The 56,775-nt window shown below is 71.0% G+C and carries 52 protein-coding genes and 3 pseudogenes (1 of these 55 only partly in view); 23 read left to right on the plus strand and 32 right to left on the minus strand.

Features of this window, described 5'->3' with window-relative positions; all coding sequences use genetic code 11:
• Window positions 1-478 (minus strand): annotated as a pseudogene (locus AOQ53_RS10305) (glycogen debranching enzyme); the annotation flags it as partial.
• 448 nt (window positions 479-926) lie between these two features.
• Here AOQ53_RS10305 and AOQ53_RS10310 point away from each other — a divergent pair.
• Window positions 927-2,168: an SAV2148 family HEPN domain-containing protein gene (locus tag AOQ53_RS10310; RefSeq protein WP_059416701.1), complete on the plus strand. Its 1,242-nt coding sequence runs from the start codon at window positions 927-929 to the stop codon at window positions 2,166-2,168.
• Window positions 2,169-2,321: 153 nt separating this feature from the next.
• Window positions 2,322-3,038 (plus strand): 3'-5' exonuclease, encoded by a 717-nt coding sequence (locus tag AOQ53_RS10315; protein ID WP_059416702.1) that lies wholly within the window; start codon window positions 2,322-2,324, stop codon window positions 3,036-3,038.
• Between the two features lie 39 nt (window positions 3,039-3,077).
• Here AOQ53_RS10315 and AOQ53_RS10320 read toward each other — a convergent pair whose 3' ends face one another.
• Entirely contained in the window at window positions 3,078-3,599 is a 522-nt protein-coding gene (locus AOQ53_RS10320) for a YbaK/EbsC family protein (protein ID WP_059416703.1), read from the minus strand.
• On the minus strand, window positions 3,545-4,528 hold the full coding sequence (locus AOQ53_RS10325) for a DMT family transporter (protein WP_059416704.1): 984 nt from the start codon (window positions 4,526-4,528) through the stop codon (window positions 3,545-3,547). The genes AOQ53_RS10320 and AOQ53_RS10325 overlap by 55 nt, the downstream gene beginning before the upstream one ends.
• A 92-nt stretch (window positions 4,529-4,620) precedes the next feature.
• Here AOQ53_RS10325 and AOQ53_RS10330 point away from each other — a divergent pair, with 92 nt between their 5' ends.
• Window positions 4,621-5,526 carry a LysR family transcriptional regulator gene (locus AOQ53_RS10330; protein WP_059416705.1) on the plus strand — a complete coding sequence of 302 codons (906 nt, stop codon included), beginning with the start codon at window positions 4,621-4,623 and terminating at the stop codon, window positions 5,524-5,526.
• Between the two features lie 18 nt (window positions 5,527-5,544).
• On the opposite strand, the gene AOQ53_RS10335 is transcribed toward AOQ53_RS10330, so the two are convergent.
• A complete protein-coding gene (locus AOQ53_RS10335; protein WP_059416706.1) occupies window positions 5,545-6,408 on the minus strand; it encodes a phosphotransferase enzyme family protein in 864 nt (287 codons plus the stop codon).
• A 161-nt stretch (window positions 6,409-6,569) separates the two neighbouring features.
• On the opposite strand from AOQ53_RS10335, the gene AOQ53_RS10340 reads away from it, so the two are divergent.
• The 5 genes from AOQ53_RS10340 (at window position 6,570) to AOQ53_RS10360 (ending at window position 11,929) form a co-directional block, all read left to right on the plus strand.
• Window positions 6,570-7,514: a carbohydrate ABC transporter permease gene (locus AOQ53_RS10340; protein WP_059416707.1), complete on the plus strand. Its 945-nt coding sequence runs from the start codon at window positions 6,570-6,572 to the stop codon at window positions 7,512-7,514.
• Window positions 7,511-8,344 carry a carbohydrate ABC transporter permease gene (locus AOQ53_RS10345; RefSeq protein WP_059416708.1) on the plus strand — a complete coding sequence of 278 codons (834 nt, stop codon included), beginning with the start codon at window positions 7,511-7,513 and terminating at the stop codon, window positions 8,342-8,344. The genes AOQ53_RS10340 and AOQ53_RS10345 overlap by 4 nt, the downstream gene beginning before the upstream one ends.
• Window positions 8,344-9,618 carry an ABC transporter substrate-binding protein gene (locus AOQ53_RS10350; RefSeq protein ID WP_099054568.1) on the plus strand — a complete coding sequence of 425 codons (1,275 nt, stop codon included), beginning with the start codon at window positions 8,344-8,346 and terminating at the stop codon, window positions 9,616-9,618. The genes AOQ53_RS10345 and AOQ53_RS10350 overlap by 1 nt, the downstream gene beginning before the upstream one ends.
• A 282-nt stretch (window positions 9,619-9,900) precedes the next feature.
• Window positions 9,901-10,680 (plus strand): 23S rRNA (adenine(2058)-N(6))-methyltransferase Erm(O), encoded by a 780-nt coding sequence (gene erm(O), locus AOQ53_RS10355; RefSeq protein WP_059416709.1) that lies wholly within the window; start codon window positions 9,901-9,903, stop codon window positions 10,678-10,680.
• A gap of 46 nt (window positions 10,681-10,726) precedes the next feature.
• Window positions 10,727-11,929: a glycosyltransferase gene (locus AOQ53_RS10360; RefSeq protein WP_063888877.1), complete on the plus strand. Its 1,203-nt coding sequence runs from the start codon at window positions 10,727-10,729 to the stop codon at window positions 11,927-11,929.
• Window positions 11,930-12,006: 77 nt separating this feature from the next.
• Here AOQ53_RS10360 and AOQ53_RS10365 read toward each other — a convergent pair whose 3' ends face one another.
• The gene (locus AOQ53_RS10365; RefSeq protein ID WP_059416711.1) at window positions 12,007-14,256 is read right to left on the minus strand and encodes an MMPL family transporter; all 2,250 of its coding nucleotides are present in this window, start codon (window positions 14,254-14,256) and stop codon (window positions 12,007-12,009) included.
• 344 nt (window positions 14,257-14,600) lie between these two features.
• Between AOQ53_RS10365 and AOQ53_RS10370 the strand changes: the two genes are divergently transcribed.
• Window positions 14,601-15,149 carry a DUF1697 domain-containing protein gene (locus AOQ53_RS10370; RefSeq protein WP_059416712.1) on the plus strand — a complete coding sequence of 183 codons (549 nt, stop codon included), beginning with the start codon at window positions 14,601-14,603 and terminating at the stop codon, window positions 15,147-15,149.
• Window positions 15,150-15,443: 294 nt separating this feature from the next.
• Here the strand turns inward: AOQ53_RS10370 and AOQ53_RS10375 are convergent, their stop codons facing one another.
• Window positions 15,444-15,761: a hypothetical protein gene (locus tag AOQ53_RS10375; RefSeq protein ID WP_148640309.1), complete on the minus strand. Its 318-nt coding sequence runs from the start codon at window positions 15,759-15,761 to the stop codon at window positions 15,444-15,446.
• A 336-nt stretch (window positions 15,762-16,097) separates the two neighbouring features.
• Here AOQ53_RS10375 and AOQ53_RS45975 point away from each other — a divergent pair.
• The 5 genes and pseudogenes from AOQ53_RS45975 to AOQ53_RS10390 form a co-directional block, all read left to right on the plus strand.
• Window positions 16,098-16,247 (plus strand): annotated as a pseudogene (locus tag AOQ53_RS45975) (gas vesicle protein GvpJ); the annotation flags it as partial.
• 39 nt (window positions 16,248-16,286) lie between these two features.
• Window positions 16,287-16,361 carry a GvpL/GvpF family gas vesicle protein gene (locus tag AOQ53_RS45980; protein WP_236711644.1) on the plus strand — a complete coding sequence of 25 codons (75 nt, stop codon included), beginning with the start codon at window positions 16,287-16,289 and terminating at the stop codon, window positions 16,359-16,361.
• A 115-nt stretch (window positions 16,362-16,476) separates the two neighbouring features.
• A complete protein-coding gene (locus tag AOQ53_RS48005; protein WP_408055146.1) occupies window positions 16,477-16,599 on the plus strand; it encodes a hypothetical protein in 123 nt (40 codons plus the stop codon).
• Window positions 16,600-16,718: 119 nt separating this feature from the next.
• On the plus strand, window positions 16,719-17,561 hold the full coding sequence (locus AOQ53_RS10385; protein ID WP_059416714.1) for a GvpL/GvpF family gas vesicle protein: 843 nt from the start codon (window positions 16,719-16,721) through the stop codon (window positions 17,559-17,561).
• Complete coding sequence (locus AOQ53_RS10390; RefSeq protein ID WP_059416715.1) at window positions 17,561-18,844, plus strand: MFS transporter; 1,284 nt, start codon at window positions 17,561-17,563, stop codon at window positions 18,842-18,844. Before AOQ53_RS10385 ends, AOQ53_RS10390 begins: the two co-directional genes overlap by 1 nt.
• A 17-nt stretch (window positions 18,845-18,861) precedes the next feature.
• Here the strand turns inward: AOQ53_RS10390 and AOQ53_RS10395 are convergent, their stop codons facing one another.
• From AOQ53_RS10395 to AOQ53_RS10465, 15 genes are all read right to left on the minus strand, one after another.
• A complete protein-coding gene (locus tag AOQ53_RS10395; protein ID WP_059416716.1) occupies window positions 18,862-19,602 on the minus strand; it encodes a sirohydrochlorin chelatase in 741 nt (246 codons plus the stop codon).
• A 6-nt stretch (window positions 19,603-19,608) separates the two neighbouring features.
• A complete protein-coding gene (locus AOQ53_RS10400; protein WP_059416717.1) occupies window positions 19,609-20,505 on the minus strand; it encodes an ABC transporter permease in 897 nt (298 codons plus the stop codon).
• Window positions 20,492-21,280 carry an ABC transporter ATP-binding protein gene (locus tag AOQ53_RS10405; protein WP_059416718.1) on the minus strand — a complete coding sequence of 263 codons (789 nt, stop codon included), beginning with the start codon at window positions 21,278-21,280 and terminating at the stop codon, window positions 20,492-20,494. Before AOQ53_RS10405 ends, AOQ53_RS10400 begins: the two co-directional genes overlap by 14 nt.
• 36 nt (window positions 21,281-21,316) lie before the next feature.
• Window positions 21,317-22,420, minus strand: a complete 1,104-nt coding sequence (locus AOQ53_RS10410; protein ID WP_059416719.1) for an aliphatic sulfonate ABC transporter substrate-binding protein — start codon at window positions 22,418-22,420, stop codon at window positions 21,317-21,319.
• A 222-nt stretch (window positions 22,421-22,642) separates the two neighbouring features.
• On the minus strand, window positions 22,643-23,977 hold the full coding sequence (locus AOQ53_RS10420) for a sulfate adenylyltransferase subunit 1 (RefSeq protein ID WP_059416720.1): 1,335 nt from the start codon (window positions 23,975-23,977) through the stop codon (window positions 22,643-22,645).
• A gap of 2 nt (window positions 23,978-23,979) precedes the next feature.
• Window positions 23,980-24,915, minus strand: coding sequence for a sulfate adenylyltransferase subunit CysD (gene cysD / locus AOQ53_RS10425; protein ID WP_059416721.1), 936 nt, complete (start codon window positions 24,913-24,915; stop codon window positions 23,980-23,982).
• On the minus strand, window positions 24,912-25,448 hold the full coding sequence (cysC, locus tag AOQ53_RS10430; protein ID WP_059416722.1) for an adenylyl-sulfate kinase: 537 nt from the start codon (window positions 25,446-25,448) through the stop codon (window positions 24,912-24,914). The genes cysD and cysC overlap by 4 nt, the downstream gene beginning before the upstream one ends.
• Before the next feature lie 44 nt (window positions 25,449-25,492).
• Window positions 25,493-26,203 (minus strand): phosphoadenylyl-sulfate reductase, encoded by a 711-nt coding sequence (locus AOQ53_RS10435; protein ID WP_059416723.1) that lies wholly within the window; start codon window positions 26,201-26,203, stop codon window positions 25,493-25,495.
• Window positions 26,200-26,379: a hypothetical protein gene (locus AOQ53_RS10440; protein ID WP_059416724.1), complete on the minus strand. Its 180-nt coding sequence runs from the start codon at window positions 26,377-26,379 to the stop codon at window positions 26,200-26,202. The genes AOQ53_RS10435 and AOQ53_RS10440 overlap by 4 nt, the downstream gene beginning before the upstream one ends.
• A complete protein-coding gene (locus tag AOQ53_RS10445) occupies window positions 26,376-28,073 on the minus strand; it encodes a nitrite/sulfite reductase (protein ID WP_059416725.1) in 1,698 nt (565 codons plus the stop codon). The genes AOQ53_RS10440 and AOQ53_RS10445 overlap by 4 nt, the downstream gene beginning before the upstream one ends.
• A 182-nt stretch (window positions 28,074-28,255) precedes the next feature.
• Entirely contained in the window at window positions 28,256-28,339 is an 84-nt protein-coding gene (locus AOQ53_RS47665; RefSeq protein WP_310887545.1) for a putative leader peptide, read from the minus strand.
• Between the two features lie 126 nt (window positions 28,340-28,465).
• Window positions 28,466-29,038, minus strand: coding sequence for a GNAT family N-acetyltransferase (locus AOQ53_RS10450; RefSeq protein ID WP_059416726.1), 573 nt, complete (start codon window positions 29,036-29,038; stop codon window positions 28,466-28,468).
• A 22-nt stretch (window positions 29,039-29,060) separates the two neighbouring features.
• Complete coding sequence (locus AOQ53_RS10455) at window positions 29,061-30,389, minus strand: hypothetical protein (RefSeq protein WP_059416727.1); 1,329 nt, start codon at window positions 30,387-30,389, stop codon at window positions 29,061-29,063.
• A 174-nt stretch (window positions 30,390-30,563) separates the two neighbouring features.
• On the minus strand, window positions 30,564-31,841 hold the full coding sequence (locus AOQ53_RS10460; RefSeq protein ID WP_059416728.1) for a GAF domain-containing protein: 1,278 nt from the start codon (window positions 31,839-31,841) through the stop codon (window positions 30,564-30,566).
• Window positions 31,842-32,087: 246 nt separating this feature from the next.
• A complete protein-coding gene (locus AOQ53_RS10465) occupies window positions 32,088-33,722 on the minus strand; it encodes an acyl-CoA dehydrogenase family protein (RefSeq protein WP_059416729.1) in 1,635 nt (544 codons plus the stop codon).
• A 109-nt stretch (window positions 33,723-33,831) separates the two neighbouring features.
• Between AOQ53_RS10465 and AOQ53_RS10470 the strand changes: the two genes are divergently transcribed.
• A complete protein-coding gene (locus tag AOQ53_RS10470; RefSeq protein ID WP_078945242.1) occupies window positions 33,832-34,998 on the plus strand; it encodes a YihY/virulence factor BrkB family protein in 1,167 nt (388 codons plus the stop codon).
• A 360-nt stretch (window positions 34,999-35,358) separates the two neighbouring features.
• Here AOQ53_RS10470 and AOQ53_RS10475 read toward each other — a convergent pair whose 3' ends face one another.
• On the minus strand, window positions 35,359-36,204 hold the full coding sequence (locus tag AOQ53_RS10475; protein WP_059416731.1) for a Rossmann-fold NAD(P)-binding domain-containing protein: 846 nt from the start codon (window positions 36,202-36,204) through the stop codon (window positions 35,359-35,361).
• Window positions 36,205-36,285: 81 nt separating this feature from the next.
• Here AOQ53_RS10475 and AOQ53_RS10480 point away from each other — a divergent pair, with 81 nt between their 5' ends.
• Together AOQ53_RS10480 and AOQ53_RS10485 are read left to right on the plus strand one after the other, a co-directional pair.
• The gene (locus AOQ53_RS10480) at window positions 36,286-37,221 is read left to right on the plus strand and encodes an AraC family transcriptional regulator (protein WP_059416732.1); all 936 of its coding nucleotides are present in this window, start codon (window positions 36,286-36,288) and stop codon (window positions 37,219-37,221) included.
• Between the two features lie 95 nt (window positions 37,222-37,316).
• Window positions 37,317-38,006, plus strand: coding sequence for an AraC family transcriptional regulator (locus AOQ53_RS10485; protein WP_059416733.1), 690 nt, complete (start codon window positions 37,317-37,319; stop codon window positions 38,004-38,006).
• Here AOQ53_RS10485 and AOQ53_RS10490 read toward each other — a convergent pair.
• A complete protein-coding gene (locus AOQ53_RS10490) occupies window positions 37,986-38,390 on the minus strand; it encodes a VOC family protein (RefSeq protein ID WP_059416734.1) in 405 nt (134 codons plus the stop codon). The two genes, AOQ53_RS10485 and AOQ53_RS10490, sit on opposite strands and share 21 nt — an antisense overlap.
• Before the next feature lie 446 nt (window positions 38,391-38,836).
• Here AOQ53_RS10490 and AOQ53_RS10495 point away from each other — a divergent pair, with 446 nt between their 5' ends.
• Complete coding sequence (locus tag AOQ53_RS10495; RefSeq protein WP_059416735.1) at window positions 38,837-39,160, plus strand: hypothetical protein; 324 nt, start codon at window positions 38,837-38,839, stop codon at window positions 39,158-39,160.
• Between the two features lie 57 nt (window positions 39,161-39,217).
• Here the strand turns inward: AOQ53_RS10495 and AOQ53_RS45985 are convergent.
• From AOQ53_RS45985 to AOQ53_RS10535, 9 genes and pseudogenes are all read right to left on the minus strand, one after another.
• Window positions 39,218-39,382, minus strand: a pseudogene (locus tag AOQ53_RS45985) (DUF5954 family protein); the annotation flags it as partial.
• Between the two features lie 313 nt (window positions 39,383-39,695).
• The gene (locus AOQ53_RS10500) at window positions 39,696-40,118 is read right to left on the minus strand and encodes a RidA family protein (protein ID WP_059416736.1); all 423 of its coding nucleotides are present in this window, start codon (window positions 40,116-40,118) and stop codon (window positions 39,696-39,698) included.
• 217 nt (window positions 40,119-40,335) lie between these two features.
• A complete protein-coding gene (locus tag AOQ53_RS10505; RefSeq protein ID WP_059416737.1) occupies window positions 40,336-41,379 on the minus strand; it encodes a LacI family DNA-binding transcriptional regulator in 1,044 nt (347 codons plus the stop codon).
• Between the two features lie 214 nt (window positions 41,380-41,593).
• Entirely contained in the window at window positions 41,594-43,192 is a 1,599-nt protein-coding gene (locus AOQ53_RS10510) for a glycoside hydrolase family 43 protein (RefSeq protein WP_059416738.1), read from the minus strand.
• Between the two features lie 106 nt (window positions 43,193-43,298).
• Window positions 43,299-44,213, minus strand: a complete 915-nt coding sequence (locus AOQ53_RS10515) for a carbohydrate ABC transporter permease (protein WP_059416739.1) — start codon at window positions 44,211-44,213, stop codon at window positions 43,299-43,301.
• Window positions 44,213-45,097, minus strand: coding sequence for a carbohydrate ABC transporter permease (locus AOQ53_RS10520; RefSeq protein WP_059416740.1), 885 nt, complete (start codon window positions 45,095-45,097; stop codon window positions 44,213-44,215). The genes AOQ53_RS10515 and AOQ53_RS10520 overlap by 1 nt, the downstream gene beginning before the upstream one ends.
• Window positions 45,098-45,105: 8 nt before the next feature.
• Window positions 45,106-46,443, minus strand: coding sequence for an ABC transporter substrate-binding protein (locus tag AOQ53_RS10525; protein ID WP_059416741.1), 1,338 nt, complete (start codon window positions 46,441-46,443; stop codon window positions 45,106-45,108).
• 377 nt (window positions 46,444-46,820) lie between these two features.
• Window positions 46,821-47,909 (minus strand): LacI family DNA-binding transcriptional regulator, encoded by a 1,089-nt coding sequence (locus AOQ53_RS10530; RefSeq protein WP_059416742.1) that lies wholly within the window; start codon window positions 47,907-47,909, stop codon window positions 46,821-46,823.
• Between the two features lie 225 nt (window positions 47,910-48,134).
• The gene (locus tag AOQ53_RS10535; RefSeq protein WP_174523261.1) at window positions 48,135-49,148 is read right to left on the minus strand and encodes a hydroxyacid dehydrogenase; all 1,014 of its coding nucleotides are present in this window, start codon (window positions 49,146-49,148) and stop codon (window positions 48,135-48,137) included.
• 644 nt (window positions 49,149-49,792) lie between these two features.
• On the opposite strand from AOQ53_RS10535, the gene AOQ53_RS10540 reads away from it, so the two are divergent.
• The 5 genes in view from AOQ53_RS10540 to AOQ53_RS10560 are tightly spaced (at most 34 nt apart) and all read left to right on the plus strand, a layout consistent with a single transcriptional unit that may run on beyond the window.
• A complete protein-coding gene (locus AOQ53_RS10540) occupies window positions 49,793-51,142 on the plus strand; it encodes an extracellular solute-binding protein (RefSeq protein WP_059416743.1) in 1,350 nt (449 codons plus the stop codon).
• The gene (locus AOQ53_RS10545) at window positions 51,139-52,137 is read left to right on the plus strand and encodes a carbohydrate ABC transporter permease (RefSeq protein WP_059416744.1); all 999 of its coding nucleotides are present in this window, start codon (window positions 51,139-51,141) and stop codon (window positions 52,135-52,137) included. Before AOQ53_RS10540 ends, AOQ53_RS10545 begins: the two co-directional genes overlap by 4 nt.
• Window positions 52,134-52,997, plus strand: coding sequence for a carbohydrate ABC transporter permease (locus tag AOQ53_RS10550; RefSeq protein WP_059416745.1), 864 nt, complete (start codon window positions 52,134-52,136; stop codon window positions 52,995-52,997). Before AOQ53_RS10545 ends, AOQ53_RS10550 begins: the two co-directional genes overlap by 4 nt.
• A gap of 34 nt (window positions 52,998-53,031) precedes the next feature.
• Window positions 53,032-54,564: a glycosyl hydrolase family 28 protein gene (locus AOQ53_RS10555; RefSeq protein WP_059416746.1), complete on the plus strand. Its 1,533-nt coding sequence runs from the start codon at window positions 53,032-53,034 to the stop codon at window positions 54,562-54,564.
• A gap of 26 nt (window positions 54,565-54,590) precedes the next feature.
• Window positions 54,591-56,775 carry the 5' portion of an alginate lyase family protein gene (locus AOQ53_RS10560; protein ID WP_059416747.1) on the plus strand. It continues 1,157 nt past the right edge of the window, so only the first 2,185 of its 3,342 coding nucleotides appear in the window; its start codon is at window positions 54,591-54,593; its stop codon lies beyond the right edge, outside the window.

Consider the following 56,775-nt stretch of genomic DNA (forward strand, 5'->3'; position numbering starts at 1 on the left):
GGGCCTCGTAGATCACCGTGTGGTGGTACTCGGTGCGCGGCAGGCGGTCGTCGCCCCAGTCGAAGTACGGGTTGACCACGACCGACGTCATCGTGTGCGGCGCGGAGTCGAGATCATTGCGCCGGTCGGGATCGTCGAAGTGGTAGCCGTAGACCTCCTCGCCCCAGCTGATCGAACCGCTGATCGCACGCGCGTACGGGTCGAGCAGCAGTTTCGCGGAGTTGCAGCGCACTCCGCGCTCCGGGGCGTACGGGCCGTGCACCCGGAACCCGTACCGCTGCCCCGGCATGATGCCCGGCAGGTACGCGTGCCGCACGAACGCGTCGCTCTCCCGGAGCTCGATCGCCGTCTCCGAGCCGTCGTCGTGCAGCAGACACAGCTCTACTCGGTCCGCGGCCTCCGTGAAGACCGCGAAGTTCGTGCCGGCGCCGTCGTACGTGGCACCGAGTGGATATGCCTCTCCAGGCCAGACCTGCATGGATACGACTCTTTCAGGTGAGTGGCGCCGGTGGGGACGCCTTGGCCTCGAGTCTCCTCGAAAGTGAGGGAACCTCCTATGACTTATGTCCCTCTTACCGAGTGACCAGTGCATACGCGTTATGCCGAACCAGTGGGGCAAGTGATACTCCCGGGGTGTTTGGGGGAGTAGGGGAAAGATGTGCGGTCCGTCCGGCGGGGAGCCGGGTCGGGCCGCACCGGCCGCGATCCGCCGACCGGGCGGCCGATGACGAGACGGAGCGGGTCGAGAAGACCGACCGCTATGAATCCGCTCACTCCGGCCGAGCTCGCCCCGGCAGAACAGGCACCGGCGGCCGCGCGGTTGAGAACTACCCTGCCCATCCGGCTGCACCGCCGACCGCTCCCGGAGTACCCTTCCTTGATCGTTGACAAGGGGAGTGCTCGGGGGAGCGGAAGGCGGTGCGCGGGTGGGCTCGGGAGGGCTGGAGCTGCCCCCTGGTGACGAGGGTCACGAGGGGAACTCCGCAGACGTCCCGACCGGTGCCGTGTCCCTGGCGCGGCCGATGGACGCGACGGGCTCGATCGGTCCGGAACTGGACTGGGACGCCGACGCCTGGCGCGAGGTGCGCACCCGCGCCCAGCGGGCCGGCCGGGCCTACATCTGGCTGAACCTCGTCGAGCAGCGGCTGCGCGCGGTCGTCGCCGCCGTACTGCGACCCGTCTACGAACCCGTCCACGGCGACGACTGGGTGGTGGCCGCCGCAGGACCCGCCGGGCAGGAGTGGGTGCAGCGCGCGGTCGCCGTGCGCGAGGTCAGCCGCCGCAAGGGCTACCTCCTCGACCCGGCCGACGACAACGTCCTGTCCTTCCTCACCCTGCCGCAGCTGCGCGAGCTGGTGGTGCAGCACTGGCCCTGCTTCGAGCCGTATTTCGACGACCGCCGGGACGTCGAGCTCGCCCTGGACGAGCTGGAGGTCACCCGGAACGTCGTCTCCCGCAACCGGGCCCTGTCCGAGGCCGTCCTGAACCAGGCCGAGCGCGCCTCCGCCCGGCTGCTGGAGATGCTCGGCGCGGGCGGTGACGTGCCCTCCGCGCGCCGGCTTCCCATCGACGCGGTCGAGGACCTGGTCGGCGACCGGTACGCCGACGTGGTCGCCGTCCATCCGGACCGGGTGCGGCTGATGCGCCAGTTCCCGGCCGAGGACATCTTCGGCGGTGCCCGCCGCCTCGACGCCATCGGCATCGGCCTCAACCTGCTCGTGCAGAACTTCTCCGGCCGCCGCCTGGTCCGGCTGGCCGAGTCCGGCTGCCGGGTGCGGCTGCTGTTCCTGAACCCGGCCTCCAGCGCGGTCAAACGGCGCGAGCGCGAACTGGGCATCAAGCGCGGCGAGCTCAGCCGGGCCGTCGAGATGAACATCCTGCACATGCGCCGGGTGCGGGCCCGGCTGCGCGACCCCGGGGCCTTCGAGATCCAGGTCTTCGACGAGACGCCCCGCTTCACGGCGTACCTGGTCGACGGCGACGGCGCGGACGGCATCGCGGTCGTGCAGAACTATCTGCGCCGGACCCGGGGCATGGAGGCGCCGGTGTTCGTGCTGCGCAACAGCGGCAAGGTGGTCAAGTCGGGCGAGATCGACGAAAGCGGCCTCTTCCCCACCTACCGCGAGGAGTTCGAGGTGATGTGGGCGGATTCGCGGCCGGTGTCGTGAACTGTGCCCCGCTGTGGGGTGGTCGCGGTGGTCCGGTTGCGGTGGTTCGCCCGGACGCCGCAGGGCCTGAGCGGAACGCGGTCCTCTGATTGTCAGTGGTGCATGGGAGGGTGAAGACCACTGGGGGAACGCACCATAGAAGGGGGGCCGCCCATGGGCTGGCACCGGGAGCTGCTGATCGGCTTCGACCTGGAGACGACAGGCACGGATCCGCGCGAGGCGCGCATCGTCACGGGAGCCGTGATCGAGGTCAGGGGTGGGGAGCCGATGGGGCGCCGGGAGTGGCTGGCCGACCCGGGAGTGACGATCCCCGAGGACGCGGTGGCGGTGCACGGCATCAGCAACGAGCGGGCGGCGGCCGAGGGCAGACCGGCCGACCAAGTGGCGGACGCCCTCGCCGACGTCCTCACCTCCTACTGGAAGACGGGCGTGCCGGTCGTCGCCTACAACGCCGCCTTCGACCTGACCCTGCTCTCCGCCGAGCTGCGCCGCTACGGACTGCCGTCCCTGCGCGACCGCCTGGGCGGCGTGGACCCCGCCCCGGTCATCGACCCGTACACCATCGACCGCTGGGTCGACCGCTACCGCCGCGGCAAACGCAACCTCGAAGCGGTCTGCGCCGAGTACGGCGTGGTCCTCGACTCCGCCCACGACGCCATGGCAGACGCCCTCGCAGCGGCCCGCCTGGCCGGCGCGATAGCCGCCCGCCACCCCAAGATCGCCTCCCTCGGCCCGGCCGACCTGCACCGCCGCCAGATCGAGTGGTACGCGGAGTGGGCGGCGGACTTCCAGAACTTCCTGCGCGGCAAGGGCGACACGACGGCCTTGGTGGACGGGGCATGGCCGTTGCGGGAGCTGGCGGACGCGTAAGCCGCGCCCAGCCGTCAGAAGGCCCGGCGCTCCCCTTCGTCACACCGGTGCGGGCGTCGCGATGCGTTCGATGCGGGGCTTGGCCAGTCGCTCGTAGTCGGCGCCCGAGATGAGGAGCGAGCGGTCGAGCCGGGCGGCGTTGAAGTACAGCTTCGGCCGGGCCGCGACGTCCGGGTCGGCGACCAGTTCGAGATCGGGGTCGAAGCTGAACGGCAGAACCGTGCCGGGGACGGCGCGGGCCAGCCGTTCGGCGGTCCCGGGGTCGCTGAAGCCGACGTAGCGTGCCGCGAACAGCGCCCTGACGGCGTCCAGGTCCACCCGCCGGTCCCCGGGGACGACCGCCAGGACGTGGCGCGTGGTGCGGCGGTCCACCTTGACCCGCAGCACGATGCACTTCGCGGCCTCGGAGGCCGGATGCCCGCGCAACGCGCAGACGGCTTCGGTGGCGCCTTCGGGCTCGTGGTCGATGAGGCGGTAGTCGACGGAGGCGGAGTCGAGCAGGGAGATCAGGTGGTCGTAGGTGTCGTGCCGACTGGGGTCGTGGTGGGTGCGCTCGGGCATGCGGAGTCCTTGTCGAGGGAGTGGGACGAGGGAGGCAGGGGTTCCATTGTGCTTCGGTGCGCCCGTTCCACCGCCTGTCCCCAGTACGTACCGGCCACCATCAGGGCCGCCCCGAGTCCGGTCAGGGGCGTGAGGTGTTCGCCGCCGAGGGCGATGCCCACCGCGACGGCCCAGACCGGCTCGGTGCCCAGCAGCAGGCTGGCCCGGCTGGCGGAGGTGCGCTGCACGGCCCAGGTCTGGGCCAGGAAGGCGAACACGCTGCAGAACAGGGCGAGATAGACCAGCTGGGCCCAGGTCGCCGGATCCGTGCGGAGCAGCGTCGGCAGGTCGTGGGCGGCGACCGGCAGGAACAGGGCCGTGCCGACGAGGGTCTGCACCGTCGTCAGATGCAGGGGCCGGATCGCCCGCCCGGTGGTGAAGCGGCCGACCAGCGCGACATGCACGGCCCGGATCAGCGCGGCGCCGAGCATCAGCAGGTCGCCGAGGCGTGGCGCGTGGAAGCCGTTGCCGGACATCAGCAGCCCGACGGCCAGGACGCACACGCCGGTCGCGGCGAAGAAGGAGGGGGGCAGCGTGCCGCGGCGGCCGCCGCGGTCGAGGAGCGGCGTGAGGACGACGGTCAGACTGATGATGAGCCCGGCGTTGGCGGCGCTGGTGTGAGTGACGCCGTACGTCTCCACGACCAGGACCGCGGCCTGGGTCAGCCCCAGGGGCACACCGGCCCGCAGTTCGTCACGCGTCCACCAGCGCGACCCGCGCCGCCGGGCGGCGACCACGCCGAGGCAGGCGAGCGCGGAGAGGGCGTAGCGGGCGAACAGCACCAGCAGGACGGGGAGCGCGGCAGTGGCCGTCTGGGCGGACAGATAGCTGGAACCCCAGACGAGCGCGACAAGGAGGAGTACCGCATCGGTACGGCGGACGTGGGACACGCGCCTACGGTGCACCGTAGACATCCATGAAGCCCAGTACCAGTCTCTAAAACGATCATTTAGCAGCTCTACATCGTCTCTACACTGAGGCGATGGACGAACGTCAGCTGCGGATCCTGCGGGAGCTCGGCGAACTGGGCAGCGTCACGGCGGTCGCCGAGGCGCTGCTGGTGACGCCGTCGGCGATCTCCCAGCAGCTCCGGCTGCTTCAGCGCGCGATCCCGGTGCCGCTCACCGAGCGTCAGGGGCGACGGCTGGTGCTCACCGACGCCGGGCAGGCGCTGGCGGGCGCGGCCGTGGAGGTGGAGACGGCGCTGGCACGCGCACGGCACACCGTCGAGGAGTTCGTCGGACGGCCCGACGGCGAGGTGTCGGTGGCGGCGTTCCACAGCGCGGGCGCCGCGTTCTTCCCGCCGCTGCTGCGCGCGCTGGCCGGTCCGGGCAAGCCGGTGCCGAGACTGGCCGACGAGGACGTACCGCAGGAGGATTTCCCCCGGCTCACCCGGGAGTACGACGTCGTCCTGGCCCACCGCCTGGACCACGCCCCGCCATGGCCGGACACGGTGGCCACCACGACGCTGCTGCGCGAGCCGCTGGACGTGGCCATGCCCGCCGACCACCCCCTGGCCGCCAAGCGCCGCGTCACCCCGCGCGACGTGGCCGACGAGCCGTGGATCACCGTGCACGAGGGGTTCCCGGTCCTGGCGACGATCGAGGCCATCGCCGCCGCGGCGGGCCGCAGGCTCCATCTGGCCCATCGCATCAATGAGTTCTCGGTGGTCGCCGAGGCCGTGGCCGCCGGGGGCGGTATCGCCCTGATGCCGCGCTGGACCATGCGCCCGCATCCGGCGCTCGTGCTCCGGCCGCTCAGCGGAGCCCAGGCGCGACGCCACATCGATGCCCTGTACCGTCCCGAGCGCACGGCCCGCACAGCGGTCCGCACGGTCCTCACGGAGCTACGCCGAGCCGCCCGAAGCATCCAGGACAGCGGCGCGTAGCCCTCGAACCACAGGCGCTCAGAACGAATACCACCGCACCGTCTCGTCCCCCTCCCGCAACGAAGCCACCCGCCGCCGAAACTCCGCCAACGCCTTCGGAACACTCGGCGCATGCTGAGCCACCCACGCACAACTGGCCGTCTCCCGGGCCCCACGCAACACCGAACACCCCTGCCACTCCCGCACATCCCAGCCATACGCCTCGACAAACGACTCGTAAGCCGCCGCAGGCACCCCGTACCGGTCATGCGACAACACCATCACCACCAGGTCGTGCTCGCGCAGATCCGCGGAGACCGTCTCCAGGTCGACCAGAACCGGACCCTCCGCGCCCACATGCACATTCCGCGGCAGCGCGTCCCCGTGGATCGGCCCCGGCGGCAGATGCGGCGTCAGCGCCGCCGCCTCCGCCGCGAACCCGTCCCGCCGCTCCCGCAGATACGCCGCGTCCGCCGGATCGATCGCGTCCCCGGCGAGGCGCAGCCAGCGTTCCACTCCGCCCAGCAGATCGCGGGAGGGCAGATCGAAGGCAGGCGCGGGCAGGGCGTGCACGACCCGTAGCAGTTCGGCCAAATCCCGCGGCTCGGCGGGCCGTACGGCGTCGGGCAGCCGGTGCCACACCGTCACCGGGTGCCCGTCGACCAGCAGGGGCTCGGGCTCGGCCGCCCGTACCGCCGGCACACCCGCCTCCGCGAGCCACAGGGCGATGTCCAGTTCGCGTCGCGCCCGGTCGAGGAGTTCGGCGTCGCGGCCCACCTTGACGACCAGGCCACCGGCGGCGAACACCGCGTTCTCGCCCAGCGCGAGCAGCCGTGCCTCCCGGGCCGCGCCGGGCAGCACTCCCGCCGCGGCCAGTACGTCCCGAGCCCGTGCCTCGTCCATCGTCCGCCTCCGTCGTCCACGTCTTGCGCCGTCGGGTTCCGGCCATCCGCCGGTCAGTGTCGCATCGGCACAGGTGGGGCGGCATACGCGGTGCCTTGACGAGGCAGACCGCCTTCACGACCATGACGTGGCCAGCCGAGCCGTGCAAAGGGGCTGATTCCGTGACATCGGTGACCGAGGCTTCGCCGCCGAGGAGACCGGCCGGCCGCAGGCCCGCCGGGGCCCGGCCCCGGCGGGTCGTCGACCACGGCGCCTGGTTCCTGGTGCTGCCCGCCCTGCTTCCGATCCTGGTCCTCAGCGTCGGGCCGCTGCTGTACGGGATCCTGCTGGCCTTCACCGACGCCCAGTCGGGCCGCACGGAGCCCACCCAGTGGATCGGCGGCCTCAACTTCCGGGACCTGCTGCACGACACGCTGTTCTGGGACTCCTTCCGGATCGGGCTGGTGTGGGCGGTCGGCGTGACCGTGCCGCAGTTCCTGCTCGCGCTGGGCCTCGCCCTGCTGCTCAACCAGGACCTGCGGCTGCGCTGGCTGGCCCGCGCCCTGGCGATCATCCCCTGGGCCATGCCGGAGGTCGTCGTCGGCATCATGTGGCGGCTCGTCTACAACCCGGACGCGGGCATCCTCAACGAGACCCTGCGCGACGTCGGTCTGGGCGGCGGCCGCGACTGGCTGAGCGGCCTGGCCACCGCGCTGCCCGCCGTGATCGTCGTGGGCGTCTGGGCGGGCATGCCCCAGACGACGGTCGCGCTGCTCGCCGGGCTCCAGAACACCCCCCGCGAACTGCATGAGGCCGCGGCGGTCGACGGAGCGAGCGCCTGGCGCCGCTTCCGCACGGTCACCTGGCCCGCCCTCAGACCCATCGCCCTCGCGATCACCGCGCTCAACCTGATCTGGAACTTCAACTCCTTCGCCCTGGTCTACGTGCTCACCAGCGGCGGCCCGGGCGGCCGGACCCGCCTGCCCATGCTCTTCGCCTACGAAGAGGCCTTCCGCTACGGGCAGTTCGGTTACGCGGCGGCCATGGGCTGCGTGATGGTGGCCGTGATCTCGATCGCCTTGGCCGTCTTCCTCGCCGGCCGCCTCAGGGGAGGTGACGACGCGTGAGGACCAGCACACCGGCCCGCGTCGGCCAGTACACCGCGCTGCTCGCCTATCTCGTCTTCCTCGCCTTCCCGTTCCTCTGGCTCGTCTCCACCGCGTTCAAGCCCCCGCGCGAGCTGGGCAGCCTCCACCCGACCTGGATTCCGAACGACCCCACTCTCGCCAACTTCCGGCAGGCCTTCGACGAACAGCCGCTGCTGCGCGCCGCCCTCAACTCCCTGCTCGCCGCACTCGCAGCGGCGGTCGTCGCCGTGCTGATCGCCACACCGATGGCCTACGTCGTGGCCCGGCGCCGCACCCGGCTCGCGAAGGCGGTGACGGGCTGGGTGGTGGTCAGCCAGGCGTTCCCGTTCGTGCTGCTGATCATCCCGCTGTTCCTGGTGCTGAAGAACCTCCGGATGATCAACTCCGTGCCGGGGCTGGTGCTGGTGTACGTGGTGTGGGCGCTGCCGTTCGCGCTGTGGATGCTCGCCGGGTACGTGCGGGCCGTACCACCCGAACTGGAGGAGGCCGCCGCGGTCGACGGGGCGGGCCGGGTGCGGACACTGGTGTCGGTGACGGCACCGCTGCTCGCGCCGGGCATCGTGGCGACCGGGCTGTTCGCGTTCATCACCGCGTGGAACGAGTTCTTCTTCGCGCTCGTGCTGCTCAAGACGCCGGAGAAGCAGACCCTTCCGGTGGTGCTCACCCACTTCATCGGCGCCGAGGGCGTCGCCGACCTGGGTCCGCTCGCGGCGGCCGCGTTCCTCGCGACGCTGCCCTCGCTGGTCGTCTTCGCGATCATCCAGCGGCGGATCACGGGCGGCATGCTCACCGGGGCGGTGAAGAGCTGATGCGCGCACGCCTGCTGGCCCTCGTCCTGCTGCTGCTCCTCGCCGGCTGCTCCTCCGGCGGCACACGCGACGACGGCCGGATCACCCTGCGCTTCCAGTCCCTGGCCTGGCAGGAGGAGTCGGTCGAGGCCAACAAGGAACTGGTGGAGGAGTGGAACGCCACCCACCCGGGCGTCCGGGTCGAGTACGTCCAGGGCAGCTGGGACAGCGTCCACGACCAGCTCCTCACCGCTTTCGAGGGCGGCGAGGCACCCGACATCATCCACGACGCCTCCGACGACCTCGCCGACTTCGCCTACGGCGGCTACCTCGCCGACCTCACCCATCTGCTGCCCGCCCGGCTGAAGTCGGACATCCCGCAGCGCAGTTGGGAGACCACCACCTTCGGGGACGGCGTCTACGGCGTGCCGTTCCTCCAGGAACCGCGCGTGCTGATCGCCAACGCGAAGTGGCTCAAGCGGTCCGGCGTACGGATCCCGACGCCCGAGAAGCCCTGGAGCTGGTCCGAGTTCCGCCGGATCACCGAACAGCTCAGCGGCCGGGGGAAGTACGGCATCGCCTGGCCCCTGAAGGAACCGGTCTCCGCCACGCTCAACCTCTCCCTGTCGACGGGCGGACAGCTCTTCCACCGCGGGACCGACGGCAAGGTGACGGTCCGGTTCGAGGCGGCCGACCAGGTGGTGCCGCGCACCATCCACGCCCAGGCCGGCACCGACCGCAGTGCCTCGCCCACGACCCTGGGCAGCGGCGGCTCCGACACCCTGCCCGGCTTCTTCGGCGGCAGATACGCGATGGTCCCGCTCGGCTTCTCCTACCGCCAGCAGATCGTGCAGCAGGCCCCGAAGGGCTTCGACTGGCAGGTGCTGCCGGCCCCGGCCGGAGCCGGGGGACTCACCCAGGGCGTCAGCCCGCAGACGCTGTCCGTCGCCGAGGACTCCCCGCACAAGAAGGAGGCAGCCGCCTTCATCGACTTCCTGCTGAGGCCGGAGAACATGGTCCGCCTCGCCCTCGGCGACTGGATGCTGCCGACCGGCAACCGGGCGCTGAACGACCCGGCGCTGCGCACGCCCGAGCACGGCTGGTCCACGGGCACCGCGCTCGCCGCCCATCTGCGCCCGGCGCCCGCACAGACCGTACGGGGCTACCCGGAGTGGAAGGACAAGGTGGCGACCCCGGCCCTCCAGGAGTACTACAGCGGGGCGATCGGCATCCGTGAGCTGCGGGAACGCCTGGAGGACGACGGCAACCTGGTGCTGGCGCGCTACCAGCGCTGAGCCCCGGCGAAATTTCGTTGTGCGTCGTCACCGGAAGCGCCTAGCGTGCTGCCCGTGGGAATCAACGCGATCTACATCCCCGGTCACGGCCGGGGCTGCGCGCACGCCGCACGGGTGCGCCGCGGCCCCGGAGCCCTGACCGGCCCGGGGAGCCACGCCCGCTGAGCCTCTGAGTTTCCGAGTCTCTGAGCCCGGCGTCTCACCTCCTCTGTCTCCTTGCGTCTTCCGGTCGGGGCCTTCGGCTGCCCTCATATCCCTCACGGAAGACAAGGACCGCAGGCCATGGCCCGCCCCACCGCTACCTCCCGCGCGCTCTCACAGAACTTCCTCGCCGACCGAGCCACCGCCGAACGCTTCGCCCGGCTCGCCGCCCCGCAGGCCCGGCCGGTCCCGCTGCTGCTCGAAGTCGGCGCGGGCAAAGGCGCGTTGACCGCCCCGCTGGCGCGACGCTGCCGGGAGCTGCACGCGTACGAGATCGACCCGCGGCTCGTGCCTGTCCTGCGCAGCCGCTTCTCCGGCACGCCGCAGGTGCGTGTCGTCGGCGGGGACTTCCTGGCCGCACGCCCGCCGCGCACGCCCTTCTCGGTCGCCGGGAACGTGCCGTTCTCCCGTACCGCGGCCGTCGTCGACTGGTGCCTGCGCGCTCCCGCCCTCACCGACGCCACGCTGCTCACCCAGCTCGAGTACGCCCGCAAACGCACCGGCGGCTACGGCAGCTGGACGCTGCTGACGGTCCGGACCTGGCCCCGCTACGAGTGGCGGCTGCTGGGCCGCGTCGGCAGGCGCAGTTTCCGGCCCGTCCCGCGCGTGGATGCCGGGGTGCTGCGCATAGAACGGCGCGACACCCCGCTCCTCGACTCCGCCGGGTACCGGAGCTGGCGCCATCTGGTCGAGCTGGGCTTCTCGGGGGTCGGCGGTTCACTGCACGCGTCGCTGCGGCGGGCCCACCCGAGTCGGCGGGTGGACGCCGCGTTCCGGGCCGCGCGCCTGGACCCGGGTGTGCTGGTGGGCGAGGTGGCGCCGCAGCGGTGGCTGCGGCTGCACGAGGAGCTGACCTGCTGAACCAAAATGATTGCACGAGACGTCTCGTCTCGCGTACGGTCGGCGCATGACCAGTCGCGCTCATATCGCCATGTTCTCCATCGCCGCCCACGGCCACGTGAACCCGAGTCTGGAGGTGATCCGCGAGCTCGTGGCGCGCGGCCACCGCGTGACGTACGCGATCCCGCCGGTCTTCGCGCACAAGGTCGCGGAGACAGGTGCCGAGGTGAAGCCGTGGAACTCGACGCTGCCCTCGCCCGACGACGACCCGGAGGCCTGGGGGAGCACGCTGCTGGACAACGTGGAGCCGTTCCTCGACGATGCGATCCAGGCCCTCCCGCAGCTGATCGAGGCGTACGAGGGCGACGAGCCGGACCTCGTCCTGCACGACATCGCCTCCTACCCGGGCCGCGTCCTGGCCCACCGCTGGGGCGTGCCCGCGATCTCCCTGTCGCCGGCCATGGTCGCCTGGGAGGGGTACGAGGAGGAGGTCGCCGAGCCCATGTGGGAGGAGCCGAAGAAGACCGAGCGCGGCCGTGCCTACTACGCCCGCTTCCAGGACTGGCTGGAGGAGAACGGGATCACCCTGCACCCCGACGCGTTCGGGGGCCGGCCCGACCGCTCGATCGTCCTGATCCCCAAGGCCCTCCAGCCGAACGCGGACCGGGTCGACGAGAGCGTGTACTCCTTCGTCGGCGCCTGCCAGGGCGACCGGAGTGCCGAGGGTGACTGGCAGCGGCCGGCCGGTGCCGAGAAGGTCGCGCTCGTCTCGCTCGGGTCCGCCTTCACCAAGCAGCCCGGCTTCTACCGGGAGTGCGTCAAGGCGTTCGGCGACCTGCCCGGCTGGCACCTGGTGCTCTCGGTCGGCAAGCACATCGACCCGGCCGGGCTCGGGGAGGTCCCCGCGAACGTCGAGGTGCGCTCCTGGGTGCCGCAGTTGGCGATCCTGAAGCAGGCCGACCTGTTCGTGACGCACGCCGGCGCGGGCGGCAGCCAGGAGGGCCTGGCCACGGCCACGCCGATGATCGCCGTACCGCAGGCCGCGGACCAGTTCGGCAACGCGGAGACGCTCCAGGGCCTCGGTGTCGCGCGGTACCTCCCCACCAAGGAGGCGACCGGCGAGGCCCTGCGCGAGGCGGCCCTCGCCCTCGTCGACGCCCCGGAGGTCGCCCGCCGTCTGAAGGAGATCCAGGCGGAGACGGCCCGGGAGGGCGGTACCCGGCGTGCGGCCGACCTCATCGAGGCCGAACTGCCCGCTCGCCGGAGGTAGTCGGGGCGGTAGCCGGGGCGACCGTCACCCGCCGGTTCCCCCGGAACCGACGGGCCCTGTATGCGGCGGGCAGGGGGTCAGACCTTGACGGGCTCGCCCTCGTCGTCCCGCGCCGCCGGTCCCGCGACCGCCTGCGGCGTCTCGTCGTGCGTGAGGTCCGGCAGCCGGTGCAGCCACCTGGGCAGGTACCAGTTGCGCTCGCCGAGCAGCGCCATCACCGCCGGCAGCAGCACGCCCCGGATGATCGTCGCGTCGATGAGCACCGCGGCCGCGAGGCCGACGCCCATCTGCTTCATGGACTGCATGGACAGCGTCCCGAAGATCGCGAACACGGCGACCATGATGACCGCGGCGCTGGTGACGACCCCGGCCGTGGTGACCACGCCGTGCCGGATCGCGTCCTCCGTGTCCAGACCCCGCAGCCGCGCCTCGCGGATCCGGGAGACCACGAACACGTGGTAGTCCATCGACAGGCCGAACAGGATCACGAAGAGGAACAGCGGCAGCCAGGTGATGATCGCGCCGACGCCCTCCGCGCCCACCAGCGACGCGCCCCAGCCGTGCTGGAAGACCGCGACGAGGATGCCGTAGGCCGCGCCCACCGACAGCAGGTTCAGCACGATCGACGTGAGTGCGATGGTCAGTGAGCGGAACGACAGCAGCATCAGCGCGAAGGCGAAGACCACGACGAACGCGAAGACCGGGACGACGGCTCCCGCCAACTGGTCGTTGAAGTCCTTCGAACCCGCGACCTGCCCGGTGATCGGGGCCTCGATGCCGTCGACCTTGCCGAGCGTGGCGGGCCGCACCTCGTCGCGCAGCTTCTCCAGGCTCGCACCCGCCTTGTCGAGGTCGGAGCCGCCGACCAGCGGGACGTACACGAAGGCGAGGTTCTGCTCGTCGTGCAGCTTGATCTCCACCGGGCCGCGCGAGGCTCCCGAACTGACCGCCCGCTCACGGAAGTCGGCGAGCGCCGACCGCACCTCGGGCGCGTTGATGTCGTCCGCCCTGACGACCACCTCGGCCGGATCCGAGCCGCCCGGGAAGGCCTCGTTGAGCCGGTTGTACGTCTGCACGATCGGCAGCGAGTCGCCGAACTCCTGGTCCAGCGTGAGGTTCTGGGTCTTCATGCCGACCGCGGGAGCCGCGACGGCGAGCAGCGCACCGGCCGCCACCGCGACGGACACGACCGGCTTGGCGAGCACACGCCGCAGGACGGCCGTCCAGAACCGGCTCTCCCCGCTGCCGCCCTGCTTGCGCCGGCGCAGGAACGGGATACGGCCCTTCTCCACGCGCTCGCCCAGCAGCGAGAGCAGCGCGGGCAGCACGGTCACGGACCCCACCATGGCCACGGCCACCACCATCAGCGAGGCCAGACCCATCCCCTCGAACTCGGCGAGCCCGGTGAACAGCATGCCCGCCATGGCCACACACACCGTGACACCGGAGACCACGATCGCGCGGCCGCTGGTCGCGGCGGCGATCCGCAGCGCCGTCTGCGCGTCCCGGCCCGCGGCGCGTTCCTCCCGCTCGCGGCGCAGGTAGAACAGGCAGTAGTCGACACCGACGGCCAGACCGACGAGCAGCATCACGGAGTTCGCCGCGTCCGTCATCGGCACCACGTGGCTGACCACGCCCATCAGGCCCATCGTCGCCATGATCGCGGTGATCGCCAGCGCCACCGGCAGCAGCGCCGCCACCAGCGCGCCGAAGGCGATGAGCAGAATCCCGAAGGCCACCGGCACCGCGGAGTACTCGGCCTTCTTGAAGTCGTCCCCGACGGCGTCGTCGAACGTCTTCATCATGCTGGCGCCGCCGATCTCCTCGATCCGCAGCGAGGCGTGGTCCTTCTGGACGCCCTCCACGGCCTTCAGCACCGGCTCGACCCGCTCACCGGCGGTGTCCGCCGCGCCGCGCATGTCGAACTGCACGAGCGCGCTGCGCCCGTCCTTCGAGATCGTCTTCGTGTCGTACGGCGAGGTCACGTCGGTGACCCGGCCGGTCCCCTCGACGGCCCGGACCACGTCCGTGACGGCATCCCTGAACTCGGCGTCCGTGGCCTTCAGGCCGGAGTCCCGGGCCTGTATCAGCACCGTCTCACCGGCCGGTTCGTCGATCCCGGCGTCCTCGATGATCGTCGCGGCGGTGTGCGTCTCGCCCTTCAGCTGGTCGCTGTCCTTGACGCCGACCCGGCCCGCCGTCGAACCGAGCCCCATCGCCAGGACGACGAACAGCACCCAGATCCCGACGGCAGCCCATCGGTGCCGGGCGCTCCAGCCGCCGGCCCGGGCGGCCAGGCCCCGCACCCGTGCTTCTCCGTTCCCCATGACGGGCTTGCCCCCTCGTGATGCGGTGGCGGCCCCCTGCCGCCCCCTTTCGTCTCGAAGGTATGGGCCGGATAAAGCCATCACGTCGTGCTGCCCGGTGAAGTGGCGGGGCCGGAACTCATCCGCACGGCGCTCGCTTCTCCCCACTGGGGAGGACCGGATACGACCGTGGTCCCTTACAGCTATCGGTCTCCTCGGCTGTGTGGATCCTGAGCAGAAGGTTGTGCCCCGCGGTGACCGGTGAGTAATTTACAGGGCTCGGGCAGCCGCCCAACGGCCGTCGTGCCCACCCCCACGGGGCACGACGGCCGCCTTGTGGCGGGTGACCGCCTTATGGTGAGCGGATGACGACGACGTACGCGGCACTGTTGCGCGGAATCAACGTGGGCGGCAGCAGAAAGGTCCCGATGACGGACCTGCGCACACTCCTGGCGGGCCTCGGCTACGAGGACGTGCGGACGTACCTCCAGAGCGGCCAGGCCGTGTTCGCCTCCGGCCACGGTGACGAGGAGTCGCTGGCCGCCGAGATCACGCACGCCATCGAGAAGCACTTCGGTTTCGGCGTCGACGTGATCGTGCGCGACCACGCCTATCTGAAGGCGATCGCCGACGCCTGCCCCTTCCCGGCCGCCGACCTGGAGCCCAAGCAACTCCACGTCACCTACTTCTCCGCCCCCGTGACCCCCGAGCGTTTCGGGGAGATCGACGAATCCGCCTACCTCCCCGAGGAGTTCCGCCTCGGCGACCGCGTCCTGTACCTGTACGCCCCGAACGGCCTGGGCCGCTCGAAGCTGGCCGAACACCTCGCCAAGCCGCGCATCAACAAGGGCGTCATCGCCACGACCCGCAACTGGAACACCGTCGTCAAACTGGTGGAGCTGACGGGGACCTGAGCACGCCCCGGCCGTCGAGGCCGCCGTCATCCCCGCCCTGGCCGGGACCACCGGCCTCCAGCCGCCGCAGGCGACGCCGTTCAGCGACCGGCAAGAGTGACATTCCGGTCGCCGAGGCAGGGCGTGTACGACGTGATCTCGGCCGGGACGGCCAGTCGCGGGTCCTCGCGGGATCGGGCCAGATCGTCCTGGGGCCGGCCGCGTCGGCCGCCGCCAGTTCGTGCTCGGCCCGCGATCGGAATCCGCTCCTCATAAGTCCGTGATCTTTTCGACAGGAAGTCAGCGCCCTGCCGGTCAGCTCTGCCGGACAGCGCGTTCGATCCGGTACTGCTCCGCCAACTCCTCGAACTGCCCGGCAGCAGCCGCGCTCACCGTGACTCGCCGGGTCTCACCCACAACGCCGCGCACCTGGTCAGCCACCTGCGCGGCCCGCCTGCCTGACGCATAGACGCCCAAGACGAGGACCGTGGCCTCGATGCCGTCGTCAGCCTGCTCGTCGTCACCCAGGCTGATGAAACCCCACGGCACGTCACACGGCGGCGCGTGGTCGGGGTCCGGACACAGCAGACGCTTGACTGGCTCCTGCAGTGCCAAAGCCTCCTGCACGCTCACGCATCCGTGAATCCGGATTTCGTACACCCCAGGCTCATCCACAGCCGCAACGTCTCCCTCATGCTGTCAGCACCGCTCCGTGACTCCGACGGTAATGAGCACAGAGCAGCACCGCATCAGGTCTCTCCCCTAGGTGATGACGATTCGATGCTCGGCAATGAGCCAGCAGCAGCCCGGTGATCGTTTGCGTCACAGCACTGGCACCCGACCTGCTTCCCCCGACTCCCCCCCCGGCGGGACCCGTTTCGGTGTTTGTGTGAACACGCCCGCCGCCACCCCCGTACCTACGGGCGGCACGAGAACGAGTCTCGCGAGAGGAATCGCACCGTGACCGTCATGACGCAGACCGGCGGGACGCAACCCGCCGCCGCCTCCAGCGGGTCGGGGACCGGCGGCCTTTTCCACATTCTCGAACTGCCCCTGGACCGCGGGCTCGTGATCGACGTGCTCGTCCGTGTCTCCCTGGTCGGCATCGAGATCCTGAAGCACGCCCGCGCCGACGAGTTCACCACCGCCGGCCGGCGCCTGGCCCACGGCTACGGCGACGCCTGCGACTTCCGGCTGCGCGGCCCCCTGCCCCCCTACAGCTTCGCCGCCTGACCATGGGCTTGCTCACCGGCATCCTCTCCCTCCCGCTCGCGCCCCTGCGCACCACCTCTGGGCCGCCGAGGCGCAGTACTACGACCCGGCCCCCGTCCGGCAGGCCCTCGTCGACCTGGAGCGGGCCCTGCTGGAGGGACGCGTCGACGAGGACGAGTACGAGTACGAGCGCCGCGAGGACGAACTGCTGCACCGACTCGACGAGATCAACGCCCGGAGACGAGCCCCCCGGCCATGACCCATCCGGCAGCAGGCGGACTCACTGACCGCCCGCCCCGAGCGGTCCCTGGCCGACGAGAACGAACGCCTGCGCGCCGAGATCGCCGCCCTCAAGGCGGCCGACAGGAGACCGGAGCCATGACCGACCCGAACCTCGTCTACGCCTACGCGGTCCTGCGCCGCACCCCCGAGGCCGCCGTGGCGGTGGCGGACCTGCGAGGTGTCGCCGGAGACCCGATCCACCTGCTGGAGCCCACGGACCCCGCCTCACCGCTGGCCTTCGCCGTCGGCCCCGTCCCGGCCGCCGACTACGACGAGGCACCCCTCGAGGCTCACCTCGACGACCTGGACTGGCTGGAGTCCACGGTCCGGTCCCACCACGCCGTGGTCGGCGCGCTCGTCGCCTCGGGCGCCGCCGTCCTGCCCCTCCGCCTGGCCACCGTCTACCCGGACGAGGACCACGCCCGGCAGGCCCTCGACACCCGTCGCGCGTACTTCCTGTCCCTTCTGGACCGCCTCACGGGCCACGTCGAACTCGGCGTCAAGATCTACGCAACACCCGACATCACACCACCCGAATCGGGCACCGACGCCGGACAGGAAACGCCCACCGGCCTCGGCGTCGGCGTGGGCCGCGCCTACCTGGCGATCCGCCGCCGCAGACAACGCAGAAACGAGGAAGCCTGGCGCACGGTCGCCCAGGCCGCCGCACACCTCACGCGGACGGCCGGCACCCTCGCCGTCGACCGCGTCGCACACACCCCGCAACGCGGAAGCCTCGCGGGCCCGGCCCCCGGCACCAACGTCGGCAACGACGCGTACCTCGTCCCCGCCGACCGGGTCGACGCCTTCCGCACCGGCGTACTGGCGGCCGCCGAGGGCATCCCCGGCCTCCGCGTCGAAGTGACCGGGCCCTGGGCCCCCTACTCCTTCGCACTCCAGCCGGAACCGGTCCCGGACCCCTCGGGTAGCCTGCTCTGATGGCCCCACCCGGGCAAGTGCCCTCCACCCGCCGGGATTTCCGCCTGCTCTGGACAGGCGAGACCGTGAGCGGGTTGGGCAACAGCATCACCGTGGTGGCGTTGCCACTGATCGCGGTCGTGGTGCTGGACGCCGGCTCCACCGCCGTCGGCCTGATCGCCGCAGCGGTGTGGCTGCCCTGGCTGCTGGTGGGTCTGCCGGTAGGGGCCTGGGCGGACCGGATGCGCAAACGCCCGCTGATGATCACCTGCGATCTGGTCTCCGCCGCGACGCTGGTGAGCATTCCACTGGCGGCATCGCTCGACGCGCTCACCTTCCCGCACATGGTCGCCGCCGCGTTGATCTGTGGGACCGCGGCGGTGTGCTTCAACACCGCCTACCACTCGTACATACCGATCGTGCTCGACGGACGCGACCTCCTGGAAGGCAACGCCAAGCTCCAGGGCAGCGAGGCCGCCACCCAGGTCGCCGGGCCGGGGGCGGCGGGGCTGCTCGCCCAGGTGTTCGGCGCGGTCACCGCGCTCGTGGCCGACGCGGTGACGTTCCTCGTCTCCGCGGTCTGCCTGACGCGGATCAGGGCGGTCGAGCCGGACCGTGCTCCCGACGAGGCACGCGCCCCCCTCCGACGACAGATCATCGAAGGGCTCCGCTTCGTGGGCCGGGACCGGTACCTGCGGCCGATGGTCACCTGGGGCGCCCTGATCAACATGGCGTTGATGGGCTACCAGGCGGTCCAGGTGGTGTTCCTCGTCCGCACCGTCGGACTGAACCCGGCCATGGTCGGGCTGCTGCTGACCAGCGGCAGTACGGGCGGCATCGTCGGCGCACTGGTGGCCGCCAGGGTCGGCCGGCGGTTCGGCACCGCGCGCGGGCTGCTGCTCCTCCAGGTGGCCACCGCGCCGTTCGCGCTGCTGTTGCCCATGACGACGGCGGGGCCGGGGCTGCTGCTGTTCGCCACGGGCGCCTTCCTCGTCGGCATCGGCGTCTCCGTGGCCAACATCGTGGTCGGCAGCTTCCGGCAGACCTACTGCCCGCCGCGGATGATCGGCCGGGTAGTGGCGACGGCCATGATGATCAACCACAGCACCATCCCGCTCGGATCCCTGCTCGGCGGCGTGCTCGGCGACGCGGTCGGGTACCGGCCGGCCATGGGGATCATGACGGGTGTCGTCGCGCTCTCCTGGCTCGTCCTCGTCATGAGTCCGATGCGCCGCGAACACGACCTTCCGCAGACCCACGAACCGGAACGAGCGCACGCCGGGGACTCGAAGCAGCCGAGGTGACCGGGAACCCGTGCCGTTCAGGCGCTGACTGCCGCCAGCTGCGGCATCCGGGCCGCCTCGTACCGCTCCAGCGCCACCCGGGCCACCTCCGGCGCCGGCCCCAGTACATCCGCCAGGACGTCCGCCTCCGCCGCGCCCCGGGCGATGCGGTCCGGAAGGAAGCCGGGGGCGAGCACGTAGGGGGCGACGGCCACCCGGGAGCAGCCGAGAGCGCGGAGTTCCCGGACGGCGTCCTCCGTGCGGGGGAGGGATGCGGAGGCGAACGCAGGTCGCACGGCGCACCAACCGGTGTGCCGCCACTCCCGCGCGATTTCTGCGATCACTGCGATCGCCTCCGGGTCGGTGGACCCCGCCGAGGCCAGCACGACCCCGGTCGAGGGCTTGTCGGCGGGGGACAGGCCCGCCTCGTACAGGCGTCGCTCCAGGGCGGACAGCAACAGGGGCGACGGGCCCAGGACCTCCGCCTGGCGGATACGGAGCTGCGGGGGAGCGTCCGCGAGGACCGCCGGGATGTCCGCCTTCGCGTGGAACGCCCGGGTCAGGAGGAGGGGGAGGGCCACGACGTCACGGACGCCCTGGACCGCCAGGGACTCCAGCACCCCCTGCACCGAGGGCACGTTGAAGTCCAGGAAGCCCGTCTCCACGCGTACGTCGGGACGCAGGGAGCGGACCCGGCGTACCAGGGCATGCACCGTCGCGGCGTGCCGCGGGTCGCGGCTGCCGTGGGCGATGACGAGGAGAACAGGCGTGTTGGTCATGGGACTTCAGCTCTTGACCAGCAGACCGCGGTTGCGCAGCACCCACCGCTCCAGCGGGCTGAAGATGAGCAGGTCGATGGCGATGCCGACGATGAGGATGAGGAGGATCGCTTCGAAGACCATGGCCATGTCGCTGGCGTTGCGGCCGTTTTCCAGGAGCTGGCCGAGGCCGACGCCGAGGTCAGGGAAGGAGGCGATGATCTCGGCGGCCATGAGGGAGCGCCAGGAGAAGGCCCAACCCTGCTTCAGACCTGCGACGTAGCCGGGCAGGGCGGCCGGGAGGACGATGTGCCAGGTGTGCTTCAGGCCGGTCGCGCCGAGGGTGCGGCCCGCGCGGAGGAACAGCGGCGACACCTGGTCGACGCCCGAGACCAGGCCGTTGGCGATGGAGGGGACGGCGCCGAGCAGAATCACCGCGTACATCATCGAGTTGTTCAGGCCCAGCCAGATGACCGCCGGGGGGACCCAGGCGACCGAGGGCAGGGACTGCAGGCCGGACAGGATCGGGCCGAGGGCCGCGCGGACGAACTTCACGCGGGCCACGAGCAGGCCCAGAGGGGTGCCGATGATCAGGGCGAAGCAGAAGCCGAGCAGGCCGCGCGAGACGCTGGTCCAGATGTAGCCGAGCAGTTCGCCCTGGAGCCACGCGGTGTGGACGACGTCCCACACCGCCGACGGCGCGGGCAGCTTGGTGGGGTCGTCGACGACCTTGAAGGAGACCAGGGCCTGCCAGGCCGCCAGGACGAGGGCGACGGCGATGACGGGCGGCAGGATCTTCTCCACGAAGGTCTGCCGGAACGGCTTGCGGCCGGTCTGCACTGTCTCCAGCGCGTCCAGGCCGGCTTCCAGTCCGGCGAGATCGCTGCCGTCCTTGGCGACGGTCGTCGAATCAGTGCTGGCCATGACGGCGGATCTCCCCACGCAGTTCTTCGGTGATCTCGACGGACAGCTCCGCCACGGCGGTGTCCTCGATGCGGCGCGGGTGCTCGATGTCCACGCTCCACTCGCGGGCGATGCGACCCGGGCGGGAGGACAACAGCACCACACGCTGGGCGAGGCGGACGGCCTCGCGCACGTTGTGCGTGACGAACAGGACGGACAGCTGCGTCTCGCGCCAGATACGGGTCAGCTCGTCGTGCAGCACGTCGCGGGTGATGGCGTCCAGCGCGGCGAACGGCTCGTCCATCAGCAGGAGCTTGCTCTCCTGCGCGAGCGCGCGGGCCATCGCCACGCGCTGGCGCATCCCGCCGGACAGTTCGTGCACCCGCTTGCGGTGGGCGCCCTTGAGCCGGACGAGTTCGAGCAGTTCCTCGGCCCGCTCCCGGCGCTCCGCCTTCGGCACGCCCCGGAGCTTCAGGGCGAGTTCGATGTTTTTGCCCGCACTCAGCCAGGGGAAGAGGGCGTGTTCCTGGAACATCAGCGCGGGGCGGCCGTCGGTGGTGATGTCGCCGGCCGAGGGCCGGTCCAGGCCGGCGACCAGGTTGAGCAGGGTGGACTTGCCGCAGCCCGAGGCCCCCAGGAGGGTGACGAACTCGCCGGGGGCGACATCGAGGGTGATGTCGTCCAGGACGAGCTGCTGCCCGGCGGGGCCCGGGAACGACTTCGAGACGTGGGCGATCCGGGCGGCGTGGGTGGCCGTCTCGGTGCCGTCGGCGGCCTTGGCGAGGGTCGTGGCCATGGTCGTCACCTCCTGGGAACGGGTCGGGATGCGGGCTTACTTGACGCCGAGACCGGCGTCGTCGACCGTGGGCTCGCCCTCGGCCTTGAGGACCTTGTTCAGCGGCGCGAGGTCGTAGATGCCCTTCAGATCCGGCTTCTCCAGCAGCCCGGCCTTCACGGCGTGCGCTGCCTCGGTGTTGAGGGTGGAGGCCAGCGGGTCGTCGGTGAACTGGATCGACTTCCACGCCGGGTCCAGCACATCGGCGGGCAGCGCCTTGCCGGAGGACTCCTCCAGCTGCTCGTTCGCTGCCGCCTTCGCCTCATCGGGGTGGGCGTTGATCCACTTGTTGGTCTCGACCGAGCCCTTCAGCACCGCCTCGACGACCTTCGGATGCTTCTTGAGGAAGTCCTGGCGGACGATGATGTTCGTGATCACGAACTTCTTGTCCGGCCACAGTGACGCCTCGTCGAGGAGGACCTTGCCGCCCTGGGCGACCAGCTTCGACGCGGTCGGCTCCGGCACCCAGGCGCCGTCGACGGACCCGGCCTTGTAGGCGTCCGGGGTGACCTTGTTGTCACTGCGGACGACGGTGACGTCACCCTTGCCGCTCTGCGGGTCGACCTTCCAGCCCTGCTCCGCGGCCCAGTTCAGGAACGCCACGTCCTGGGTGTTGCCGAGCTGCGGGGTCGCGATCCGCTTGCCCTTGACGTCCTTCAGTGACTTGATCTTGTCCGGGTTGACGACGAGCTTCACGCCGCCGGACGCCGAACCGCCGATGATCCGCAGGTTCTTGCCGTCCGCCTTGGTGTAGCCGTTGATGGCGGGGGAGGGGCCGATCCAGCCGATGTCGATGGACTGGGAGTTGAGCGCCTCGATCTCGGACGGACCGGCGTTGAAGACCGCGGGCTCGACCCTGGTGGCGCCGAGGGCCTTCTGGAAGAAGCCCTTCCGCATGCCCACGAGCGCGGTGCCGTGCGTCAGGTTGTCGAAGTAACCGATCTTGACGGTGTCGAGGCCCTCGATCTTCTTCGCCCCGGCGGCGACCTTGGCGGCCCCGTCGTCCTTGGCCTGGGAGCCGTAACCGCAGGCGGCCAGCGTGAGGAGCGGCAGTGCGGCCAGCACCGCGAAGGATCGGCGCAGAGCGGATGATGCAGGCACGGGAGGGTTTCCTCTCGGAGGCCCGGCGGTCACGGTCTCTCAGGTCGTGGCCGGGAGGTCGGCAGGTTTTCGTCTACGGCGGTGGGGGGTGAGGGCGCGCGAGCGGTGCGCGTACGTCAGCGCACACATCGGGCCACTCCGCCCTGCCCGCTGCCGAGAGCACCGCTGCCGACGCGGCCGCCCTCCTTCGCGAACATCGAGTAGAAGTCGGGGGAGTTCATGTCAGAAGTCCCACCCGTCGTCCTCGGACTCGTCCTTCACCGGATCGGGGGCGGCGAAGGACTCGCCGACCATGCCCGCGGTCAGCGTCGTGCCGTCGTTGGGGTCGATCAGGATGAACGAGCCGGTGCGCCGCGAGTCCGCGTAGGAGTCGACCGGCAGCGGCTCGGCGGTGCGGATCTTCACCCGGCCGATGTCGTTGGCGACGAGCTGTCCCGGGTGCGGGTGCAGGGACAGGTCGTCGAGCGTGAGACGGGACGGGATGTCCTTCACGATCGCCTTGACCGTGCGGGTGCCGTGCTTGAGCAGTACCCGGTGGCCGACGGTCAGCGGGGCGTCGGCGACGTGGCAGACGGTGGCTTCGATGTCCTGCGTGGTCGGGGGCGCGTCCTTGGTGGGCACGATCAGATCACCGCGCGAGATGTCGATGTCGTCCTCCAGCAGGAGGGTCACCGACTGCGTCGTCCAGGCCACGTCGACCGGCTCGCCCAGCAGGTCGATACCAGAGATCTTGGAGGTGCGGCCCGACGGCAGCACGGTGACGGCCTCGCCGACGTGGAAGGAACCAGCCGCGATCTGCCCGGCATAACCCCGGTAGTCCGGGTGGTCGGCGCTCTGCGGCCGGATCACGTACTGCACCGGCAGCCGGGCGTGGCAGTGGCTCAGGTCGTGGGCGACCGGGACCGTCTCCAGGTGCTCCAGCACCGTCGGCCCGCCGTACCAGTCCATGTTCGCGGACGCGTCCACCACGTTGTCCCCGACCAGCGCGGAGATCGGGATCGCGGTGACCTCGGGCACGCCCAGCTCGGTCGCGTACGCCGTGAACTCCTCGGCGATCGCCGCGAACACCTTCTCGTCGTAGCCGACCAGGTCCATCTTGTTCACCGCCAGGACCGCGTGCGGCACGCGCAGCAGGGCGGCGATCGCGGCGTGCCGACGGGTCTGCTCGACCACGCCGTTGCGGGCGTCGACCAGGATGACCGTCAGCTCGGCCGTGGAGGCACCGGTGACCATGTTGCGGGTGTACTGCACGTGGCCGGGGGTGTCGGCGAGGATGAACCGGCGCCGGGGCGTGGCGAAGTAGCGGTAGGCCACATCGATGGTGATGCCCTGCTCCCGTTCGGCCCGCAGACCGTCCGTCAGCAGCGCGAGGTCCGGCGCCTCCTGGCCCCGACTGGCGGACACCCGCTCCACGGCCTCCAGCTGGTCGGTGAGGACCGACTTCGAGTCGTGCAGCAGCCGCCCGACCAGGGTGGACTTGCCGTCGTCGACGGAACCGGCGGTGGCGAACCGCAGCAGCGTGGTGGCCGAGAGCTCCTCGGTCGTGATCGTGCTCATTTTTAGAAGTACCCCTCGCGCTTGCGGTCTTCCATCGCGGCCTCGGACATCTTGTCGTCGGCGCGGGTGGCACCCCGCTCGGTCAGCCGGGAAGCGGCGATCTCCACGATCACCTTCTCGATCGTGTCGGCGTCGGAGTCGACGGCGCCGGTGCACGACATGTCACCGACCGTGCGGTAGCGCACCAGGCGCTTCTCGACGGTCTCGCCGTCCTTCGGTCCGCCCCAGTCACCGGCCGTCAGCCACATGCCGCCGCGCTGGAACACCTCACGCTCGTGCGCGTAGTAGATCTCCGGCAGCTCGATGCCCTCGCGGGCGATGTACTGCCACACGTCCAGCTCGGTCCAGTTGGACAGCGGGAAGACGCGGACGTGCTCGCCCGGGGCGTGCCGGCCGTTGTAGAGGTTCCACAGCTCCGGGCGCTGCCGGCGCGGGTCCCACTGCGAGAACTCGTCCCGCAGGGAGAACACCCGCTCCTTGGCCCGGGCCTTCTCCTCGTCCCGGCGGCCACCGCCGAAGACGGCGTCGAAACGCTCCTGCTGGATCTTCTCCGTCAGCGGCACCGTCTGCAGCGGGTTGCGGGTGCCGTCCGGGCGCTCCTTGAGCACACCCCGGTCGATGTAGTCCTGCACCGAGGCGACATGCAGCCGCAGTCCGTGCCGGGCCACCGTGCGGTCCCGGTAGTCGATGACCTCGGGGAAGTTGTGCCCGGTGTCCACATGCAGCAGCGAGAACGGCACCGACGCCGGCCGGAAGGCCTTCAACGCCAGATGCAGCATGACGATCGAGTCCTTGCCGCCGGAGAAGAGAATCACCGGCCGCTCGAACTCACCCGCCACCTCACGGAAGATGTGCACGGCCTCGGACTCGAGGGCGTCGAGGTGGGAGAGCGCGTACGGGCTGTCGGTCTCCTCGGAAACCGTGGCGGCGGTCGTCATGCCAGTCCCCTTTCGCTCAGCAGGGCGTACACGGACGCCGCGGACTCCTGCACGGTCTGGTTCTGCGACTCGATGCGCAGATCGGGCGACTCGGGTGCCTCGTACGGGTCGTCGACCCCGGTGAGCCCCTTGAGCTCGCCTGCGGCCTGCTTGGCGTACAGGCCCTTCACGTCCCGCTCGCTGCACACCTCGACCGGGGTCGCCACGTGGATCTCCACGTACGCGGTGCCGTTCGCCTGGTGCCGCTTGCGCACCGCCTCGCGGCTGTCCTGGTACGGCGCGATCACCGGGACGAGGGCGAGCACGCCGTTGCGGGCGAGCAGTTCGGCGACGAAGCCGATGCGCTGCACGTTGGTGTGCCGGTCCTCGCGGCTGAAGCCGAGGCCCGCCGAGAGGAACTCGCGGATCTCGTCGCCGTCGAGCACCTCGACGCGGTGGCCCTCGGCGCGGAGCCGGCCTGCCAGCTCGTGGGCGATGGTGGTCTTGCCGGCACTCGGCAGACCCGTGAGCCAGACGGTGGCTCCGGTCGTCACGTCGGTCTCCTGAATCGTCTGAGTCGTCTGAGTCTGAGGCGGCGTCATCCGTGCAGCCCGCACTCGGTCTTGCTGCGGCCGGCCCAGCGGCCGGCGCGCGCGTCCTCGCCCTGAAGGACGCGGCGGGTGCAGGGGGCGCAGCCGACGGAGGCGTAGCCGTCCATCAGCAGCGGGTTCGTCAGGACGCCGTGTTCGGTGACGTAGGCGTCCACGTCGTCCTGGGTCCAGCGGGCGATCGGGGAGATCTTGACCTTCTGGCGCTTGTCGTCCCAGCCGACCACCGGCGTGTTCGCCCGGGTCGGGGACTCGTCGCGGCGCAGACCGGTCGCCCAGGCCTGGTAGTTCTTCAGGCCCTCCTCCAGCGGCCGGACCTTCCGCATCGCGCAGCACAGGTCGGGGTTGCGGTCGTGCAGCCTGGGGCCGTACTCCGCGTCCTGCTCGGCGACCGTCTGGCGCGGCGTGAGCGTGATGACGTTGACGTCCATCACGGCGTCGACCGCGTCACGGGTGCCGATGGTCTCCTCGAAGTGGTAGCCGGTGTCGAGGAAGACGACGTCGACGCCGGGCATCGCGCGGGAGGCCAAGTGGGCGACGACCGCGTCCTCCATGGAGGAGGTCACGCAGAAGCGCTTGCCGAACGTCTCGGCCGCCCACTGGAGGATCTCCAGCGCGGAGGCGTCCTCCAGGTCGCGGCCCGCCTGCTCGGCGAGGGCCTTGAGCTCCTCGGTCGTGCGCTGTTCCTGAACCGTGGTCATATCGTCGCCCCTCCGGTGTCGGATCGCTTCAGCCCCTGGGTCAGCAGCCCGAGGAACTTCAGCTGAAAGGCTCGGTTGCACGCCGCGCATTCCCACGCGCCGTGGCCCTCCTCGTTCGGACGCAGGTCCTCGTCACCGCAGTAGGGGCAGTAGAAGGGGGCCGCACGTTCGCTCATGAGAGGGCCTCCTCGCTGGCCCGGGCCGCCCACGTGGCGAACCGCTCGCCGTCCTCGCGCTCCGCCTGGAACCGCTTCAGGACGCGCTCGACGTAGTCGGGCAGCTCTTCGGAGGTGACCTTCAGGCCGCGCACCTTGCGGCCGAAGCCCGCCTCCAGGCCGAGCGCGCCGCCCAGGTGCACCTGGTAGCCCTCGACCTGCTCGCCCTTGTCGTTGACGACCAGCTGGCCCTTGAGACCGATGTCCGCCACCTGGATACGGGCGCAGGCGTTCGGGCAGCCGTTGAGGTTGATGGTGATCGGCTCGCCGAAGTCCGGCATACGGCGCTCCAGCTCGTCGATGAGCTGCGAGCCGCGCTGCTTGGTCTCGACGATGGCGAGCTTGCAGAACTCGATGCCGGTGCAGGCCATGGTGCCGCGCCGGAAGGAGGACGGCCGGGCCGTCAGGTCGAGCGCCTCCAGGCCCTCGACGAGCGACTCGACCTTGTCCTCCTCGACATCGAGGACGATCATCTTCTGCTCGACGGTGGTGCGCACCCGGCCCGAGCCGTGGGCCTCCGCGAGGTCGGCGATCTTCGTGAGCGTCGCGCCGTCGACGCGTCCCACGCGCGGGGCGAAGCCGACGTAGAAGCGGCCGTCCTTCTGCCGGTGCACGCCGATGTGGTCGCGCCACTGCTGGACCGGCTGCTCGGGAGCCGGTCCGTCGACCAGCTTGCGCCCCAGGTACTCGTCCTCCAGGACCTGCCGGAACTTCTCCGCGCCCCAGTCGGCGACGAGGAACTTCAGCCGGGCGCGGGTACGCAGGCGCCGGTAGCCGTAGTCGCGGAAGATGCCGATCACGCCCGCCCAGACGTCCGGGACCTCCGCCAGCGGCACCCAGGCGCCGAGCCGGACGCCGATCTTCGGGTTGGTGGACAGACCGCCGCCGACCCACAGGTCGAAGCCCGGGCCGTGCTCGGGGTGGTGCACACCGACGAACGCGACGTCGTTGATCTCGTGCGCCACGTCGAGCAGCGGCGATCCGGAGATCGCCGTCTTGAACTTGCGCGGCAGGTTGGAGAACTCCTTGCTGCCGATGTACCGACGGTGAATCTCGTCGATGGCGGTGCTGCCGTCGATGATCTCGTCCTCGGCGATTCCCGCGACCGGCGAGCCGATGACCACGCGGGGCGTGTCACCGCAGGCCTCGGTGGTGGACAGACCGACCGCCTCCAGCCGGTTCCAGATCTCGGGCACGTCCTCGATCCGGATCCAGTGGTACTGGACGTTCTGCCGGTCCGTGATGTCGGCGGTGCCGCGGGCGAACTCCTGCGAGATCTCGCCGATCACCCGCAGCTGCCGCGTGGTGAGACGGCCGCCGTCGATGCGGACGCGCAGCATGAAGTACTCGTCGTCCAGCTCCTCCGGCTCCAGGACCGCCGTCTTGCCGCCGTCGATCCCGGGACGGCGCTGGGTGTACAGGCCCCACCAGCGCATGCGGCCGCGCAGGTCGTTCGGGTCGATCGAGTCGAAGCCCCGCTTGGAGTAGATCGTCTCAATGCGTGTCCGCACATTGAGACCGTCGTCGTCCTTCTTGAACTGCTCGTTGCCGTTGAGCGGGGTGTGGTGCCCCGCGGCCCACTGACCCTCACCGCGGTGACGGCTCACCTTGCGGCGGGGAGTCGCGGCGGCAGGGTTCTGCGGGGTGGCGGCCATGGTTGATACGTCCTTCGGGACAGCAGTGGGTAGGGGTCGGCGCGTAGCGCCGTCGTTGAGGGGTGGCGGTCGGGTGACGGGCGGGAGGCTCTGACCTGCGCGTGCGGGCGCATGGGCATAGGGCGCGTCGTTGCGCGGGAGTGAGACGAGAAAGGGGGATGTCGGGCGCTGCGTGAGTGCTCTCAGCGCGCCGGACAGATGGCGCTGGACATGCGGCCGAGGTCGACGTGGCGTCGACTCACCAAGGCGATCCCAGTTCCAGGCATGACGGAAGCGTGTCACGGCGATCTGGACACAGTCCAGCTTCGTCCAAGATTCGGACACTCCTGTCTCGAAATTCAAGACAGGAGTGTCCTTGGTCACATCAGGTCGTCCCGAGGTGTCCGGCCAGGTCAGACGGGGAACGCCCCGGGCCACGGTCCCGGAGCGGTGACCTCCGGTTCCTCCTCGACCTTGGTGTCGAACAGCTTGAAGCCGCGGCGCCGGTAGTTGTCCATCGCGTGCTCGCCGTCCTTGCTGCACGTGTGCAGCCAGACCCGCTTCGTCGGCGTCAGTCCAGCCCAGCGGTCCGCGAGGTCCCACGCGCGGGCCGTGCCGTACGACAGCAGGTGCCCGCCGATGCGCCGGCCGCGGAAAGCGGGGAGCAGGCCGAAGTAGAGGATCTCCACGATCGCGTCGTCCTGCGCCTCCATCTCCACGTACCCCGCGGGCGTGCCACGGTCGTACGCCACCCACGTCTCCACGCCGGGCCGCTCCAGGTGCTCGATCCACCGCGCGTACGACCAGCTCAGCCGGTCCGTCCAGCGGAGGTCGCCGCCGACCGAGGCGTACAGGAACCGGCTGAACTCGGGCGAGGGCTCCTCGGAGCGGACGACCCGGACGTCCCCGTCCGGCGCGGCGGCCGGCAGCAGGTCCGTCGGGGCGGTCTGCTCCAGGGACCAGGTGGTCACGGCGATGGTGGTCATGCGGGCAAGAAAATCATCTGGCCTACTCATCTGTCGATCGGTCCAGCGCCCTGTCGGCCGACGCCAGCGGCACCGCGAACAGCGTCCGCCCCGACTGGGACCAGAGCTCGCCGGTCTCCTCCCAGTAGGACAGGGAACCCGACCGGCCGCTCCAGCAGTGGCGCGTCTCGTCCGTCGCGCACTCCGTCGCCCGGGCGCCCTCCGTGTCCTGGCGCCACAGTGTCCCGTGCCCGCCGGGCGTGCCCGCCGCGCGGTCGAGGTACCAGCCCGAGCGGTACGCCAGCACGCCCCGCACGTCGGTCGTCTTCGACTCGTACGCCTCGACCGGGTCCGCGTGCCCCGAGGGGTCCGTGGCGAGCAGGCCGGACCGGGCCGGGTCCCGGCTCAGCGGGTAGCGCCACAGCCGGGTGCGCCGGTCGCCGTCCGCCGGCACCCACTCGCTCGCCACCAGGCTGTCGGGGGAGGTGCTGCGGTCGAGGGAGACGGCGGCCGGGCGCGGCACGTCGTCCCCGCCGGGCAGGGCGTACGAGGCGACCGCGGGCAGCACGTACCGGTAGCCGTACGCCGCCCAGCCGCCCCGCACCCGGCCGACCGCGCCGGAGTCGACGGTGGCGCGCTGGATGCGGTCCATGTCGTACACGTACAGCGCGTCCCGGTCGCCCTCGCGGGTCGTCACCAGCAGCTTGTCCTGGTACCAGACCATGCCGGACAGCGGGGAGACCAGCCCCCGGTAGTCCCGCCCGCCGTCCACCGGGACGGCCAGCAGTGCCCAGGTGTAGCGGAGCCGGTCCGGGGCGTTCGCGTCGACGAAGGCGACCTTGGCCAGGCCCTGCTCGGGTGCCGGGCCGTCCATGGAGCCGCCCTCGGTGCCGCCGCGGGTCCAGCCGGAGAGGATCACGCGGTTCCCGCCCCAGCGGCCGTCGTCGTCCGCGTCGCCCGAGGTGGTTACGGCGCCGGGCCGCCAGCCCCGGGTGTCGGCGCCGCCGAAGCAGTACGCGCGCGTGGCCGCCGGTTCGACCGGCAGGGTGTGCTTCTCGGCGGCCGGGCAGCCGGCCGCGTTCCGCAGTGTGCGGTCGGCGCTGTCCAGCACCGTGCGCACACCGACCGGCCGGCCCATCTTCGAGGCGAGCCGGTCGAGCCACGGCGCGGGCACCCGGTGCTCGGCCAGCGGCAGCCGCCCGGCCTCGGCGGACACGGAGACGGGCTTCAGGGCCCCGGGCGCGTCGGCGACCGTGGCCTGCGAGGCGCTGATCATGGTGGCGGCGGCGGTGAGTGCGAGAGCCGTCCCGGCCAGGGCCCCGCGCAGTGCCCTGCCCCGCCTGCGCCGCCGGTGTCTGCCGCGTTGCTTCATAACGTCCTCCCGAGGCGGGCCAACTGCGCCTTGTGGTCCGTACGTTGACGGAGGAGCAGGTGGGGTGGCCCGTAGAGGATGCTACGGCAGGTGGGCGGGGTGGGGGGCGAAGACCCTGCAAATATGCGCAAGATGCCCCCCCGGGGGGCGGCCGGACGGCACGTCGCGTGAACCTCAGGGGGCCGGTGCGGAGGTGCGCAGCCTCTCCACCGCCGGTGCCGTCGAGTGCGGCAGCACGTCGTGCGGGTCGTCCGGGAGGAGCACCTCGACCTCGGCGTCCTCGGCGAAGCGGTACGGCCGGTGTTCCAGGAACGCGCCGAGATAGCGCCGTACCCGCGACATCTCGGCGCGTACGGTCACCGTGCGGGCCGGGTCGCCGAACAGGTCGCCGGCCAGGTCCGAGGCGCTGCGGCCGGTGCGGTGGACGGCGAGGAGGTACAGCAACTCGGCATGCCGGGGACTCAGTTCGCGCGTCCAGGAGCCCGCGCCGCCGGAGACCGCCACCGTCCAGCTGCGGGCCTGTCTCAGGTCCAGCACGATGCTGGTCGCCCCGCGCGGCACCGGCTCGTCGGCGGCCGCCCGCAGCAGCCAGCCCCCGGCCAGCGGCTCCACCGAGCACAGCCCGAGCGCCGGCACCCACCTGGGGCCCGGCGACAGGGATCTGGGCAGGGCCACGCGCCGCGTGTACGGCATCCCGCTGACCGCGGCGGTCCAGCCGTCCCGGTCGACGGCCAGGGCACGCCCGGTGAGCCGGGCCAGCACCGGAGATGCCACCGCCCGCAGCCGTTCCAGCGACTCCGCGTGCCTCTCCCGCAGCCGGGCCTCGGCGAGTTTGGCCACAGAGTCGACCCAGGCGAGCGTGGCCGGATGCATCGTCTCCAGCGGCCCGCTCACGTCCACCACGCCGAGCAGCCGGCCGTCCCGCGGATCCGTCAGGGGAGCGCCGGCGCAGGTCCAGACGGCCTGGGAGCGCACGAAGTGCTCTGAGGCGAAGACCTGTACCGGTCGGCGCACCACCGCCGGGGTGCCCAGGCCGTTCGTGCCGACGACGTCCTCTCGCCAGTCCGCGCCGAGTTCGAAGCCGAGCCCGTCGGCCCTGCGCAGCACCGGCGCGCTGCCCTCCCGCCACAGCACCCGGCCCTCCTCGTCGGCGACCACCATGATGTGGTGGGCGACGTCCGCGAACCCCAGCAGCCCCTCACGCAACACCGGCAGCACATGGCGCAGCACCGATGTCTCCCGCCGCCGCTGCACCTCCTCGCGGGACAGCAGATCCGCCCGGAAATCGTGATCCGGATCCACACCGCTGCGCAGCATGCGCTCCCAGGACTGCTCGATCACCCGGCGCGGCGGCACGGGCGCGGGCTGCCCGGACAGCCGGGCGGAACGGACCTCGCTGAGCACCCGGGCCGCACGCGAGGTGTCCACGGCGGCGAGCTGCGTGACGTCCATAGGCGTGGGCCCCCCGGAGTCTTTTCTGACTGTCCGTCCCATAGTGCCGTCTGCCCCTGAGCGGACGCGCACAGTCCGCACACAGTCAGCGGCGAGTTGCAACCCCTTGCAACCCTGGTGGACAGCCCGGCCGTGTCCGAGACTTGAGCAGCGCCGTCCCGAGCGGCGTTCAGTGGCTCGAACGGGCCAGTGCGGCGGGGGTGGTGCCGTGTCGGCGCAGCACCACCTCCGCTTCGGGCGCCCGGCTCAGGCCACCGGCCGGGCCCGCTCCACCACCGACGCCAGATCGAGACTGTGCGGGAGCGTTCCGAACGCCGCGCCCCCGTCGCCGCCCAGCCGCGCCGCGCAGAACGCGTCGGCGACCTCCGGCGGCGCGAAACGGACGAGCAGCGACCCCTGGAGCACCAGCGCCAGCCGCTCCGCCAGCCGCCGCGCCCGCCCCTCCACGCCGTCCAAGTCGGCGAGTTCGGTCAGCAGGTTCTTGATGGCCCCGTCGAGCCGGTGATCGGCGCCGCGCGCCTGCCCGACCTCCCGCAGGTACGCGTCGAACGCCCCCGGCTCCCGCTGCAACGCCCGCAGCACGTCGAGGGCCTGGACGTTGCCCGCGCCCTCCCAGATGGAGTTGAGCGGCGACTCGCGCACCAGCCGGGGCAGCCCGGACTCCTCGACGTAGCCGTTGCCGCCCAGGCACTCGGCCGCCTCCACCGCCACCGGCGGGCACCGCTTGGTCACCCAGTACTTGGCCGCCGGCACCGCGATCCGCAGCAGCGCCCGCTCCTGCTCGCCGCCGTCGTCGCAGGCCGCCGCGAGCCGCAGCGCCAGCGTCGTCGCCGCCTCCGACTCGATGGCGAGATCCGCGAGGACGTTGCGCATCAGCGGCTTGTCGACGAGCTTCCCGCCGAACACCTCCCGGTACGTGCAGTGGTGCACCGCCTGCGCCACGGCCTGCCGCATCAGTCCCGCCGAGCCCAGCACACAGTCGAGGCGGGTCGCCGCCACCATCTCGATGATGGTGCGCACCCCGCGCCCCTCCTCGCCGACCCGGCGCGCCCAGGTCCCGTCGAACTCGACCTCGGCCGAGGCGTTCGACCGGTTGCCGAGCTTGTCCTTGAGTCGCTGGATCAGGAGCACGTTGCGCGTGCCGTCCGCCAGCACCCGCGGCACCAGGAAGCAGGTGAGCCCGCCCGGCGCCTGCGCCAGCACCAGGAAACCGTCGGACATCGGCGCCGAGCAGAACCACTTGTGCCCGGTCAGTTCGTACGTCCCGTCCTCCGCGAGCGGCCGCGCGTTCGTCGTGTTGGCCCGTACGTCGCTGCCGCCCTGCTTCTCCGTCATGCCCATCCCGAACAGCGCCCCGGCCTTGAGGTGCGCGGGCCTGAGCTCGCGGTCGTAGACCATGGACGTCAGCCGCGGCTCCCACTCGGCGGCCAGGTCCGGGTCCGTGCGCAGGGCGGGCACCGCCGCGTGCGTCATCGACAGCGGGCAGCCGTTGCCGGCCTCGACCTGCGTCCACACCAGGAAGGCGGCGGCCCGCCGCAGATGCCCGGCCGGCCGGTCCCAGGCCGCGGTCAGACCCGCCGAGACGCCCTTGCCGAGCAGCCGGTGCCAGGACGGGTGGAACTCGACCTCGTCGATCCGGTGGCCGTACCGGTCGTGGGTGCGCAGCCGGGGCGGGTTCTCGTTGGCCTGCGCCCCCCACTCCTGCACCTGGGCCGAGCCGGAGGTCCGCCCGAGCGCCGACAGCTCGCCGAGCACCTCGTCGCGCAGGTCGGGACCGACGTGCCGTTCGACCGCCGCCGTGAGGGCCCGGTCGGCCGAGAAGACGTCGTACCCGACCAGCGGCGGGACCTGGTTGTTCACGGAGTGGGTGCTGCCAGCCATGCTGCGAAAGTACCCCGGGGCGGCCCCCTGGTCACCAAGGGGCGGGGTTCGGGCACCTGAGACCAACCTGTGGGTGAGTACGGTCGGGCGCGACGGATACCGTTAGGGGGTGCAGCCAGCAAGTGAAACCCCCGACACACCCTCCGGGCGCCTCCACCGGGCGCGTGCTCTCTACCGGAACGTCTCCAAGCGCAGGACCGCCTGGCTGTTGCTCAAGGACACCGTCAACTCCTGCATCGAGTACCGCATCCTGGGGCTGGCGGCGGAGGCCGCGTTCTTCACGCTGCTGTCGGTGCCGCCGCTGTTGCTGAGCATGATCGGACTGCTCGGCTACGTCGACGCCTGGACCGGCGCCGACACCATCGAGAGCCTCCAGGCCAACATCCTGGAGGCCGCCCGCACGGTGCTGTCCGACCGGGGCGTGCGGCAGATCGCCGAGCCGATCCTGCACGACGTGATGAAGGGCGGCCGGCCCGACGTCATCTCCATCGGCTTCCTGTTCGCCCTGTGGTCCGGCTCCCGCGCCGTGAACGTCTTCATCGACACCATCACCGTCATGTACGGCCTCGACGGCGTCCGGGGCATCGTCAAGACCCGCCTGATGGCCTTCGCGCTGTTCATCGTCGCCCTGCTGATCGGCTCGGTCGCGCTGCCGCTGATGGTGGCCGGGCCGGACGCGGTGGTGCGGATCGTGCCGTGGTCGACGACGGTCGTGCAGGTCCTGTACTGGCCGGTCGTCATCCTCCTGTCCATCGCCTTCCTGACCACGCTCTACCACGTGTCCGTCCCCGTCCGCTCCCCGTGGATCGAGGACGTGCCCGGCGCGCTCGTCGCCCTCGGCATGTGGGTCCTCGGCAGCTTCCTGCTGCGGATCTACCTGACCAGCACGGTCGAGGGCCCGACGATCTACGGCTCCCTGGCCGCGCCCGTAGCCGTGCTGCTGTGGATCGGTGTGGCCGCGTTCGCCGTGCTCGTCGGGGCCGCGGTCAACGCCGCCATCGACCGCGTCTGGCCGGCCGCCGCGACGGCCGCGGCCCGTGAGGCCAACGAGCGGCTACGGCAGGCGCAGGTCGCCGAGTACGTGGCCCGCGCCGCCGCCGCGGGCGGGTCCGACCCCGACATGCCCTCCGAGTTCCCGGAGCGCTGGTCCCGCTTCCTGCCCCCGGAGGACGTCACGTCCCGGCTGCGCACGCACGTGAAGAGCGCCCACGTGAAGAGCACCGGCAACGCCGGGGGCCAGGCCAACGGGGAGGCTCCGCCGCCGTCCGAGAAGTGACGGGCGCGCGGTCGCCGCGCCGGCCGGGGCCGCGGTCGGCGCATCGCCGCCGGGCCCTGCCCGGCCGCGGCCTCGCCCTGCGCCGTTAGCCGGCAGGCGGCCCGCCGTCATCGCCCCTGCCGGGTTCCGGCCCTCGCGCCGTTCGTTGGCGGGCGGTCCGCCGTCTTCGCTCCTGCCGGGTTCCGGCCGGGTCGGGGCCTGCGCCGCCCGTCGGCAGGCGGCGCATCGTCACCCACCTTCCGGGTGTCCCGGCCTGGCTGCGGCCCGCGCCGCCCGTCGGCAGGCGACGCACCGTCACCCGCCCTCCGGGGCCCGGCCTGGTCGTGACCGGCGCCGGTCGCCGGCAGGCGGCCGTCGGCGTCACACCTTCCAGGTCCCGGCCGCCGTCTCCTCCCGTACGAAGTCCGTGAAGTCCCGGGGAGCGCGGCCCAAGACCTCCCGTACGCCGTCCGAGAGGTGTGCGTTGCGGCCGTCGAGGAGGGTGTCGAAGATCTCGGTCAGGGCCGTGACCTCCTGCGGCGGTACGCCGAAGCCGAGCAGCGCATCCCCGTAGTCCCGTGTCGACACGGCCCGGTAGGTGAGCGGGCGGCCCGTCGCTTCGGCGATCTCCGCGACCGCCTCGCCGAAGGTCAGCAGGCGCGCCCCGGAGAGGGTGAGTGTCCGGCCCACGTACCGGTCGCCCGCCGTCAGCGCGGCCACCACCACGTCCGCGATGTCCCGCACGTCGAGGAACGGCTCCCGCACCTCGCCGGCCGGGAACACCAGCTCCCCGCGCTCCCGCAACTCCGCCACCAGCGGCCCCTCGCTGAAGTTCTGCGCGAACCACGCGGCCCGTACGACCGTCCAGTCCGCCCCCGAGGCGTGCAGCGCCTCCTCGGTGGGCAGGGCCTGCTCCTCGCCGCGCCCGGACAGCAGCACCAGCCGCCGCACCCCGAGCCCGACCGCCTCCCGCGCGAGGTCCCCCACCGCCTCGGCGGCGCCCGGCGCGCCGACGTCCGAGGGGTAGGCGAGGTAGGCCGCGTCGGCGCCGCGCAAGGTGTCCGCCCAGGTCGATCGGTCCCACCAGTCGAAACCGGTCGCCCGCGACGCCGCCCGTACCGTGAGCCCGGCGGCCTCCGCCGCCCGGGCCACCCGGCTCCCCGTACGGCCCGAGGCACCCGTCACCACAACCGTCATGCCCTGCGTGTTCCGTGTCGTGTTCGTCATGCCGTCGAGTCAACTGCCGTACACCGCTCGGAACCATCGCTGAACGGCTCATTCCCATACGACCGCGTCTACGCTTGCACCATGGACGCACTCGCCGGGTTGCTGGAGGGCCCCCGCGCGCGGGGCGCGTTCATGACCAGGGCGTGTTTCGACCCGCCGTGGGCGGTGCGCGTGGAGGACTGGGCGCCGCTCACCGTGATGCTCGTCGCGCGCGGCGAGGCCTGGGTCCTGCCCGACCGGGGCGAGCGGACACGGCTGCGGGCCGGGGACCTCGCCATCGCCCGCGGCCCCGACCCGTACACCTGCGCAGACGACCCCGGAACGGAACCGCAGGCGCTGATCCTGCCCGGTCAGGAGTGCCGCTACCCCGACGGACGTCCCCTCAACGGCTCCATGGACCTGGGCGTGCGCTCCTGGGGCGACCGGCTCGACGGCTCGACGGTGATGCTGATCGGCACGTACCCGATGCAGGGCGAGATCAGCGGCCGGCTGCTGGACGCGCTGCCGCCGCTGCTCACTCTCACGTCCGACGTGTGGGACTGCCCGCTCACGCCGTACGTCTCAGAGGAGATCGTCCGGGACGAGCCGGGCCAGGAGGTCGTCCTGGACCGTCTGCTCGACCTGCTGGTCATCGCCGCGCTGCGCGCCTGGTTCGCCCGCCCCGAGGCGGAGGCGCCCGCCTGGTACCGGGCCCTCGCCGACCCGGTCGTCGGCGGTGCGCTGCGCCTGCTCCAGGACGACCCCGCCCACCCGTGGACCATCGCCGCGCTCGCCGCCAAGACCGGGGTGTCCCGCGCCGCACTCGCCCGCCGCTTCACCGCCCTGGTCGGCGAGCCCCCGATGACGTACCTCACCGGCTGGCGCCTCGCCCTCGCGGCCGACCGCCTGCGCGACTCCGAGGACACGCTCGACGCCGTGGCCCGCCGGGTGGGGTACGGCAGCGCGTTCGCCTTGTCGACGGCGTTCAAGCGGGTGTACGGGGTGAGTCCGGTGGAGTACCGGGGGCGGTTGGCGTAGAGGCCGGGGACGGGGCGACCTGGTCGGCGGCAATGGGGCAGCTCGGCCCAGCACGCTCGCGACGCCCACGCGGCCCGCGGCGTAGCCTGGCCTGCGTGTACGTGGAGCGGGCGTCACGGCTGGCGGGAGCGGTCGTGTGGAGGAATGCCCCGGAGCGGGACGGGACGGGGCGTGTGCTGCCCGACGGGTGCATGGACCTGCTCTGGCACGAGGGGCGGCTGCTGGTCGCCGGGCCCGACACGCACGCGCACCTCATGGACGGCGGGACCGGCACCTGGGCCGGCGTCCGCTTCTACCCCGGCACGGCCCCGGCCCTGCTGGGCGTACCGGCGCACGAGCTGCGCGACCGTCGCGTCGAGCTCGCGGATCTGTGGCCGGCCTCGGAGGTACGGCGACTGGCGGCGCGTGTGAACGCGGCCCCCGACCCGGCGAGAGGACTCGAGGATCTCGCCCTGCGGCAGGCGGCCGGTGCCGGTCCGCCGGATCCGCTGCTGCGGGATGTCGTCACCGCCCTCGACGCGGGCCGGCCCGTCGCCGCGATCGCCGATGAACTGGGCCTGGGGCCACGACAGTTGCACCGTCGTTCGCTGACCGCGTTCGGCTACGGCCCCAAGACCCTGGCCCGGATCCTGCGGCTGCGCCGCGCCCTCGCGCTGGCCCGGGGCGGCGTGCCCTTCGCGGAGACGGCCGCCCGGGCCGGTTACGCCGACCAGGCCCATCTCGCCCGGGACGTCAGGAAGCTGGCGGGTCTGCCGCTGGGGGAGCTACTCGCCCGCCGCGGCTAGCGGAGCGAACAGGTCCACCCCGTTGCCGTCCGGGTCGAGCACGACGGCGTACCGCTGTCCCCAGAAGGCGTCCCAGGGCTTGAGCTCGCCGTGGCACCCGGCACCCACCAACTCCTCATACAACGTGTCCACTTCCTCCGGTCCATCGCAGCGCAGGGCCAGCGAGGTCCGGCCGCCGCCCGAGGGTGGCTGCCACTCGGGCCGGAAGGAGCGGACCGTCTCCTCGGTGTCGAGCATCAGCCGCAGCCCGCCGGGCAGTCCGGCCTCGGCATGCGGCTGGTTCTCGGCACCTTCCGGGAAGGCGAACCCGAGCCGGCGGTAGAAGGCGACGGAGGCGGCCATGTCGGAGACGACCAGGCCGATGGCATCGAATCGTGCAGTCATGGGCTCACCGTAGGCAGGCCCGCGACACCCGGTCTTGAAGGAATCGGACACCGACCGGCCCGGCGTTGACAAGCCTGGCCGGATAGCGGGTTCCCGTCCTTGGGAACCCGTGGAACAGTGACCGCTGGTCATTCAACGTGCAACTCGGACTCGTCGGTTCCCCCGGCGAGCTGCCGCAACGCATCGGAGCCGGGATGCCAGTACACCTGAGTCGACTGGGCGTGTGGCACCCGGACGGCTCTGCCCTGCCTGGTGCGCTCACTGCTCTGGTGACTGCCGCGGTGCTCGCAGCAAGCGGCTGCAACGGGGCCGGGAACAACCCCGGTGAAGCGAAGGCGACGAAGTCCACCCGCACCGTCGCCGGGTCGAACGCGGCAGGGAGTTGCCGCCCCGCTGTGAAGCAGGGCTCCCTTCCCTCGTGGGCGCGAAAGGGATTCCCGCGAGACGTGTCACAGCGCCACATCGTCGGCGACCAGGGCGACATCGCGGCGGTGCTCTTCGGATACCCGTACCACGCACCGGCAGCCGAAGGCCGGGAAAACAAGATCCTTTGGGTGGCGAAGGAGACCGAGGGGACCGCCGGCATGGGGCCTGACGACCGCTTGACCATCAAGGCAAGCCTCGCCGGCACGAACGAGGTGGTGACTCGCTCGGTCACCGGAGGGCCCGGCCCTTCCCTCATCGACATGCCGAAGCCGGGATGCTGGAAGTTCTCCCTCTCCTGGGCCGGACATTCCGACAGCCTCGACGTCGAGTACCTCCCCGGCTGAGAGCGGGCCGTGGCGCGAACGGCAGTCGACGGGGGACAAGCTGGAGGGTGTCCTGTAGTGGATCGTGCCGTCCTCGTCCATCGTCGGATGCATCTTCAAGGGCCCGTACTCGTCGATGTCCGACGGGCGCGGGCACTCCGGTCCGCCGGGGCCCATGCGCAGCATGCGTTCGGCGCGGCAGATCCGGAACAGGCGGTCGTCGAAGCGGAACTCGTCGGCGCGGTCGATCCCACAGCGCCGGCAGCCGCGCCCGGTCCGCCCCCGCCACCCGGCACAGCGCCTGCACCGCCCCCCTCGGGGGCTGCTTGGCCCCGCTGACATACCGCTGCCACGATGCCGCCGCATCGTTCGACACCGGTCGGCTCCGGCCAGTTCCCTGCCGCAGCGGGCGCGCGGCGCGCGTCAGGGGTGTGCGGCTGCCGGCCGGGCGACCGTCGCTCGGAGTACGGTGCGCCGGGGCGTACCGACGCGACGGTCGGTCGCCGCGCGGTTCTTCGGGGGGTATCGCGAGGCGGCGGGCGACGTTCAGCCGGATTCAGTCGGTGTCCGGCGCCCCGGGACGTACCGCCACCGCGTCCACCTCGAACAGCATCCCCGGCAGCGCCAGCGAGGCGACCCCGCTCAGCGTCTGCGCCGGGAGCCGCCGGCCGAAGCGCGCGTGCAGCGCCTTGCCCAGGATCTCCAGCTTGCCGAGGTCGTGGTCCACGATGAACGTGCCGAGTCTTACGACGTGTTCATAGCCGAGCCCGACCCCCTCCAGCGCCGACAGCAGCCGGTCGAAGGCCAGGTCCACCTGCGCGGCGAAGTCGCCGGGCACCGGCGCGCCCGTCGCGTCGGAGGCGTACTGGCCGCCGATGAAGACGGTTTCGCCGGGTGCCGAGACGGCGTGGCTGTAGCCGAACGGCGTGGGGTCGTGGAGGGTGGCCGGGTTGGTGATCGTGCGCGAGTCATGCGTCATGACCGGGCAGTCCTTTCGCGGAGTACGGCCGCCGCACACCGGCGGCGGCCCTGGCACTCCTCCCAACTCCCCACGGCCGTACGCGCATTCCCCCCTTGAACACCTTCAGTGCACCCGCGTGACGAACACCTGGCGCTCGCTGACAACCCGCGGGTACGGTCACCACCCGCACCCGCACCCGCACCCGCACCGCAGCAGCGACCGCGGATCACCTGCGCTACGCGCGCGGCGCCCCCGTGCTCGCCCGCTCCACCAACCGCGTCGACAACTCCGTCCGCGTGCTCTCCGGGTGGTGGCCGTCCATCAGGCGCAGCAGCGAGCGCAGCGCCGTCGCGGCCATCTCCGACAGCGGCTGGCGGACCGTGGTCAGCGCGGGGGAGGCCCAGCGCGCCTCGGGCAGGTCGTCGAAGCCCACCACACTGACGTCGTCCGGGACCCTCAACCCGCGCTCGGCGAGGGCCTCGTACACCCCCAGCGCCATCCGGTCCGAGCAGACGAAGACGGCCGTCGGCGGCTCGGGCAGGTCGAGCAGTTCCAGCATGCGGCGGCGGGCCTGGCCCTCGTCGAAGCCTGCGTGCCGGACGTACTCGGCGCGGTGCCGGACCCCGGCCGACGCGAGCGCCGAGCGGTGACCGGCGACCCGGGCGCTGCTGCACATCGTGCGCCGGTGACCGGCGATGACGGCAATGCGCTCGTGTCCCAGGGACAGCAGATGCTCCGTGGCCGTCAGACCGCCCTGCCAGTTCGCCGCGCCCACCGACGCCACGCCCTCCGGCGGTTCCTGGACCGGGTCGATCATCACGAACGGGATGCGGTGCTGCTCCAGCCAGGCGTACTGGGAATCACTCAGCTCGGCCAGGTTGAACAGCACCCCGGAGGAGCCCCGGGCGACCAGCTTGTCCAGCCAGCCGCGCTCCGGGCGCCCGGCCCGGGTGCGGGTCAGGGCCGCCGACACCACGACCTCCAGGCCCGCGTCGTGCGCCGCCTCCTCCACCCCGTGCAGCACCGCGCCCGACCAGGAACTCTCCAGCGAGTGCACGACCAGGTCGACCAGCCGGGGCGCCTTCGTCGCGTCGAACCGGGGTCTGCGGACATAGCCGAGCCGGTCGAGCGCCTCGGTGACGCGGCGGCGGGTCTCGGGCGCCACGTCCTCCCGGCCGTTGACCACCTTCGACGCGGTAGGCACCGACACCCCCGCCTCGCGCGCCACGACCGCCAGCGTCGGACCTGCCGCCACGCTCGCACTCGCCGTACGGACCATCGGGAACCCACCTCTCCGGCCCGCCCGAGGGCCGTGGAAAGTTTCGACCAGCGCTGCTCACCACGGTCGGGAGTCCGAGCCGACAGAAAGCGCTTCCTACTCTAGGTGCGGCGCAGGACGGCGGGAAGACAAGTGAATTCACGGGTTCTCGCCGGTCAAAACTTTCGAAACCCCGAACAACGACTTAGTCGGGTGTGCAGGGCGGCCGGAAAGGTCAGCCCGAACAGGTCAGCCGGAACCCCGTGAAGTCCGCCGTGAACGCCGCGTCGACGAGGTCCCGGGCGTGGATGCCCGCCATCGCACCGGTGAAGCGCAGCCGGGAACCGTGGTCGTCGGACAGCCGGCTGAAGTCCAGGGCCGGTCCGATCACCGCGCGCGCCCCGTCCCGTACGTGCCAGAAGCGTGCCTCGGCTCCGTCGATCGTCACCCCCAGCGTCACGGCCGCCTCCTCCGGCACCTCTACGACGGCGACCTGCCGCGTGCCCTCCTCGTCGCGCTCCACGAGGCTGAGCACCGTACGGCCACCCGCGCCGGGCGTGCCCCGCCACTGCTGTCCGCGCTGCGGCTCGCCCTCGGGCTCCGCCCAGGTCAGGTCCAGACTGAGATACGCCTCGGGGTTGTACCAGAGCACCAGCCCGGCGGCCTGGGTGAAGGTGACCGGCCGCGCTTCGACCGTGACCTCGGCCTCCGCGCGGTGCTCCGTGATGCGCTGGGCCAGCAGGCTGCTCGCCCAGCGGGACTCCGGCCCGTGCCGGCCGCGCAGCCGGATCCAGCCGGGCCGGGCCGTCGTGTCGGCCCAGGACGCGTCCGGCGGCTCGCGCAGGGAGCTCCACGGCCAGGACAAGCCCTCGGGCGGAGCGGCGGGAGGCAGCGGGTGCGGCCGCGTCGGCACGTCGACGTCCACCGCCGGGTGCCAGCCGCCCTGCCGCAGCCGGGGCCAGCCCTCCGCGTCCCAAATCACCGCCTGGATCGCGGTCTCCCGGCCGAGTGGGCAGCGGCGGCCCTGCGGCGTGCGCAGCGGACGGGCCGTCAGATGGCTGAGAAGCCACTGCCCGTCCGGCGTCTCGACCAGCTCGCCGTGCCCGGCCTTCTGCAACGGCACGTCCGGGTCGTCCCGGGTGGTCAGCAAGGGCCGTTCGTCGAGTTCGTACGGCCCGGTCAGCTCCCGGCCGCGGGCCACCCGCACCCCGTGCTCCCAGCCCGTGCCGCCCTCCGCGAGCACCAGGTAGTACCAGTCGGCGTGGCGCACCAGCTTCGGTCCCTCGATGAGCCGGTCGTGCTGGAGCAGCAGACGCGTCGGCCCGACGGACGCCAGGGTCTCCCGGTCCAGCTCCGTGACGACGATCCCGGCGAACCTCCGGCCGTCCGGCCGGTGGTCGTTCTGGAGGTTCAGCAGCCACAGCCTGCCGTCCTCGTGGAACAGGGCCGGGTCGAAGCCGTGGCTCGCGACCCGGCGCGGCGCGCTCCATTCGCCGCTGACGTCGGTGGCGGTCGAGACGTACGTGTCCAGGTCGAAGTACGGCGTGCCGACCGAGCGCACGACGGTGTACGTCACCCAGAACCGTTCCCCGTCCCAGCTCAGCGACGGCGCCCAGATGCCCCCGGAGTCGGGCACCCCGGCCAGCGAGCCGCCGGGGGCCGCGCCCCGGACGTGCCCGGCGTACTCCCAATGGGCCAGGTCGCGGGAGCGGTGGACCGGGATCGTCGGGAACCACTCGAAGGAGCTGGTCGCCACGTAGTACCAGTCGCCGACCCTGATCAGGGAGGGGTCGGGGGCGAAGCCGCGCAGGACGGGGTTGTGCAGGACGGTCACGTGAGGGCTCCGGGAGGGGTGGGCACCCGGGGGCCGCGGGGAGTCAGGGTCACCTGCGGCCCCCGGGAGTCAGGGAGAGGCGAGGGGGATCACTTGAGGGCGCCGATCACTTGAGGGCGCCGAGCGTCACGCCCGACCGCCAGTAGCGGCGCATCGCGACCATCATGATCGCCATCGGCACGATGGACAGCAGCGCGCCGGTCAGCACCAGGCCCGTCAGGTCGATGCCGGACTCCAGGCGTGTGCCGGTCCAGTTGTACAGGCCCAGGTTGAGCGTCCAGTTCTCCTTGCCGCGCAGCACGGTCAGCGGGAGGAAGAAGGCGTTCCAGGTGTTGACGAACGCCAGCAGGAACACCGTCGCGCCGCCCGTCGTCATCATCCGCAGCACGATGCTGAAGAAGATCCGCAGCTCGCCGGCACCGTCGATCCGGGCCGCCTCCAGCAGCTCGTAGGGGACCGTGGCCTCGGTGTACACCTTGGCCAGATACACGCTGAACGGGTTGATCAGGCAGGGGATCAGCATCGCCCACGGGGTGTCCACCATGCCGAGCGCCGAGAACAGCAGATACAGCGGCAGCGTGAGCAGCGCGATCGGGATCAGGAACGAGCCCACGACACACGCGAAGATCGCGTTGCGGCCGGGGAAGTCGAACCGGGCAAGGCCGTAACCGGTCGCGAGCGCGATCAGCGTGCCGCCGAGCGAGCCGACGCCCGCGTACAGGAACGAGTTGGCCGTCCACCGCAGGAAGATGCCGTCCTGGTAGGTGAACACCTGTTGCAGGTTGTCCCACAGGTGCCAGCCGGAGAACCACAGGCCGTTGCTCTGGTACAGCGCCGTGCGGTCCTTGGTCGCGGCGACGATCAGCCACCACACCGGGAACAGGCTGTAGACACTGGCCAGGATCAGCCCGACCAGCAGGAAGCGTTGACCGCCCCGCCCGCGGGAGGCCGCGTCCGGGCGGGTCAGGCGCCGGACGCTGCGGACGGGGGGCCGCTCGGTGGTGTGCTCGGTCAGCACCATCAGTCGGCCTCCTTCGAGGTGAGCCGGTAGAAGAGGAAGGAGGCGACGCCCAGGATCAGGGCGAGCAGCACGGACAGGGCGGCCGCGTAGTTGTAATTGCCCGCGTTGAACGCCTGGTTGTAGATGATCATGATCGGGGTGAAGCTGTCGCTGACCGTCTGCGGGGTGATGTTCCGGAACAGCGCCGGTTCGTTGAAGATCTGGAGCATCTGGATGATCGACAGCAGGCCCGTCAGAACCAGCGCCCCGCGCACGTACGGGATCTTGATGCTGCGCGCGATCCGCAGCTCGGAGGCGCCGTCGAGCCGGGCCGCCTCGAACAGCTCGCGGGGCACGCCCTGGAGTGCCGAGTAGATGATCACCATGTTGTAGCCGATGCCGTGCCAGGTCAGCAGGTTGCCGATGGACGGCCACACCATCGACGGCGCGAAGAAGTTCCAGTCGAACCCGAGGGCCTTGCCGATCGGGGTGAGCGGGCCGACGTCCGGGCTGTAGAGGTTGACCCACACGATCGCCGCCACCACGCCCGGGATCATGTACGGCACCAGCAGCAGGATCCGGAACCGGCTCGCCACCCTGGAGGTGAGCGCGTCCAGGAACAGCGCCAGCAGCAGGCTGATCAGCAGCATGAACGGGATCTGCACACAGGCGAAGAGCACCACGCGCAGGATGGAGTTCATGAACGCCGAGTCGGTCAGGCCCTGCGTGTAGTTGTCGAGCCCGACGAACTCCGTCGTGGCGCCGCCGAGACCGAGCCCGGACTGCTTCTCCGTGAACAGCGACTCGTAGACGGCGTAGCCGATCGGGAGCAGGTACAGGAAGACGAAGCCGAGCTGGAAGGGCACCGTGAACGCGGCACCCTTCCAGCGCAGGGAGCGAATCATCGAATGCCTCAGCCCTTGACGCTGATACCGCGGGACTTCAGGTCCTTGACCGTCCACTGCTGCATGTGCGCGAGCAGGTCGGTGACCTTCTGCTCCTTGTTGACGACCTTGGCCCAGCCCGCCTGGAGCTCGGTGAACATCGCGGTCCAGTTGGGTCCGAAGGTCCAGTCGGTGGTGACGGTTCCCAGGCTGTCCGTCACGACCTTCTGCGCCGGCTCGTAGTTCTCGCCGAGCAGCTTCTGCGAGATCGACTCACCGACGTAGGTCTTGCTGTCGGCCAGCGCCGGCATCACGCCGTTGCCCGTCTCCGGGCTCGCCATCGTCTTGACCGCGTCCTGGTTCGTGGACATCCACAGCGCGGCCTGCGCGGCCTGCTCCTGGTTCTCGCACTGCTCGGTCACCAGGGTCACGCTGCCGGTCAGGTTGGTACCGGCCGGCGTCTTGGGCGCCTCCCCCTTGTACGTCGGCCACGGGGCCAGGGCCCAGTCGCCGAAGGACTTGGTGAAGTTCTGCACCATGCCGGCCATCTGCCAGGTGGAGATCTGCCGGGTGGCGGTGGCGCCGGTGTCGTAACTGCGCTGCACGGCCGCGTAGTCGGCGAAGGACAGCTTGGCGTTCAGGTCGTTGTCGATGATCTCCTGGATCACCTTCGCGGCCTTGAGGGTGCCCTCGTCCTGGAAGTCCACCTTCCAGGCGTCGCCGTCGATCGAGTACCAGTGCGCACCGCCCTGCATGGCGAGCACCTCCAGGGTGCTCGGGTCCTCACCGGCGTAGTTGGTGATCTTGATGCCGTGCTTCTTCAGCTCCTTGCCCGCGGCGATGAAGTCGTCCCAGGTGGCCGGGGGCTTCAGGCCGTACTTCTTGAAGATGTCCGTGCGGTAGATCGTGAACTGGGGCGCCGAGCTGGTGGGCACGCCGTAGAGCTTGCCCTGCACCTGCGCGCTCGCCCAGGCGCCGGTGTTGAACTTGTCCTTCTCGCCCTCGACGTAACTCGTGATGTCGGCGAGCGCGCCCTGCGAGACCCAGCTGGTCACGTACTCGGCGGTGTTCTGCACCAGGCAGGGGGCGTTTTTGGCCTTCACCGCGTTGGTCAGCTGCTTCTGCATGGTCAGCTGGTCGGTGACCTTGGTGTACTTCAGCTGGATGTCCTTGTGCGAGGCGTTGAACGCCTTGACGACCGCCTCCTGGCCGTTGGCCCAGCCCCAGAAGGGGAGGGTGACCGGGCCGGACTTCGACGCGGCGTCGTCACCCGAGCCGGATCCGCCGCAGGCGGAGAGGAGACCTGTCAGCGCGATACCCGCGACTGCGGCGGAGGCGAACCTTCTCCGGGGGCTGGTGATGTTCATCTGACCGTGATCCTTCGAAATAGGGCGTCTCAGAACGAGAGGACGGTGGCGGCTCGGTTGTGCCGGCCAGGAACGGCGGCCGGGAAAGCGTCGGCTCGCTGTTGCGGGGGGTCGGCCAAGCGGAAGCTGTAGTAACCGGTTGCTGGGACGGTAGGCGAGGTGTTCGCGCCATATCAAGAGGCGCGGGTGAATTTGTTACGGCGGATTGTCCGTGGAGTCATCTGTGGGCACGCGCTGCCTTGCGGGCGACGAGGACCGGATCCGCGCAGGTCAGCGCGTCGGAAGGCAAGCCTGACCTGGGTTCGTCAGGCGACCTCGAGGACTCCGCGGGGTGGTGGTAATCCACGAGAAACCGTTTACGTAACTACAGCCGTGCGTTACTCGCGCGGGGCGGGCGGCTGCACGGAGCGGCGTACGACGACATGGGTGCCCAGCACCAGGTGCTCCCCGTCGCCGCCCTTGCGGCGGCCTCCGCCGCCCTCACGCCGGTCGGCGACCGCGCGCAGCGCGACGCGGCCCATCTCCTCGTACGGCACGTGCACGGTGGTCAGCTGGGGGGTGAGCTGCGAGGCCAGCGGGATGTCGTCGTAACCGACGATCGAGACGTCCTCGGGCACCCGCAGGCCCTTCGCGCGCAGGGCCTGCATGGCGCCCGCGGCGACCACGTCCGTCCCGGCGAGCACCGCGGTGAAGTCCAGGCCCTCGCGCAGGCTGTCCTCCACGGCCTCGTAACCGTGCTCGTAGTCGTACGGACCGTGCCGCACCAGGCCCGGTTCGAAGTGCACCCCGTACGCCTCGAAGGCGCGCCGGGCGCCCCGCAGCCGGCCCTGCGCGGTGGTGAGCTCGGCGTGGCCCGGCAGTACCAGCACCTTGCGGTGGCCGACCGACAGCAGGTGGCTGGCCATCGCGTAGGCGCCGCCCTCGTTGTCGTAGTCGACCGTGGTTGCCGGGACGTCGCCCTCCAGCGGGGGCCTGCCCACCAGGACGAGATGGGAGCCGGCCGCGTCCAGGGAGCGGGCGAAGCGGGCCATGCGCAGCTGGTACTCGGCGTAGTCGTAGGCGCCGCCGAGCAGTATCACCGCGGCGACGCCCTGCTGGCGCATGAGGTTGACCAGCGCGAGCTCCCGCTCGGGGTCGTCGCCGGTGGTGCCGACCAGGGAGAGCCAGCCGCGCAGTGTGGCGGCGCCCTCGACGCCCTTGGCGACGTGGGCGAACGCGGCGCCGGTGATGTTGTTGATGAGGATCGCCACCGTCGGTGTGCCACCCCCGGCCAGCGAACGGGCGTGGGCGTTGGTGACGTAGTCCAGGTCCCGGACGACCTTCATCACCCGGCGGCGCAGCTCCTCGGACACCGGATAGTTGCCGGACAGCACCCGGGAGACGCTCGCCACGGACACGCCCGCGCGCTCCGCGACGTCGCGGATGGTCGCCCGCCCGGCTTCCGCGGGCGCCTTGCGCTGACTCACCGTTGCGGCTCCTTCACCGTAGTGGCCTGGTTTCCTGCTGCCGGGTCCGTCCGTCGCGGGGCTGCCTGAGCGGGGCTGTCGGTCGATGTAGGCCCCCGTCCGTCGTGGCCCGGTCGCACCGGCGGCCGAGGCCCCGCCCCGCACCGGTGCGGAAACCGTATCCCATCGTTACTCCAGGCTGGAGGGCTTGTGGACGGCCGTCCTCGCGGCTCGCCCGCCGGGACGTCACGCGACCCGGGTGAGATCCGCGTGCCGCACCTCGTGGACCGGGGGCAGCCCGCCGGCCAGACGCTCCAGCTCCTCCACGACGATGTGGCCCAGGCGCTCCAGCTCGTTGCCGAGCGAGCCCGCGATGTGCGGGGTGAGAAACACGTTGGGCAGCTGGTACAGCGGGGAACCGGCGGGCAGCGGCTCGGGGTCGGTGACGTCGAGCACCGCGCTGAGCCGGCCGGAGACCAGCTCGTCGGTGAGTGCCTCGTGGTCGACCAGCGCGCCGCGCGCGGTGTTGATCAGCACGCCGCCGTCCCGGACGAGGGCGAGCCTGGTGCGGTCGAGCATGTGGTGGGTCTCGGGGATGTCGGGCGCGTGCAGGCTGACGATGTCGCTGTGCCGCAGCAGGTCCTCGAGCGACAGCAGCTCGGCGCCCAGGGCGGCGGCCTCGGCGGGGCTGACGTACGGGTCGTGCAGCAGGACGGTGAGGTCGAACGGCCGCAGCAGCTCCAGCAGCCGGCGTCCCACGCGTGAGGCGCCGATGACGCCGATCCGGCGGCCGAGGTTGCCCGTGGCCGCGGTCTCGGCGGGGGTCGGATAGGCGTGACTGCGACGGAAGCGCTCGCGGTGGTCGAAGGTGTCCTTGCCCGCCAGCAGGATCATCGCGAGCGTGTACTCGGCGACCGGGAGCGCGTTGCCGGTCACGGCACTGGAGACGGTGACACCGCGTTCCCACAGGGCGTCGCCGACCAGGGAGCGCACGGAGCCGGCCGCGTGCAGGACGGCGCTCAGCTTGGGGGTCGCCGTGAGGGCGTCGGCGTCCAGGTGCGGGCAGCCCCAGCCGGTGATCAGGACCTCGGCGGACGCGAGGGCGTCGGCCGTGGCGGGATCGGTGAAGTCCCGCACGACGAGCCCGGGGTCGATGTCGGCCGTGCGCCTCAGCCGCGCGATGAGCGGCTGAGGGAAGAGCAGCGGGAGGTGCACCGGGTCCATCGCGAACACGGCCCGCGGCAGCTGGGGGCTGGGCATGACTCTCCTGGAGCTGAGGATGGAAACATTTTCAGAAAGCGTCTTCTACCGTAGATCCGGCGGGAAGGGGCGGTCAATCGGCTGACCGGGATGAGTGCCGGGCGTGCCGGTTCGGCGTAACGGTCCCGGTACGCCCACCTCGTGGCGTACAGGTGCGGGAGTGGAGTGGTGGCGGCGAGGAGTGTGGGGGTGTGGAGTGGTGCGGGCCGGGGCGGCTTCGCGGTCCCTCGGTCCGGCCGGGCATGGAAATCGGTTACCAACGTTTCAGCGGGCGGGGCCGGGATCGCGAGAGAGTCACGGCAGCACTCGTGAGCGACCGCCAGCTCGCGCTGAGAAGTCCGTATGACAACCGGTTCCCGAATGTTGCCGCCGCGTTGTGGTCCCTGACATCCCAGGTCGCGGCGGTCCGGTCACCCTTCGGTGCCTGATCGCGACCTCCGACATCAGGACTTACGGGCCTCGTAGGTGATGACGTCGAGGTTACAGAGACTTTTCGAAAGTTCGTCAAGGCTCTTGACGCGCCATCCCGACCAGAAGAAGCTCTGCCCCACGCACAACAACCGGTTGCCGAAGCAGTTGTCCCCGATCAGCGTTCCGACTCGCGGCCGGCATATCGAACAGCAAGAGCAGGAGGTGGTGCGTCCATGCACCCACATGCTGGTGCTCCCCTGAGCCGCCGCCGATTCCTCGCCCTCTCCGCGGCCGGCGCCGCGACCGGCACGGCGGCGCTGAACGGCTGCGCGATGCGGGTCTCCGGCGGCGTCAGCGGCGGCGGCGAGACGGTCACGCTGATGGTCAAGCCCGATGACATCTCCCCGGAGCTGGTCAGACAGGCCCAGAAGGACATCGGCGTCAAGATCGTCACGGTGCGCTACGACATCACCAAGCTCATCGGCATGATGACCAACGGCGCCCCGCCCGACCTGGTCCGCGGTGTCGGCGCCACCGACGCGCCCTACTTCGCGGCGCGCGACGTGATGGAGGACCTGGACCCCTACTTCGCCGGGAGCAGCATCCTCAGGGTCGACGACCTGGACCCGGTCAACGACCTGTGGCGCTTCGACGGCCGCACCCAGGGCAAGGGCCCCCGCTACGGCATGGCCAAGGACTTCTCCCAGGACTCCATGTACTGGTACAACACCGCCCTTTTCGACAAGGCGGGCGTCGACCACCCGCCCGAGACCGAGCCGGTCACCTTCGAGGAGTGGCTGGAGAACGCCGAGCGGCTCACCCGGCGCAAGAGCGGCCAGACGACCGTCTTCGGCGGCAGCTACAACGGCGTGTCCACGCCCAACCTGCTGGCGAGCCTCACGGCGGCGGCGGGCGGGAGCCTGTTCAGCGACGACTTCTCCCGGGTCGACTTCACCACCCCCGAGGCTCGCAAGGCGCTGAACTGGTACATCGAGTACGGCCGGGCCAGGGTGGGCCCCAGCATCATCCAGCCGGATCCCAACACCTGGGACGGGCCCACGTTCCAGGCGAACCGCATGGCCATGTCCAACTCCGGCTACTGGCTCGGCGGCCTGATCAACGCCGACAAGAAGCTGGCCCCACTCGCCCGCCTCGCCCCGGCTCCCATGTTCGAAGGCGGTCAGCGGATCAGCCCCTGCCAGGCCGGTACCGGACTGTGGATGCCGAAGAAGGCGAAGAACAAGGACGCCGCCTGGCGGGTCTTCGAGTGGTTCTTCGGCGAGGGACCGGCCAAGGCCCGCGCTTCCAGCGGCTGGGGCATCCCCACGCTGAAGTCCCTGCGCCCGCTGATGCCGGCCCAGGAGGACTACCAGAAGCGCGTGCTGAAGGTGCAGAACGCCGAGCTGAAGCACTTCTCGGTGATCGCCTACACCCCCTACGCCACGGCGGACTCGCTCTACGCCCTGTTCAACCAGGAGGCCCCGGCCGCGATGAACGGCCGGATGTCCGTCGACGCCCTGGCGGGCCGCCTGAACTCGGTCATGAACGAGCAGCTGAAGCGCGGTAAGGAGCAAGTGGGATGACGGTCGATCAGATCACCTCCGTCGCGGAGCGGCCCCGCCCGCCCGCCGGCGCCGACGGACCGAGGGTGACCGAGCGGCCCCGGGTCTCCATGACCGCGCGCAGGCACCGGGCGTTCTACATGTTCACCTCGCCCTGGATCACCGGCTTCGTACTGCTGACGATCGTGCCGATGGCGTACGCGCTGTGGCTGAGTTTCACCACGTACGACGGCATCTCGCCGCACTGGCGCTACGTCGGCCTCGGCAACTACAGCGAGCTGTTCTCCGACCCGCAGACCTGGGACTCCCTGGGCCGCACCGGCCTGTTCGCGATCACGTCGGTGCCGCTGTCGATCATCGCCGGTCTCGGGCTCGCCGTCCTGGTCAACCGGCCGGTCAAGGGGCGCGGGCTGTTCCGCACCCTGCTCTATCTACCGGCCGTGGTGCCCCCGGTCGGTGTGGGCCTCACCTTCAAGGCGCTCTTCGACCAGAACTCCGGTGCCGCCAACGGCGTCATCACCCTGTTCGGCTTCGACGCGCTCGGCTGGCTCGCCGACCCCTACGCCCGCTACGTGCTGCTGATGAGTGTGCTGTGGGCGGCCGGAAACGTCATGATCATCTCGCTGGCGGGGCTCCAGGACGTGCCCCGGGAACTCCACGAGGCCGCCCGGATCGACGGGGCGAGTGCCTGGCGGACCTTCCGCAGCATCACCGTGCCGCTGCTGTCGCCGGTGCTGCTCTTCCAGACCGTGACCGGCGTGATCGCCTCCGTGCAGACCATCATGCCGCTGCTGCTGTCACCGGACGGCACCACGGCCGGCGTCACCGCCCTGCCGCAGTCCAACTACCTGTACATGATGCACGTCTTCTCGCAGTACTTCGCGCTCGGCCGGTACGGCTACGCCTCCGCACTGCTGTGGGTGCTCTTCGTTCTGATCCTCATCGTGACCGGACTCATCTTCAAGTTCACGTCCGGCGTGGTGTTCTACAACGTCGACCCGGAGGCGAAGAAGTGACCGCCACCAGCCTGCCCCCGAACTCTGCGCCCAGGGTGCGGGTGCGCGTCAACCGCCTCGTCCTCTACACGGTGCTCGTCTCCCTCACCGGGCTGTTCATCGGCCCCTTCGGATGGCTGATCCTCAACGGCCTGAAGACCTCGGCGGAACTGGCCGCCTCGCCCGTGCACTGGCTGCCCGCCACCTTCCAGTGGCAGAACTTCGCCGACGCCTTCAACCTGATCGACTTCCTCGGCTACGCCCGCAACTCCCTGATCATCGCCCTGATCTACGCCGTGCTCGTCACGCTCAGCTCGGCCTGGGTCGGCTTCGGTTTCGCCCGGCTGGAAGCCCCCGGCAAGAAGACGCTGTTCGGCATTCTCATCGGCTCGATGATGCTGCCCCAGATGATCACGCTGCTGCCGACGTACCTGATCTTCGCCAAGCTCGGCATGGTCGACACGTACTGGCCGTGGGTGTTCTGGGGACTGGCCGCCGCTCCCTATCTGGTCTTCCTCTTCCGGCAGTTCTTCGCCGGGCTGCCCCGTGAGCTGGAGGAGGCCGCGATCGTCGACGGCTGCGGCTACGGCATGATCTTCTGGCGGATCTTCCTGCCGCAGTCCTGGCCGGTGCTGTCCGCGAGCTTCGTGATCGCCTTCACCTGGTCCTGGGGCGACTACATCGCCCCGCAGCTGCTGCTGTCGACCGACAAGTCGACGCTGGCCGTCGCCGTCATGACCACCTACGTCACGTCGGCCGGAACACCCGTCGCCAACCTCCAGGCCGCGGCATCCGTGATGTACGTCGTCCCGATCCTGCTGATCTTCCTGATCGCCCAGCGCGGCTTCGTCGCCGGGATGTCCACGACCGGACTGAAGTAACCCCTCTTACCGAACCTTTTGCAAGGAGTTGCGCATGAACACGCCCATGTCACGCCGGACCACCCTCCAGGCCGCCGGTGTCATCGCTGCCGCCGGCTTGGCCGGCAGCATCGCGGGAACCGCACAGGCCGCCGCGGCGGAGGAGACCGGCACCGCCGGCGACAGCGTGGTCATCCACCCGACGCTTCCGAAGGTGCCTGTCAACAACTCCTTCACCGTCAAGGTCCGGCCGCTCGGCGGCACCTGGCAGAAGCTCGGCGTCTACCTCGCCAAGCTCGCACTGATCGACGCGAACACCGGCAGCAACAGAGCCCAGAGCTCCTCCTGGGCGGCCTTCGACTTCTCCGGCACGGTCGAGGTCGAGGTCACGTACAACCCGGGCGGCGGCGAGAAGGTCCGCATCCGCCCGGACTCGTACGGCATCAAGCCCGAGGTGCTCGGCAGCACCGCGCGCTTCACCCTGGACCGGCCCCGCAACCTCGTCGTCCAGATCGACGACAAGATCTTCGACTGCCTTCACCTGTTCGCGAACCCGATCGAGCAGGACGTGCCCACCGAGGGCGACAAGAAGGTCATGTACTTCGGGCCCGGTCTGCACACCCACCCCGACCGAACCCTGAAGGTGCCCACCGGCACCACCGTCTACCTGGCCCCGGGCGCCGTCCTCACCTCCAACGTGATCTTCGAGGGCGTGGAGAACTCCCGGCTGATCGGCCGCGGCGTGGTCTACGACACGACCGGCGGCGCGGTCTTCGTCCGCAAGTGCGAGAACGTCACGATCGACGGCGTCACGATCCTCAACCCCCGGTACGAGAACATCAGAGTCGCCGAGTCCAACAACCTCACCATCAAGAATCTGCGTGCCTTCAGTCACCAGGGCTGGGGTGACGGCATCCAGCTCTACTGCTCCGAGAACGTCACGATCGACGGCTGCTTCCTGCGCACCTCCGACGACTGCGTCGCCCTTTACACCCACCGCTGGGACTTCTACGGCGACACCCGCAACATCACCGTCAAGAACTGCTCCCTCTGGGCCGACGTCGCCCACCCGATCAACATCGGCGTGCACGGCAATTCCGACACCCCCGAGGTGCTGGAGAACCTGCGCTACGAGAACATCGACATCCTCGACCACCGCGAGCCGCAGGTGACCTACCAGGGGGCCATCGCCTTCATGGTCGGCGACAGCAACATCGTCCGGGACGTCAAGTTCGACAACATCCGCGTGGAGGACTTCCGCTGGGGCCAGCTCATCCACATGCGGGTCGAGTACAACCCGAAGTACAACACGTCGGCAGGCCGCGCCATCGAGTCCGTCTACATCAAGGACCTCAGCTACAACGGCAAGAACGCCGACCTCTCGATCATCGCCGGCCTCGACGCGGAGCACGCGATCAAGGACGTCACGTTCGAGAACCTCCGTGTCAACGGCAGGGTGATCGCCGACAGCACGGGCAAGCCGAAGTGGTATCTGGCCTCGGACGGCGTGCCCATGTTCGTCAACGAGCACGTGACGAACCTCAAGTTCCTCACCACCGCCGAGGCCGAGGCGGCCGCCGCGTCATGAGCACCGTCCCCGTGAGAAGCACTCCCATGAGCACCCCCGCACCGAGCCGCCGGGGCTTCCTCGGCGGCGCGGCCGCCCTGCTGCTGGTGTCGGGCGCGAGCGGCCTGCTCGCGTCCGGCACCGCCCGGGCCGCCGCCCAGGACGGCACCACCGGGATCCGCGCCTTCACGCACCCCGGGCTGCTGCACAGCGCCGACGACCTGGCCCGTATGAAGGCCGCCGTCGCCGCCAAGGAATCCCCGGTCTACGACGGCTACCTCGCACTCGCGGCGCACGCGCGCTCGAAGGCCACCTACACCATCCAGAACACCGGTCAGATCACCTCCTGGGGCCGCGGCCCCACCAACTTCCAGAACCAGGCCGTCGCCGACTCGGCCGCCGCCTACCAGACCGCGCTGATGTGGTGCGTCACCGGCGAGCGTGCCTACGCCGACAAGTCCCGCGACATCCTCAACGCCTGGTCGGCGTCCCTGACGGCCGTCACCGGCGCCGACGGGCCGCTCGGCGCGGGCCTCCAGGTCTTCAAGTTCGTCAACGCCGCCGAACTGCTGCGGCACAGCGGCTACGACGGCTGGGCCGAGGAGGACATCGCGCGCTGCGAGGAGTCCTTCCTGCGCGTCTGGTATCCGGCGATCTCCGGCTACATGCTCTACGCCAACGGCAACTGGGACCTGACGTCCGTCCAGTCGATCCTGGCCATCGGCGTGTTCTGCGAGGAGCCCACCCTCTTCGAGGACGCGCTGCGCTTCGCCGCCGCCGGCGCGGGCAACGGCAGCGTCCCGCACCGCATCGTCACCGACGCGGGGCAGGGCCAGGAGTCCGGCCGCGACCAGGGCCACGAGCAGCTCGCCGTCGGCCTGCTCGCCGACGCCGCGCAGGTCGCCTGGAACCAGGGCGTCGACCTGTACGCCTTCGACGACAACCGGCTGCTGAAGAACGTCGAGTACGCCGCCCGTTACAACCTCGGCGGCGACGTGCCCTTCGTCCCCGACCTGGACCGCACCGGCAAGTACGTCAAGAAGTCCGTCTCCGCCGTCGGGCGCGGAAACCTGCCGCCGATCTACGAGATGGCCTACGCGCACTACGCGGGCGTCCGGGGCCTCGACACCCCCTACACCAAGGCGGCCGTCTTCCGCGGCACGGGCGGTGCCCGGGTCGTCGAGGGCAGCAACGACGACCTGCCGAGCTGGGGCACCCTCACCTTCGCGGGGACGAAGGCCCCGTCCCCGGCCAGGCCCACGGCTCCGGCCGGTGTCACGGCGGTGGGCGGCGACAAGTCCGTCACCGTGACCTGGGTGCCGTCGGCGTGGGCCGAGTCGTACACGGTCCTGCGGGCCACCGGCGCCGACGGACCGTACGAGACGATCGCGACCGGGCTCGACAAGCCGGCGTACACCGACCGTGACGCCCGCCGCGGCAGGCCTTCGTACTACACGGTCACGGCCACCAACTCCCAGGGCGCCAGCGTGCGTTCGGCCTGGGCGGCGGCGGTCCCCGGGCTGCCCGACCCCTGGGCGACCCGGGACGTCGGGGACGTCAGGATCCCCGGCTCGGCCGTCTTCGACGGCGAGCGGTTCGTGCTGGAGGCGTCCGGCACCGCCGACACCCACCGCCTGGCGTACCTGCCGCTGCGCGGCGACGGCACGATCACCGCACGGATCGTGTATCCGCTCAGCTCCCAGTACTCCAAGATCGGCGTCACCGTACGGGCCGGCCTGGACGCGGACGCGGGGCACGCCGCCATGCTGATCCAGGGCCTGCCGCTGCACACCTGGAGCGGCGTGTGGTCCGTACGTCCCAAGGCGGGGGCCGGGATCAAGGGCACCGGCAGCACACCCGTGCCGCCGTCCCAGCAGCAGGCGATCACCACGAGCGCCGGCTTCCCGATCTCCTCCTTCGGCACGCTGCCCGAGTCGGCGACCCCGCTTCAGGCCCCGTACGTCGAGGGCGCGGGCGACGGCTACCGGATGCGCATGCCGTACTGGGTCCGCGTGACCCGCCGGGGCGACCGCTGCACCGGCGCCATCTCCCCGGACGGCATCCGCTGGACCGAAGTCGGCTCCAATGGCGTCGAGTTGGGCGTCACCGCCTACTTCGGTCTCACCCTTACCTCATGCCTCGGCGTCGATGAGGACTACGCCGAGACCGGCACCGGAGCCTTCGACAACGTCAGCGTCGTCTCCCGGACCGCCGGCGAGGTCTGGTCCGTGC

This window comes from Streptomyces azureus, from assembly GCF_001270025.1.
Classification (GTDB): Bacteria; Actinomycetota; Actinomycetes; order Streptomycetales; family Streptomycetaceae; genus Streptomyces; species Streptomyces azureus.

Coding starts and splice junctions, on each gene's coding strand:
- AOQ53_RS10315 (WP_059416702.1), top strand. CDS start 2,322: ATGGGCTGGCACCGGGAGCTGCTGATCGGCTTCGACCTGGAGACGACA.
- AOQ53_RS10320 (WP_059416703.1), bottom strand. CDS start 3,599: ATGCCCGAGCGCACCCACCACGACCCCAGTCGGCACGACACCTACGAC.
- AOQ53_RS10330 (WP_059416705.1), top strand. CDS start 4,621: ATGGACGAACGTCAGCTGCGGATCCTGCGGGAGCTCGGCGAACTGGGC.
- AOQ53_RS10335 (WP_059416706.1), bottom strand. CDS start 6,408: ATGGACGAGGCACGGGCTCGGGACGTACTGGCCGCGGCGGGAGTGCTG.
- AOQ53_RS10350 (WP_099054568.1), top strand. CDS start 8,344: ATGCGCGCACGCCTGCTGGCCCTCGTCCTGCTGCTGCTCCTCGCCGGC.
- AOQ53_RS10360 (WP_063888877.1), top strand. CDS start 10,727: ATGACCAGTCGCGCTCATATCGCCATGTTCTCCATCGCCGCCCACGGC.
- AOQ53_RS10365 (WP_059416711.1), bottom strand. CDS start 14,256: ATGGGGAACGGAGAAGCACGGGTGCGGGGCCTGGCCGCCCGGGCCGGC.
- AOQ53_RS10370 (WP_059416712.1), top strand. CDS start 14,601: ATGACGACGACGTACGCGGCACTGTTGCGCGGAATCAACGTGGGCGGC.
- AOQ53_RS10385 (WP_059416714.1), top strand. CDS start 16,719: ATGACCGACCCGAACCTCGTCTACGCCTACGCGGTCCTGCGCCGCACC.
- AOQ53_RS10390 (WP_059416715.1), top strand. CDS start 17,561: ATGGCCCCACCCGGGCAAGTGCCCTCCACCCGCCGGGATTTCCGCCTG.
- AOQ53_RS10395 (WP_059416716.1), bottom strand. CDS start 19,602: ATGACCAACACGCCTGTTCTCCTCGTCATCGCCCACGGCAGCCGCGAC.
- AOQ53_RS10400 (WP_059416717.1), bottom strand. CDS start 20,505: ATGGCCAGCACTGATTCGACGACCGTCGCCAAGGACGGCAGCGATCTC.
- AOQ53_RS10405 (WP_059416718.1), bottom strand. CDS start 21,280: ATGGCCACGACCCTCGCCAAGGCCGCCGACGGCACCGAGACGGCCACC.
- AOQ53_RS10420 (WP_059416720.1), bottom strand. CDS start 23,977: ATGAGCACGATCACGACCGAGGAGCTCTCGGCCACCACGCTGCTGCGG.
- cysD (WP_059416721.1), bottom strand. CDS start 24,915: ATGACGACCGCCGCCACGGTTTCCGAGGAGACCGACAGCCCGTACGCG.
- AOQ53_RS10435 (WP_059416723.1), bottom strand. CDS start 26,203: ATGACCACGGTTCAGGAACAGCGCACGACCGAGGAGCTCAAGGCCCTC.
- AOQ53_RS10440 (WP_059416724.1), bottom strand. CDS start 26,379: ATGAGCGAACGTGCGGCCCCCTTCTACTGCCCCTACTGCGGTGACGAG.
- AOQ53_RS10445 (WP_059416725.1), bottom strand. CDS start 28,073: ATGGCCGCCACCCCGCAGAACCCTGCCGCCGCGACTCCCCGCCGCAAG.
- AOQ53_RS47665 (WP_310887545.1), bottom strand. CDS start 28,339: ATGCCTGGAACTGGGATCGCCTTGGTGAGTCGACGCCACGTCGACCTC.
- AOQ53_RS10450 (WP_059416726.1), bottom strand. CDS start 29,038: ATGACCACCATCGCCGTGACCACCTGGTCCCTGGAGCAGACCGCCCCG.
- AOQ53_RS10455 (WP_059416727.1), bottom strand. CDS start 30,389: ATGAAGCAACGCGGCAGACACCGGCGGCGCAGGCGGGGCAGGGCACTG.
- AOQ53_RS10460 (WP_059416728.1), bottom strand. CDS start 31,841: ATGGACGTCACGCAGCTCGCCGCCGTGGACACCTCGCGTGCGGCCCGG.
- AOQ53_RS10465 (WP_059416729.1), bottom strand. CDS start 33,722: ATGGCTGGCAGCACCCACTCCGTGAACAACCAGGTCCCGCCGCTGGTC.
- AOQ53_RS10475 (WP_059416731.1), bottom strand. CDS start 36,204: ATGACGAACACGACACGGAACACGCAGGGCATGACGGTTGTGGTGACG.
- AOQ53_RS10480 (WP_059416732.1), top strand. CDS start 36,286: ATGGACGCACTCGCCGGGTTGCTGGAGGGCCCCCGCGCGCGGGGCGCG.
- AOQ53_RS10490 (WP_059416734.1), bottom strand. CDS start 38,390: ATGACTGCACGATTCGATGCCATCGGCCTGGTCGTCTCCGACATGGCC.
- AOQ53_RS10500 (WP_059416736.1), bottom strand. CDS start 40,118: ATGACGCATGACTCGCGCACGATCACCAACCCGGCCACCCTCCACGAC.
- AOQ53_RS10505 (WP_059416737.1), bottom strand. CDS start 41,379: ATGGTCCGTACGGCGAGTGCGAGCGTGGCGGCAGGTCCGACGCTGGCG.
- AOQ53_RS10515 (WP_059416739.1), bottom strand. CDS start 44,213: ATGGTGCTGACCGAGCACACCACCGAGCGGCCCCCCGTCCGCAGCGTC.
- AOQ53_RS10520 (WP_059416740.1), bottom strand. CDS start 45,097: ATGATTCGCTCCCTGCGCTGGAAGGGTGCCGCGTTCACGGTGCCCTTC.
- AOQ53_RS10525 (WP_059416741.1), bottom strand. CDS start 46,443: ATGAACATCACCAGCCCCCGGAGAAGGTTCGCCTCCGCCGCAGTCGCG.
- AOQ53_RS10535 (WP_174523261.1), bottom strand. CDS start 49,148: ATGCCCAGCCCCCAGCTGCCGCGGGCCGTGTTCGCGATGGACCCGGTG.
- AOQ53_RS10540 (WP_059416743.1), top strand. CDS start 49,793: ATGCACCCACATGCTGGTGCTCCCCTGAGCCGCCGCCGATTCCTCGCC.
- AOQ53_RS10545 (WP_059416744.1), top strand. CDS start 51,139: ATGACGGTCGATCAGATCACCTCCGTCGCGGAGCGGCCCCGCCCGCCC.
- AOQ53_RS10555 (WP_059416746.1), top strand. CDS start 53,032: ATGAACACGCCCATGTCACGCCGGACCACCCTCCAGGCCGCCGGTGTC.